This is a genomic window from Acetobacter orleanensis (assembly GCF_001581005.1).
Classification (GTDB): Bacteria; Pseudomonadota; Alphaproteobacteria; order Acetobacterales; family Acetobacteraceae; genus Acetobacter; species Acetobacter orleanensis.
This window is the reverse complement of record NZ_LHZV01000056.1, coordinates 1-54,978: the sequence shown is the minus strand read 5'-3', so window position 1 is coordinate 54,978 and position 54,978 is coordinate 1. Positions and strand designations below refer to the sequence as shown.

At 58.5% G+C, this 54,978-nt stretch carries 61 protein-coding genes and 3 tRNA genes (1 of these 64 only partly in view); 45 read left to right on the top strand and 19 right to left on the bottom strand.

All coding sequences use genetic code 11. From position 1 onward, the window contains the following. On the bottom strand, positions 1–264 hold the 5' portion of the coding sequence (locus tag AD949_RS05375) for an NADH-ubiquinone oxidoreductase subunit NDUFA12 family protein (protein WP_048836757.1). 105 nt of this gene lie to the left of the window's left edge; only the first 264 of its 369 coding nucleotides appear in the window; its start codon is at positions 262–264; its stop codon lies off the left edge, out of view. A gap of 210 nt (positions 265–474) precedes the next feature. Between AD949_RS05375 and AD949_RS05370 the strand changes: the two genes are divergently transcribed. From AD949_RS05370 to AD949_RS05350, 5 genes are all read left to right on the top strand, one after another. Further along, the gene (locus AD949_RS05370) at positions 475–2,067 is read left to right on the top strand and encodes a TSCPD domain-containing protein (RefSeq protein ID WP_048836713.1); all 1,593 of its coding nucleotides are present in this window, start codon (positions 475–477) and stop codon (positions 2,065–2,067) included. Positions 2,068–2,160: 93 nt separating this feature from the next. Next, positions 2,161–2,625 (top strand): RidA family protein, encoded by a 465-nt coding sequence (locus AD949_RS05365; protein WP_048836714.1) that lies wholly within the window; start codon positions 2,161–2,163, stop codon positions 2,623–2,625. Between the two features lie 33 nt (positions 2,626–2,658). Then, positions 2,659–3,816 carry a GNAT family N-acetyltransferase gene (locus AD949_RS05360; protein ID WP_048836715.1) on the top strand — a complete coding sequence of 386 codons (1,158 nt, stop codon included), beginning with the start codon at positions 2,659–2,661 and terminating at the stop codon, positions 3,814–3,816. 195 nt (positions 3,817–4,011) lie between these two features. Then, complete coding sequence (locus AD949_RS05355) at positions 4,012–4,920, top strand: bifunctional methylenetetrahydrofolate dehydrogenase/methenyltetrahydrofolate cyclohydrolase (RefSeq protein WP_048836716.1); 909 nt, start codon at positions 4,012–4,014, stop codon at positions 4,918–4,920. Continuing rightward, the gene (locus tag AD949_RS05350; RefSeq protein ID WP_048836717.1) at positions 4,917–5,669 is read left to right on the top strand and encodes a methylenetetrahydrofolate reductase; all 753 of its coding nucleotides are present in this window, start codon (positions 4,917–4,919) and stop codon (positions 5,667–5,669) included. The genes AD949_RS05355 and AD949_RS05350 overlap by 4 nt, the downstream gene beginning before the upstream one ends. A 120-nt stretch (positions 5,670–5,789) precedes the next feature. Here AD949_RS05350 and AD949_RS05345 read toward each other — a convergent pair whose 3' ends face one another. Next, complete coding sequence (locus tag AD949_RS05345; RefSeq protein WP_048836718.1) at positions 5,790–6,284, bottom strand: kinase inhibitor; 495 nt, start codon at positions 6,282–6,284, stop codon at positions 5,790–5,792. Between the two features lie 13 nt (positions 6,285–6,297). Next, positions 6,298–6,516, bottom strand: a complete 219-nt coding sequence (locus tag AD949_RS05340) for a hypothetical protein (protein WP_048836719.1) — start codon at positions 6,514–6,516, stop codon at positions 6,298–6,300. Positions 6,517–6,533: 17 nt separating this feature from the next. Between AD949_RS05340 and AD949_RS14060 the strand changes: the two genes are divergently transcribed. The 8 genes from AD949_RS14060 to AD949_RS05305 all read left to right on the top strand — a co-directional run bounded on the left by AD949_RS14060 (position 6,534) and on the right by AD949_RS05305 (position 13,418). After that, a complete protein-coding gene (locus AD949_RS14060) occupies positions 6,534–6,740 on the top strand; it encodes a hypothetical protein (RefSeq protein ID WP_141325428.1) in 207 nt (68 codons plus the stop codon). A gap of 75 nt (positions 6,741–6,815) precedes the next feature. Further along, entirely contained in the window at positions 6,816–7,895 is a 1,080-nt protein-coding gene (gene queA / locus AD949_RS05335) for a tRNA preQ1(34) S-adenosylmethionine ribosyltransferase-isomerase QueA (RefSeq protein ID WP_048836720.1), read from the top strand. Beyond that, positions 7,892–9,052 (top strand): tRNA guanosine(34) transglycosylase Tgt, encoded by a 1,161-nt coding sequence (gene tgt / locus AD949_RS05330; RefSeq protein WP_048836721.1) that lies wholly within the window; start codon positions 7,892–7,894, stop codon positions 9,050–9,052. Before queA ends, tgt begins: the two co-directional genes overlap by 4 nt. Before the next feature lie 198 nt (positions 9,053–9,250). After that, entirely contained in the window at positions 9,251–10,399 is a 1,149-nt protein-coding gene (gene queG / locus AD949_RS05325) for a tRNA epoxyqueuosine(34) reductase QueG (protein WP_048836722.1), read from the top strand. Beyond that, positions 10,396–10,662 (top strand): ribbon-helix-helix domain-containing protein, encoded by a 267-nt coding sequence (locus AD949_RS05320; protein ID WP_048836758.1) that lies wholly within the window; start codon positions 10,396–10,398, stop codon positions 10,660–10,662. Before queG ends, AD949_RS05320 begins: the two co-directional genes overlap by 4 nt. Before the next feature lie 210 nt (positions 10,663–10,872). After that, a complete protein-coding gene (locus AD949_RS05315; RefSeq protein ID WP_048836723.1) occupies positions 10,873–11,700 on the top strand; it encodes a TerB family tellurite resistance protein in 828 nt (275 codons plus the stop codon). A gap of 220 nt (positions 11,701–11,920) precedes the next feature. Next, positions 11,921–12,769 (top strand): MlaA family lipoprotein, encoded by an 849-nt coding sequence (locus AD949_RS05310; protein WP_048836724.1) that lies wholly within the window; start codon positions 11,921–11,923, stop codon positions 12,767–12,769. A gap of 22 nt (positions 12,770–12,791) precedes the next feature. Further along, a complete protein-coding gene (locus AD949_RS05305; RefSeq protein WP_048836725.1) occupies positions 12,792–13,418 on the top strand; it encodes an MlaC/ttg2D family ABC transporter substrate-binding protein in 627 nt (208 codons plus the stop codon). Positions 13,419–13,494: 76 nt separating this feature from the next. Here AD949_RS05305 and AD949_RS05300 read toward each other — a convergent pair whose 3' ends face one another. Then, the gene (locus tag AD949_RS05300) at positions 13,495–14,025 is read right to left on the bottom strand and encodes a GNAT family N-acetyltransferase (RefSeq protein WP_048836726.1); all 531 of its coding nucleotides are present in this window, start codon (positions 14,023–14,025) and stop codon (positions 13,495–13,497) included. Between AD949_RS05300 and AD949_RS14620 the strand changes: the two genes are divergently transcribed. Further along, a complete protein-coding gene (locus AD949_RS14620; RefSeq protein WP_257007548.1) occupies positions 14,024–14,146 on the top strand; it encodes a hypothetical protein in 123 nt (40 codons plus the stop codon). The two genes, AD949_RS05300 and AD949_RS14620, sit on opposite strands and share 2 nt — an antisense overlap. On the opposite strand, the gene ettA is transcribed toward AD949_RS14620, so the two are convergent. Then, entirely contained in the window at positions 14,147–15,826 is a 1,680-nt protein-coding gene (gene ettA, locus AD949_RS05295; protein WP_048836759.1) for an energy-dependent translational throttle protein EttA, read from the bottom strand. 42 nt (positions 15,827–15,868) lie between these two features. Beyond that, positions 15,869–15,942: transfer RNA gene (locus AD949_RS05290), tRNA-Ile, on the bottom strand. Between the two features lie 155 nt (positions 15,943–16,097). Between AD949_RS05290 and ppa the strand changes: the two genes are divergently transcribed. The 4 genes from ppa to AD949_RS05270 all read left to right on the top strand — a co-directional run bounded on the left by ppa (position 16,098) and on the right by AD949_RS05270 (position 18,710). Continuing rightward, positions 16,098–16,622: an inorganic diphosphatase gene (ppa, locus tag AD949_RS05285; protein ID WP_048836727.1), complete on the top strand. Its 525-nt coding sequence runs from the start codon at positions 16,098–16,100 to the stop codon at positions 16,620–16,622. 248 nt (positions 16,623–16,870) lie between these two features. Next, positions 16,871–17,704 (top strand): DODA-type extradiol aromatic ring-opening family dioxygenase, encoded by an 834-nt coding sequence (locus AD949_RS05280; protein ID WP_048836760.1) that lies wholly within the window; start codon positions 16,871–16,873, stop codon positions 17,702–17,704. Positions 17,705–17,771: 67 nt separating this feature from the next. After that, a complete protein-coding gene (locus AD949_RS05275) occupies positions 17,772–18,380 on the top strand; it encodes a YceI family protein (protein ID WP_048836728.1) in 609 nt (202 codons plus the stop codon). 253 nt (positions 18,381–18,633) lie between these two features. Further along, positions 18,634–18,710, top strand: a tRNA-Asp gene (locus tag AD949_RS05270). A 260-nt stretch (positions 18,711–18,970) separates the two neighbouring features. On the opposite strand, the gene AD949_RS05260 is transcribed toward AD949_RS05270, so the two are convergent. After that, on the bottom strand, positions 18,971–19,498 hold the full coding sequence (locus tag AD949_RS05260) for a carboxymuconolactone decarboxylase family protein (protein WP_048836730.1): 528 nt from the start codon (positions 19,496–19,498) through the stop codon (positions 18,971–18,973). Between the two features lie 138 nt (positions 19,499–19,636). Next, positions 19,637–20,179, bottom strand: coding sequence for a peroxiredoxin (locus tag AD949_RS05255; RefSeq protein ID WP_048836731.1), 543 nt, complete (start codon positions 20,177–20,179; stop codon positions 19,637–19,639). 208 nt (positions 20,180–20,387) lie between these two features. Here AD949_RS05255 and AD949_RS05250 point away from each other — a divergent pair, with 208 nt between their 5' ends. The 3 genes from AD949_RS05250 to AD949_RS05245 all read left to right on the top strand — a co-directional run bounded on the left by AD949_RS05250 (position 20,388) and on the right by AD949_RS05245 (position 22,572). Continuing rightward, complete coding sequence (locus AD949_RS05250) at positions 20,388–21,329, top strand: hydrogen peroxide-inducible genes activator (RefSeq protein WP_048836732.1); 942 nt, start codon at positions 20,388–20,390, stop codon at positions 21,327–21,329. Positions 21,330–21,489: 160 nt separating this feature from the next. Then, the gene (ykgO, locus tag AD949_RS13725; RefSeq protein ID WP_003625637.1) at positions 21,490–21,615 is read left to right on the top strand and encodes a type B 50S ribosomal protein L36; all 126 of its coding nucleotides are present in this window, start codon (positions 21,490–21,492) and stop codon (positions 21,613–21,615) included. Between the two features lie 3 nt (positions 21,616–21,618). Then, entirely contained in the window at positions 21,619–22,572 is a 954-nt protein-coding gene (locus AD949_RS05245; protein WP_048836733.1) for a tetratricopeptide repeat protein, read from the top strand. A gap of 138 nt (positions 22,573–22,710) precedes the next feature. Here AD949_RS05245 and AD949_RS05240 read toward each other — a convergent pair whose 3' ends face one another. Together AD949_RS05240 and AD949_RS05235 are read right to left on the bottom strand one after the other, a co-directional pair. Then, positions 22,711–23,601: a prephenate/arogenate dehydrogenase family protein gene (locus AD949_RS05240; RefSeq protein ID WP_174766788.1), complete on the bottom strand. Its 891-nt coding sequence runs from the start codon at positions 23,599–23,601 to the stop codon at positions 22,711–22,713. Positions 23,602–23,687: 86 nt separating this feature from the next. Further along, on the bottom strand, positions 23,688–24,743 hold the full coding sequence (locus AD949_RS05235) for a lysylphosphatidylglycerol synthase domain-containing protein (RefSeq protein WP_048836734.1): 1,056 nt from the start codon (positions 24,741–24,743) through the stop codon (positions 23,688–23,690). A 212-nt stretch (positions 24,744–24,955) separates the two neighbouring features. On the opposite strand from AD949_RS05235, the gene hpnA reads away from it, so the two are divergent. The 10 genes from hpnA (at position 24,956) to AD949_RS05185 (ending at position 36,085) form a co-directional block, all read left to right on the top strand. After that, positions 24,956–25,951: a hopanoid-associated sugar epimerase gene (hpnA, locus tag AD949_RS05230; RefSeq protein WP_048836735.1), complete on the top strand. Its 996-nt coding sequence runs from the start codon at positions 24,956–24,958 to the stop codon at positions 25,949–25,951. Positions 25,952–25,962: 11 nt separating this feature from the next. Beyond that, entirely contained in the window at positions 25,963–27,201 is a 1,239-nt protein-coding gene (locus AD949_RS05225; protein WP_048836736.1) for a glycosyltransferase, read from the top strand. Positions 27,202–27,302: 101 nt separating this feature from the next. Next, positions 27,303–28,163, top strand: coding sequence for a squalene synthase HpnC (gene hpnC / locus AD949_RS05220; RefSeq protein WP_048836737.1), 861 nt, complete (start codon positions 27,303–27,305; stop codon positions 28,161–28,163). 73 nt (positions 28,164–28,236) lie between these two features. Next, positions 28,237–29,130: a presqualene diphosphate synthase HpnD gene (gene hpnD, locus AD949_RS05215; RefSeq protein ID WP_048836763.1), complete on the top strand. Its 894-nt coding sequence runs from the start codon at positions 28,237–28,239 to the stop codon at positions 29,128–29,130. A gap of 20 nt (positions 29,131–29,150) precedes the next feature. Next, a complete protein-coding gene (gene hpnE / locus AD949_RS05210; RefSeq protein ID WP_048836738.1) occupies positions 29,151–30,446 on the top strand; it encodes a hydroxysqualene dehydroxylase HpnE in 1,296 nt (431 codons plus the stop codon). 30 nt (positions 30,447–30,476) lie between these two features. Beyond that, positions 30,477–32,447, top strand: a complete 1,971-nt coding sequence (gene shc, locus AD949_RS05205) for a squalene--hopene cyclase (protein WP_048836739.1) — start codon at positions 30,477–30,479, stop codon at positions 32,445–32,447. Positions 32,448–32,450: 3 nt separating this feature from the next. Beyond that, positions 32,451–33,155: a phosphorylase family protein gene (locus AD949_RS05200; RefSeq protein WP_048836740.1), complete on the top strand. Its 705-nt coding sequence runs from the start codon at positions 32,451–32,453 to the stop codon at positions 33,153–33,155. A 359-nt stretch (positions 33,156–33,514) separates the two neighbouring features. Continuing rightward, positions 33,515–35,116 (top strand): flavin monoamine oxidase family protein, encoded by a 1,602-nt coding sequence (locus AD949_RS05195; RefSeq protein ID WP_048836741.1) that lies wholly within the window; start codon positions 33,515–33,517, stop codon positions 35,114–35,116. Further along, complete coding sequence (locus tag AD949_RS05190) at positions 35,116–35,550, top strand: c-type cytochrome (protein ID WP_048836742.1); 435 nt, start codon at positions 35,116–35,118, stop codon at positions 35,548–35,550. Before AD949_RS05195 ends, AD949_RS05190 begins: the two co-directional genes overlap by 1 nt. 46 nt (positions 35,551–35,596) lie before the next feature. Beyond that, entirely contained in the window at positions 35,597–36,085 is a 489-nt protein-coding gene (locus tag AD949_RS05185; protein WP_371277382.1) for a RidA family protein, read from the top strand. Between the two features lie 173 nt (positions 36,086–36,258). Here the strand turns inward: AD949_RS05185 and AD949_RS05180 are convergent, their stop codons facing one another. The 7 genes from AD949_RS05180 to AD949_RS05150 form a co-directional block, all read right to left on the bottom strand. Continuing rightward, the gene (locus AD949_RS05180; protein ID WP_048836743.1) at positions 36,259–36,543 is read right to left on the bottom strand and encodes a hypothetical protein; all 285 of its coding nucleotides are present in this window, start codon (positions 36,541–36,543) and stop codon (positions 36,259–36,261) included. 16 nt (positions 36,544–36,559) lie between these two features. Continuing rightward, a complete protein-coding gene (locus tag AD949_RS05175) occupies positions 36,560–38,086 on the bottom strand; it encodes an efflux transporter outer membrane subunit (protein WP_174766787.1) in 1,527 nt (508 codons plus the stop codon). 7 nt (positions 38,087–38,093) lie between these two features. Further along, positions 38,094–39,005: an HlyD family efflux transporter periplasmic adaptor subunit gene (locus tag AD949_RS05170; protein ID WP_048836744.1), complete on the bottom strand. Its 912-nt coding sequence runs from the start codon at positions 39,003–39,005 to the stop codon at positions 38,094–38,096. 27 nt (positions 39,006–39,032) lie between these two features. Then, positions 39,033–39,227 carry a DUF1656 domain-containing protein gene (locus AD949_RS05165; RefSeq protein ID WP_048836745.1) on the bottom strand — a complete coding sequence of 65 codons (195 nt, stop codon included), beginning with the start codon at positions 39,225–39,227 and terminating at the stop codon, positions 39,033–39,035. A gap of 22 nt (positions 39,228–39,249) precedes the next feature. Further along, complete coding sequence (locus AD949_RS05160) at positions 39,250–39,744, bottom strand: MarR family winged helix-turn-helix transcriptional regulator (RefSeq protein WP_048836746.1); 495 nt, start codon at positions 39,742–39,744, stop codon at positions 39,250–39,252. Positions 39,745–39,879: 135 nt separating this feature from the next. Continuing rightward, entirely contained in the window at positions 39,880–40,143 is a 264-nt protein-coding gene (locus AD949_RS14520) for a hypothetical protein (protein ID WP_244463439.1), read from the bottom strand. Between the two features lie 199 nt (positions 40,144–40,342). After that, on the bottom strand, positions 40,343–40,645 hold the full coding sequence (locus AD949_RS05150) for a hypothetical protein (protein WP_025826378.1): 303 nt from the start codon (positions 40,643–40,645) through the stop codon (positions 40,343–40,345). Positions 40,646–40,713: 68 nt separating this feature from the next. On the opposite strand from AD949_RS05150, the gene AD949_RS05145 reads away from it, so the two are divergent. The 7 genes from AD949_RS05145 to AD949_RS05115 all read left to right on the top strand — a co-directional run bounded on the left by AD949_RS05145 (position 40,714) and on the right by AD949_RS05115 (position 46,397). Further along, complete coding sequence (locus AD949_RS05145; RefSeq protein ID WP_048836748.1) at positions 40,714–41,838, top strand: ABC transporter ATP-binding protein; 1,125 nt, start codon at positions 40,714–40,716, stop codon at positions 41,836–41,838. Positions 41,839–41,866: 28 nt separating this feature from the next. Then, positions 41,867–42,979, top strand: a complete 1,113-nt coding sequence (locus tag AD949_RS05140) for an extracellular solute-binding protein (protein WP_052944591.1) — start codon at positions 41,867–41,869, stop codon at positions 42,977–42,979. Continuing rightward, on the top strand, positions 42,976–43,434 hold the full coding sequence (locus AD949_RS05135; protein WP_048836749.1) for a hypothetical protein: 459 nt from the start codon (positions 42,976–42,978) through the stop codon (positions 43,432–43,434). The genes AD949_RS05140 and AD949_RS05135 overlap by 4 nt, the downstream gene beginning before the upstream one ends. Positions 43,435–43,462: 28 nt before the next feature. After that, on the top strand, positions 43,463–43,987 hold the full coding sequence (locus AD949_RS05130; RefSeq protein WP_048836750.1) for a YcgN family cysteine cluster protein: 525 nt from the start codon (positions 43,463–43,465) through the stop codon (positions 43,985–43,987). Positions 43,988–44,051: 64 nt separating this feature from the next. After that, complete coding sequence (locus tag AD949_RS05125) at positions 44,052–44,744, top strand: M48 family metallopeptidase (protein WP_048836751.1); 693 nt, start codon at positions 44,052–44,054, stop codon at positions 44,742–44,744. Between the two features lie 104 nt (positions 44,745–44,848). Continuing rightward, positions 44,849–44,934 (top strand) — tRNA-Leu (locus AD949_RS05120). A gap of 89 nt (positions 44,935–45,023) precedes the next feature. Next, a complete protein-coding gene (locus tag AD949_RS05115) occupies positions 45,024–46,397 on the top strand; it encodes a DUF6538 domain-containing protein (RefSeq protein ID WP_061504640.1) in 1,374 nt (457 codons plus the stop codon). A gap of 206 nt (positions 46,398–46,603) precedes the next feature. Here AD949_RS05115 and AD949_RS14730 read toward each other — a convergent pair whose 3' ends face one another. Further along, the gene (locus AD949_RS14730) at positions 46,604–46,801 is read right to left on the bottom strand and encodes a CPCC family cysteine-rich protein (protein WP_209421687.1); all 198 of its coding nucleotides are present in this window, start codon (positions 46,799–46,801) and stop codon (positions 46,604–46,606) included. Between the two features lie 58 nt (positions 46,802–46,859). Continuing rightward, complete coding sequence (locus AD949_RS05110) at positions 46,860–47,393, bottom strand: suppressor of fused domain protein (protein WP_048836830.1); 534 nt, start codon at positions 47,391–47,393, stop codon at positions 46,860–46,862. Between the two features lie 394 nt (positions 47,394–47,787). Here AD949_RS05110 and AD949_RS05105 point away from each other — a divergent pair, with 394 nt between their 5' ends. The 7 genes from AD949_RS05105 to AD949_RS05080 all read left to right on the top strand — a co-directional run. After that, entirely contained in the window at positions 47,788–49,395 is a 1,608-nt protein-coding gene (locus AD949_RS05105; RefSeq protein WP_048836913.1) for a DUF6538 domain-containing protein, read from the top strand. Between the two features lie 177 nt (positions 49,396–49,572). After that, on the top strand, positions 49,573–49,962 hold the full coding sequence (locus tag AD949_RS13715; RefSeq protein WP_082064879.1) for a MobC family plasmid mobilization relaxosome protein: 390 nt from the start codon (positions 49,573–49,575) through the stop codon (positions 49,960–49,962). A 19-nt stretch (positions 49,963–49,981) separates the two neighbouring features. Continuing rightward, complete coding sequence (locus AD949_RS14515) at positions 49,982–51,718, top strand: hypothetical protein (protein ID WP_244463455.1); 1,737 nt, start codon at positions 49,982–49,984, stop codon at positions 51,716–51,718. 125 nt (positions 51,719–51,843) lie between these two features. Beyond that, positions 51,844–53,457, top strand: coding sequence for a class I SAM-dependent DNA methyltransferase (locus tag AD949_RS05095; protein WP_048836912.1), 1,614 nt, complete (start codon positions 51,844–51,846; stop codon positions 53,455–53,457). Continuing rightward, positions 53,457–53,858 (top strand): nucleotidyltransferase substrate binding protein, encoded by a 402-nt coding sequence (locus tag AD949_RS05090; RefSeq protein WP_048836911.1) that lies wholly within the window; start codon positions 53,457–53,459, stop codon positions 53,856–53,858. Before AD949_RS05095 ends, AD949_RS05090 begins: the two co-directional genes overlap by 1 nt. Then, positions 53,855–54,160, top strand: coding sequence for a nucleotidyltransferase family protein (locus AD949_RS05085; RefSeq protein WP_048836910.1), 306 nt, complete (start codon positions 53,855–53,857; stop codon positions 54,158–54,160). The genes AD949_RS05090 and AD949_RS05085 overlap by 4 nt, the downstream gene beginning before the upstream one ends. Then, positions 54,153–54,978, top strand: an 826-nt coding sequence (locus AD949_RS05080) for a restriction endonuclease subunit S (RefSeq protein ID WP_211259975.1), incomplete at its 3' end; no start/stop codon positions are given. The genes AD949_RS05085 and AD949_RS05080, both read left to right, overlap by 8 nt.

The following is a 54,978-nucleotide window of genomic DNA, read 5'->3' as shown; positions in this document are numbered from 1 at the left end:
GTTTGGCTGATGCGGCAACTGCCACGGCTTGCGCTCTTCCTGCGGGATCGGCGCATCTATTGTGTGGTGCAGCCAGCCCCACCATTCCGGCGGCACGGCGGAAGGGTCTTCTCCCTTCAGATAGATCACCCAGCGTTCGGGCCGGTCCACACCGCCGCCACGTCGGGCCGGGCCTGTGGATTCGTAATAGCATCGTCCGTCACAATCTTTGCCAATAAGGCGACCTTTGCGGCGGGTATGCAGCCATGTTCCGAAGTTTACCATGAGAACAAGGATAAGACTCCACAGGCCCACTGGTCCATGTTTTTCAGGGCGCGGGCGATCAACTCCACTCGATCAGACCGCGCACGGCACGGGCCAAATCAGCCGTTTGAAAAGTTATCCCCCATATCCTCGTTATACCGAGCATTATATACCGCAAATGATTACTCACCCGGGTTCCACCGTTATTTGGGACGCGCGTAGAGTAGCCCCATGACAAAAGCCAGACGCCATTGGAACGGCGTGCTTATGAGCACGCTGCAAGCCGCAGCAGACCCGGATGCTCCCCTGCGCTCCGTAACTCTGCCCGCTGAGTGGGATGCCGACGCGGCCTCCGCTCTGGCCCAGCTTGTGCCCGGCACAGGCGCCATTGATCTTGCCAGCACGGCCTCCCGCTGGGTGGACGCGCTGACGCAGGATGATGCGACAGCCCGCTCGCTAGTGTGGCTGCTGCTGTTGCGGCAAGCCGCGCCTACGGAGCCCGTCTGGTCCTGCGCGTTTGACCGCCCACCCGGCTTTCTGGTCAATCTGGCGGCCTTTATCTCCCCCGGTGAGGGCTTTGCGGCGGAAACCTTTGTGGCCGCCATCCGCCTGCTCTCTTCTGTTCTGCGCAATGCGGCCCACACCACGGCGGACCAGCGCAACGGAGAACTGCCGCTGCCTGACCTGTTCGCACCAGCGCCAGCGGAACAGGCCACCACCAAAGCCGTGACCAAAGACGCAACCCAAGACTCGTCAGCAAAAAACAGCGCGGATCAGCCCGCGCCACCCGTTATCGCGGGTGACATCCTGCTGACCAATCTGGATGCCTGTCTGGCTGGAGTCGGTCTGGATTATGATAGTGAGGATGGCCGCGCCGCCGCCTGCGCCATTGCAACACTGGCCACGCTGACCGCCCATTCCGGCACCGGCCCGGAGTCCCTGCCGCTGCCGCCGGTGCGCACCGTCCTGCCGGGTCTGAGCGAGACGCTCCGCGCTGTCTGGCGGGAAGCCGCCGTTGCGACCGAAACGCCGCTGGCCACTGTGGAAACCGGCTTTTCCACCTGTAGCGCTGTGGATGGCCTGCTGGGCGTGGAGGCCTGCGGTCTGGCCCCCGTTTTCTCCCTGCTCCGGCCGGATGGTCGACTGGCAACCAGCACACGCAACCGTCTAGACGCCCGGGATTTCACAACAGAGACCGCACTTGCCGCCGCTCTGGCGGGCGAGACCGTACTCCCCCTGCCCGGCCCGAACGCCCACATGGCCATGTATCGCGCCCTGACCGGCTTTATCGACCGGATGCCCGCCCGGCCGGACCCTGCTGCCCAGATTCTGGTGCGCAGACTGGAACGCGGGATGCGCCGCGCCCTACCGCAGCGCCATGGGGGCTTTACGCAGAAAACCAGCATTGGCGGCCACCGGCTGTTTCTGCGCACAGGGGAATATGAAGACGGCACACTGGGTGAACTCGCACTGAACCCCACGCGGGAAAGCCCTATGGTCCGGGGCCTGATGGAAAGCTTTGGCGAGGCTGTGAGCATCGGCCTGCAATATGGCGCGCCGCTGGAGGCGTATGTCAGCAGCTTTGCCTATTCCTGTTTTGGTCCCTCCGGCACGGTGGAGGGAGACCCCGTAGCTACTTACGCTACCTCCATGCTGGACTATACGTTTCGCGCCCTGTCCGACGCCTATCTGAACAAAAAACTGCCCGATGGCCCGCATCAGGACAGCCAGATGGACCCGGATCCGCTCCTGCCGCTTGATTTCCCGGCGCAGGAGAGCGACCCTGTCGCCCGCAAACGTGGCAGCCTGCGGCTGGTCAGCTAGCCCCGGTCCGGCATAGGGTCCGCCATAGAACCTCCAGAATCTGGCATGGATTCTGCCAGAACAGTCACCAGACAGAATAAGGATCAGTCCCTCATGAGCACCACACCTGAAGCCCGCCTGAAAGACCTTGGCATCACGCTGCCCACGCCCGCAGCGCCCGTAGCTAACTATGTTGCCTGCGTGCAGAGCGGCAATCTGCTGGTTGTCTCCGGCCAGCTTCCTCTGGCGGATGGCAAGCTGTTCGCCACCGGCAAGCTGGGCGGTTCTGTCTCTGTCGAGACCGCCGTGGACGCCGCGCGTTACAGCATGATCAACCTCATCGCACAGGTCAAAGCTGCTGTGGGCGACCTCAGTCGCGTAAAGCGGGTTGTACGTCTGGGCGGCTTTATTGCCTGCACCCCGGAGTTCACCGCCCATGCATCCGTCATGAATGGCGCATCCGATCTGGCTGTTGAAGTCTTTGGTGACGCCGGACGCCATGCGCGCTCCACCGTTGGCGTGCCCTCTCTGCCGCTGGATGCGCCGGTTGAAGTCGAAGGTCTGTTTGAAATCGCCTGAATTTTGAAAATGCGTGAATGACGGGGGGCCGTCATGTCTGACTGGTCTGTTTCTCTGCATGACGGCCTTCACGCCATAGGCCAGACCGCGTGGGACTCCTGCGCGGGGGCTGACAACCCGTTTGTCAGCTACGCCTTTCTCTCAGCACTGGAAGACAGCGGTTCTGTCTGCCAGCGCACCGGCTGGCTGCCCCGGCATGTGACATTGCATGCGCCGGACGGCACGCTGGCCGCTGTCTGCCCGGCCTATCTGAAAGGCCATTCCTGGGGCGAATATGTGTTCGACCAAGGATGGGCGCGGGCGTTTGAAGGCGCGGGTGGCCAGTATTACCCCAAATTGCAGGTGGCTGTACCGTTTACCCCTGCCCCCGGCCCGCGCCTTCTGTGTGCGCCCAACGCCCCCCCGGAAACAGCCGCCGTGCTGGCCGATGCCCTCCGCCAGATTTGTGGAGAAACCGGGCTTTCCTCCGCCCATGTCACGTTTTGCCAGCCGCAGGAAAGCGACCTGCTCAGCCAGCACGGCTGGTTGCCGCGCCTTGGCGTGCAGTACCACTGGCATAACCACGGCTACAGCAGCTTTGACGATTTTCTGGCAACCCTCGCCTCCCGCAAACGCAAGGTGCTGAAACGGGAGCGGCGGGACGCCAACGCCGCCGGTCTCACCTTTGAGACGCTACGCGGCGATGAAATTACGCCCGCAGACTGGCACGCATTTTATACGTTCTACCGCAACACGGTGGACCGTAAATGGGGTAGCGCCTACCTCACGCCAGAGTTTTTCCCGCTGCTTTCCGAGCGTCTGGGGGACCGCGTGGTGCTGATGGTGGCGCGACATGGAGACACCCCGGTTGCCGCAGCCCTCAACCTGATGGGCCGCGACACGCTGTATGGCCGCAACTGGGGCTGCACGGGGGACTGGCCCTTCCTGCATTTTGAACTCTGCTATTACCGCGCCATTGATTTTGCCATCGCCCACGGACTGAGCCGCGTGGAAGCCGGAGCGCAGGGCGAGCATAAAATCCAGCGGGGGTATGTGCCGAGCCTGACCCATTCCGCCCACTGGCTGGAAAACAGTTCTCTCCGCTCGGCAGTATCCGCCTTTCTGGCGGAAGAACGTCCGGCCATTCAGGCGGAGGCCGAAGCCCTCAGCGCCTTTTCTCCCTACCGGAAGGATGATCCGGGCGCAGCCTGACCGGTCCCCTTTTTATCCAAACCGGCCCCGACCATAGGCCCGCGCAGCCGGAGGTCCGCCGGACAGCGCTCCGCCAGCGTTTCAGCCGTTCTACTTGGCCTGCTTACAGGCCTCGCCATTGTCTGCCTGCGTTTTTTTGCGTATGGCAGACACGTCTTTCAACCGAATTTTTCCGGATTGACCGCAGCAGTGACGATGAGCCCTTCTCCCTCCCTTCCGTCTGACCATCAGGCGTCCCTCATCGACGGCAAAGGCTTTGCCGCCACCCTTCGGCAGCAGATCCGCGAGGAGGTGCGTGCGCTCCATGATGAGCATGGCGTCACCCCCGGTCTGGCCGTCATTCTGGTGGGGGATGACCCGGCGAGTGAAGTCTATGTGCGCAACAAGGCCATCCAGACGCACCATGCTGGCATGCGCTCCTTCATGCACATGCTGCCGGAAACGACATCGGAAGCAGAACTACTTGCCCTGATTGAGCGCCTGAACCATGACCCGGAAATTCACGGTATTCTGGTGCAGCTCCCACTGCCAAACGGTCTGGACGCGCGGCGCGTCACCAACGCCATTCAGCCGGAAAAGGATGTGGATGGTCTGGGTGAAATCAACGCCGGGCGTCTGGCCATTGGCCTGCCCAGCCTGATTCCCTGCACACCGCTGGGCTGCCTGCTGCTGCTGCGCGACCAGTTGGGTGATATGCGCGGCAAGCACGCGGTGGTGATTGGCGCGTCCAATCTGGTAGGCAAACCTCTGGCCCAGTTGCTTCTGGCGGAAGGCTGCACTGTCTCCATCGCGCATATTCACACGCAAGACACAGCCGCATTGGCCCGGCAAGGGGATATTCTGGTGGTGGCCACCGGTTGCCGCGAACTGGTGCGGGGTGGCTGGATCAAACCCGGTGCCACCGTGATTGATGTGGGCATTACCCGCGTCACGACCGAGACCGGCAAGACCCGTCTGGTAGGCGATGTGGTGTTTGATGAAGCCGTGAAAGTAGCGGGCCGCATTACCCCCGTGCCCGGCGGAGTTGGGCCGATGACCATTGCCTGCCTGCTGAAAAACACCCTGACCGCCGCCCGCCTGCTGGTTACGGGAAAGGCGGAATGAGCCTCTCGCGCCTTTCCGTTGAACTTATCCCGCGGAGCGAGGAGGCTCTGGCGCAGGATGTGGCCAGCGTCAAAACCCTTCTGCCCGCAGCGGATACGCTGAATATCCCGGACCTGATGCGCTTCCCGCTGCGCAGCTGGGACGCAGCGTGCTTGACCATGCCGCAATTTGGTACCGTTATCCCGCATGTGCGCGCCATTGATATTGCCCCCGGCGCCCCTCTACCCGGCAGTACCCTGCCGGGGCTGAAAGAGGTGCTGGTGGTGCATGGTGACCCTCCGGCTGACCTTGCGCACCAGACTTACCCCAACAGCACGGAAAGCATTATCCGCCGTTACCGGAAGGAAGCGCCGCATCTGCGGATTTATGCAGCCTTTGACCCGTACCGCCGTGCCCCGTGGAAAGAACTGGAAGATATTGCCCGCAAGAAAGAGGCCGGTGCGGACGGGTTTTTCACGCAGCCGGTATTTGACCTCAAACTGTTTGATCTCTGCCGGGAATGGCTGCTGGGTGAGCAGGTGTTCTGGGGGCTTTCCCCCGTTATCGGCCCACGCTCCCGCTCTTACTGGGAGACCACGAACCATGTGGTTTTCCCCCGGAATTTTGAGCCTACTCTGGATGCCAACATCCAGTTTGCCCAGTCTGTTCTGCGCCAGCTTTCACAAGATCAGGGCTGTGCCTACCTAATGCCGCTGCGGGTCAAACTGGAGCAGTATCTCCCGCCTCTGATGGATGCCATACAGGGCTGAACGCCCTAACGGGCAGATTTTTGACTAAAACGGGCTGTCCCCAATGGTCGTGACCCTGATGGGTCTCGCCACACTGGCGTACCCAGACAGGGCTGCGGCCAGTGTGGCGCGCGGCCAACGTCAGGGCTTCTGACTGCCATAAAGAGCCGTCAGGCTGGCAGAGGCCAGTTTGTGATGATGCACCATAAAGCCAACCAGCGCCGGGCTGGCGTCCGGTGTGACATCCAGTGCGGGCACATCCAGCGCATGCACCGTGAAAATATAGCGATGCGCCGGACCGGGCGGCGGCGCAGCCCCGCCGTACCCGGGCACACCAAAATCGGTACGCACCTGCATGGCGCCTTGCGGCAGACCGCCTTTGCCGGACCCCGCCCCTTCGGGCAGCGCCGTGACGCTGGCGGGAATGTTGACAACTACCCAATGCCACCAGCCGGAACCGGTCGGGGCATCGGGGTCATAAACCGTCACCACAAAGCTTTTTGTTCCTGCGGGCGCGTTTTTCCATTCCAGCGCCGGGGAAATATTCTGCCCGGTCTGGCCCATGCCGTTATAAACTTGCGCCTGCGGCAGGGCGGCCCCGTCCGTAAAAGCGGGGCTTGTCAGAACAAAAGCCATGGTGGTGCCTTTCTTACCAGTTGCGGCTGATCAGCCAGAATTCTTCGGACGTCAGCGTGATCGCCTTGCCAGCGTCAGACTCCGCTGCCGCAGCGGCCAGCGCTTCAATCCGTTCAATCATGATAACTTTACGCTGGTGAGCTTCCGTGGTTTCCGGGTTTGCGTTCAGCGTATGCAGAGAAGTTTTGGCAGCCTTGGCAACACGTGCGGCATCCAGCAGGGCGTAAGACATAAGAAGCAGATCTCCGTTTGGGTTTGTTGATCACGCGTAATCTGGGCGCATGGCGCGTCCTCTTCAACCCCACGCGCTCTGGCGGCACCCATGCCCGGCCTGATCTCTGCCCTCCGCCGCCGCCACGGATGATGGTAGGAAAACCTTTCTGGCCCGAAAAATCGACCTCATCCGGCCTTCCTCGCCCACGGACGCCACTCCCCTCACCTCACGTCACCCCCTGACATCATCTCCCGACATCATCCCCCGACATCATCCCTCTGGCATCTGCGCACCCTATTGCGTAAACCCGTTTCACCATGAGCGACCGCACCGAAGATTTTGATTTCCACCTGCCCGAAACCCTGATTGCGCAGGAACCGGCCCGACCGCGTGAAGCCGCGCGTCTGCTGGATGTTCCCGCACACGGCCCCCTGATAGACCGCCATGTGCGGGACCTGCCGGAATTGCTGAAAGCGGGGGATCTGCTGGTAGCGAACGATACCGCCGTCATCCGCGCCCAGTTGCACGCCCTACGGGGGGAAGCCCATATCGGCATTACGCTGGACCGCATCCTGCCCGATACCTCATGGCATGTGCTGGTGCGCAATGCCCGCCGCCTGAAGGTGGGAGATACGCTGACCTTTACCGGCAGCCCCCACACCGCCACCGTTCTGGCGCGGGAGGACGGCGGCGGCGCTGTACTGCGTTTTTCAGCCGAAGGCGCTGCGTTTGATGCGTTCCTTCAGGATGTCGGCGCACTGGCGCTCCCGCCTTACATCCACCGCCCGCACGGCCCGACCGCACAGGACACGAAAGATTACGCGACCATTTTTGCAGAGCATAAAGGCGCCGTGGCTGCTCCCACGGCAGGCCTGCACTTCACTCCAACCCTGCTAGAGGCGGTGGACGCCACGGGTGCCGAGCGCTGCACCCTGACGCTGCATGTGGGGGCCGGCACATTCCTGCCGGTGCGTGAGAACGATATTTCCAAACACCATATGCATGCGGAACGCGGCGTGATTACGCCCGAGACGGCAGCGCGGATCAACGCCGTGCGTAAGGCAGGCGGGCGGATTATCGCCGTGGGCACCACCAGCCTGCGCCTGCTGGAAAGTGCGGCCGATGAAAACGGCATTGTGCATCCGTTTGATGATGTTACCTCCATTTTCATCCGCCCCGGCTACCGCTTCCGGGCGGTGGATCTGCTGCTGACCAACTTCCATCTGCCCCGCTCAACCCTGTTCATGCTGGTGTGTGCCTTTGCGGGGGAAGAGCGGATGCGGGCGGCCTACGCCCATGCTGTCCAGACTGGATATCGTTTCTATTCCTACGGGGATGCCTGCCTGCTGCGCTGCGCCAGCCCCCTTGAGGCCCACCGCACCGGAGATACCGCATGAGCCGTTTCCACTGGACCTGTGAAAGCACAGATGGTGCCGCCCGCGCCGGGATGCTGCACACGGCGCACGGTCCCGTTGCCACCCCCACCTTCATGCCGGTCGGCACCGTCGGCACCGTCAAGGCGATGACGATGGACGCCGTGCGCTCCACCGGGGCTGGCATTGTGCTGGGCAACACCTACCACCTTATGCTGCGGCCCGGTGCCGAGCGGGTGCGCGCTCTTGGCGGCCTGCATCGCTTTATGGACTGGTCCGGCCCGATTCTGACGGATTCCGGTGGCTTTCAGGTCATGTCGCTTGGCGCACTGCGCAAGCTTGATCAGGATGGTGTGACCTTCCGTTCTCACATTGACGGCTCCTACCATCGGCTGACACCGGAAATCTCGACCGATATCCAACACGCGCTGGATGCCACCATCACCATGTGTTTTGACGAATGCCCGGCCCTGCCAGCACCGCCGGAAACCATTGCGGCCTCCATGCGGCTGTCCATGCGCTGGGCCGCCCGCTCCCGCGAGGCCTTTGTGCAGCGCACTGGTTACGGCCAGTTTGGCATTGTACAGGGCGGCACGGAGCCGGACCTGCGGGCCGAAAGTGTTAAAGCCCTGACGGATATCGGGTTTGAAGGTTACGCCATTGGCGGTCTGGCTGTGGGGGAAGGGCAGGCGCTGATGTTCGGCACACTGGACACCACCGTGCCCGCCATGCCTCAGAACGCCCCGCGCTATCTAATGGGTGTAGGCACACCGGATGACCTGCTGGGCAGCGTGCAGCGCGGCGTGGATATGTTTGACTGCGTGATGCCCACCCGCGCAGGCCGCACGGCACGCGCCTATACGGAACGCGGCACGCTCAACCTGCGCAACGCCCGCCACGCGACGGATGCCCGCCCCATCTCTCCGGACTGTGACTGTCTGGCCTGTTCCCGCCACAGCCGCGCCTATCTGCACCATCTGTTCCGGGCCAATGAAATTCTCGGCCCCATGCTGCTGACATGGCATAATATTGCCTATTATCAGCGCCTAATGCGCCAGATTCGCGCCGCCATTGTGGAAGGCCGTCTGGACGAGCTTGCCACAACCCTGCGCGCCAACTGGGCGGCGGAAGATTGGACGGAAGATGAAATGCCGCAGCCTGTCATCCCCCCTGTGCCCTGAAAGCCGCTTTATGCGCTCCCCGCCCAGACCGTCTGCTGTGCGTACCGCCGTGAAGCCCCTCTGCGGGTTGTGTGGTGAGTCGGGCCATACACCGGGCTGTGCGACCTTCTGCAAGCCCGGCTCCGCACCTCGCTGCCTGCCCTGTCCTGTGCGCCACGTCTTGTGAGCAAGGTCGATTCTGCCGGGCAGGTTGATGCCATGCTGCCGGGTGCGGAAAAACTGGCGGCCCGAATCCGAGAAAAGGCTCTGGCATTGGGGTTTGACGCCATCGGCTTCTGCCCGGCCCATCTTGGTCCGGAGGTGCGGGAACGGCTGACGGATTTTCTGGCCAAAGGCTATCATGGCGAAATGGGCTGGCTGGCGGAGCGTGCCGATCAACGCACCCAACCCACCACACTCTGGCCGGACGCCCGCACGGTGATCGCGCTCGGCGTGTCCTACGCCCCGGAAGGCGACCCGCTGGCCACCCTCCGCCTGCCAGACCGGGGCAATATTTCCGTTTATGCCCGCCACCGTGACTATCATGACCTGATAAAAGGAATGCTGAAGCATCTGGCCCAGTTTGTGGTGAGAGAAGGCACTCTGGCGGCTGAGCGGGCCTCTGCCACCATGCAGCACCATGCCAGCAGGCAGGACAGCGCCGCTCACCCCACCCCCAACGTTCCGGACATCCCGCCTCCCGGCGTCAAGGTCTTTGTGGATACAGCACCCGTTGCGGAAAAACCGCTGGCGGCGCAGGCCGGGTTAGGCTGGCAGGGTAAGCACACCAACCTTGTCTCCCGCAGCCATGGAAGCTGGCTGTTTTTAGGGGAAATCTACACCACGCTGGTTCTGCCCGCCTCGCCCCCGTCCGGTGGCGGCTGCGGAACCTGCACGCGCTGCCTGACTGCCTGCCCCACGCAGGCTTTCCCTGCCCCCTACCAGATGGATGCCCGGCGCTGCATTTCTTACCTGACCATTGAACATGCTGGCCCGATTCCGCTTGAGTTCCGCCCGGCGATTGGCACGCATATTTACGGATGTGATGACTGTCTGGCCGTCTGCCCATGGAACCGCTTCGCGCAGGTCTCCCGCCAGATCAAGCTGCAACCCCGGCCGGATCTGATAGCGCCCGACCTCACCAGCCTGAGCCAGTTGGATGATGCCGCTTTCCGTCAGAAATTTTCCGGCTCCCCCATCAAGCGCATTGGCCGCAACCGCTTTGTGCGGAACGTGCTGATCGCTATCGGTAATTCCGGCTTGCCTGACTTGCTCCCTCATGCCCATGCCCTGACACAGGACCCGGACAGCGTGGTGGCGGAAGCCGCGCAATGGGCCGTTACCCGCCTGAAAGCCTGCCAGCCATGAGTGCACACCTCCGCAAACGCAGCCTGATTCTTTCGGGGCACGATACCAGCGTGGCGCTGGAGCCGGAGTTCTGGCTGGTGCTGGAAGACATGGCCCGGCACCATCGTGATCCTCTTCCGGTCATGGTGGCCCGGCTGGATACGGAACGCCGCCCGGTTCAGTCGCTCGCCTCTTTCCTGCGCGTGCAGGCTCTCCTCTGGCTGCAAAAACAGGTCTCCACGCAAGAGCAGCCTACGCCGCCTGCACCTGACGCGCTGGCCTGACAAACCACGCCACACAACCAGACACACCGGCATACCCCTGAAACCACTCCTCCAGTTCTGTCCCGCCGTCCCTGCCCTCACCCGCCACACGCTTGCGACTGGATTACCTGCCCTGCGCTTTCCGGCAGGTTATCCCGCCTGCTATGCTGGGACACGGAATACACGCGGCCCCGATTTGGGCCTCAGGCCGGAAAATGCTAGGCAGGCAACATGGCGATATGGGGTAAGATTTTTGGTGGTGTCGCAGGTTTTGCCATGGGCGGACCTGTAGGCGCAGCTTTGGGCACAGCACTGGGGCATGCCGCGGATAAAGGCACTCTGCTTCAGCCTCCCACCGGAGGATGGAGTGACCGCTGGGCGGCCCGCGCCAACCCCGACCCCAACGGTGCGGCTACCTTCATGGCGGCCAAGCTGGCGGCGGCTCTTGGTAAAAAAGAGCAGCTTTACGGCCTGACAAGCATTATTCTCTGCGCAAAACTGGCCAAGTGTGATGCGCCGGTCAACCGGCAGGAAATTAACGCGTTTAAGATGCGTTTCCGGGTGCCGGATGAAAACATGCGGGAAGTTGGCCGCCTGTTTGATCTCGCCCGCCAACGGACGGATGATTACGAGTCCTTCGCGCGTGAACTGGGCACAGCTTATGTGCAGGACAAGCAGCCGCTGGAAGATCTGATGGGTGTTCTCTTCGGCATTGCCCGTGCGGATCTTGCAGCGGATGAACCGCTGACCAAAGAAGAAACACGCTTCCTGCAACGCGTACATGCATTGTTTGGCCTAAGCCACGGCGCATGGGAACGCGCGGAACAGGGCCGCTCCCGCCCGGCCATGGCCGAGGAGGACGCGTATGTGGTGATGGGCGTTGACGCATCCCTCTCCAATGAGGACCTGCGCGCCCGCTGGAAGGTCTTGGTGCGGCAATATCACCCGGATGTCATGGCGTCTCGCCAAGCCTCCCCGGCGGAAGTTGCGGAAGCCTCCGCCAAGATTTCCCGCATTAATGCGGCATGGGATATGATCAAACGGGACCGAGGTCTGTGAGCGCCGCCATGGTGCGGCATTCAGGCAACAATATTAGAAAAATTGACACATCTGTTAAACTGATGGGGCTGAACAACGCTTCATTTTCTGCTCCCCTGCCTTTCATGCAGGGATGACCTGCATTGCGCAGAACATTTCTCGTGGTAGAGAGGGCAGCAGAACACTCACGCCTTTTGGGCGGGTTTTACTGGTGCGTCACAGGGTAAAGGTAAACGCGGCAATGAATTCAGGACGGAACGGTGCACGGCTCCGCCCTCGCGGTCAGACACTTACGGGTCAGACTCGGGAAGGCTCCTCGGCCAAGCGCCGTTTTTCCTCACGCAGCTCTGTACTGGTCGCTACACTGATTGCGCTCACTGGGTGTAGCGCCATTAAAGCCCCTGTCCCGAAGGACCCGGACGCCCTTGAAGAATACAAGCAGGCGAATGACCCGTACGAACCGCTGAACCGCAAGGTCTATAACCTGACCATGACGTTCGACCACTGGGCGCTCCGTCCAGTTGCTAAGGCGTATGTCTGGGCTGTGCCGCGCCCGGTCCGGAATTCTCTGGGCAATATGATCACCACCATGAACGAACCCTCCGTGTTCTTTAACGATGTCGGGGCTGGCAAGCCCCGCCGTGCGGGCGATTCCTTTGTGCGGTGGTGCATCAATATGTCCGTCGGGATCGGCGGCCTGATTGATGTCGCCAAAATGGCTGGCTATCCGCATCATGATAACGATGCAGGCATGACACTGGCCAACTGGGGCATTCCCTCCGGCCCGTATCTGTTCCTGCCCATGGGGCCGTCCTCCCTCCGTGATGGCATCGGCTACGGGATTGATCAGGGCCTTTCCCCATGGAACTATGTTCCGCGCGGTTACGGGCTGATCAGCTTCAACTGGGCTTACAATATGATGGGGGTTATCCACGGCCGCTCTACACATCTGGATGAACTGGATGCCTTGCAGCGTGACGCACTGGACCCCTACGCAACAATCCGCAGCGCCTATCAGCAACAGCGGAAGGCGCAGGCCGCAGCGATTAAGAACGATAATCGCGCTACAGTGCCCGCCTGGTACCACTAAAAACAACAAGGATAGCGCCGTTATGAAATTCCTTTCCAGCCGTCGCCTTGTGACTGGAGCTCTCGCGCTGCTTTGTGCTGGCAGCCTTTCCGTGCTGCCTGCCCGTGCGGCTGAGGGCACGCGTCAGTTTATTGAAACCTTTGGCACCAAGCTGGTCACCATTGTGAACAGCCCGGTCTCGCTCCCGGAAAAAAAGGCACGTGTGCTGCCGCTGATCCAGCAGGATGTGGATATTGACGCCATTGGCCGCTACTGCCTTGGCCGTTACTGGAAGCTCGCCACCCCGGAGCAGCAGAAGCAGTATCTCGGCCTGTTCCATGAAGTTCTGGTGAACGCCATTACCGATAAGCTGGGCGACTACCGTGGCGTTAGCTTTACCATTGGCGCTATCACCAAATCTGGTGAAGACGAGTCTGTTGAAGCCACACTGGTCCGCCCGCAGCAGCCCCCAGCATCCATGCAGTGGATTGTCAGCCACGAAGGTGGCACGCCGAAAGTGGTGGACGTGATTGGGGAAGGGGCAAGCCTGCGTCTGACCCAGCGTCAGGATTACTCCTCCTACATCGCCCGTAACGGTGGCAACGTTGCGGCACTGCTGAGCGCGCTTAAGCGCCAGATTGAGCACCACACCGCAGCCGCCAGCCAGTAAGACGGTCTGTAAGAATACGACGATCTAGGGCACCTTTAGGGGTGCCCTTTTTTTGTCCATAGCAGAAAAGTCCGCGTTACCGCCCCTCATACTGCCTGACGGCTTGCCGGTCCCGCACACTTTCATAAACCAGCATGGTCTGGCCGCCTCGCTGGAAAGTCTCGCACACATGCATGCCAATGCCGCCTAGAATGGTGCGGGATGCCAGATTGGATTCCTTGGCTACGGCAATAATCCGTTTAACGCCCGCATCATGCGTGAAGTTTAGCGCGGCATTAGCTGCTTCCCGCGCAATGCCGCGTCCGCTGGCCCATGGATAGAGGGCAAAGCGCAGGCCAAAGCCGCGCCCATCTGGCCGGTCATGAATCCCGGTCATGCCGACAAACTGGCCATTTTCCTGAATGGTAAAAATCCCGACCCGGTGGCAGGCCCAGAACGCGATGTCATCCGCCATCTCACGCTCGGCCTGCTGGCGAGTACACACGCCGCCCAGCATCTGGCCAAAGGCCGCACCATCGGCTTTCAGTGCGGCCATATCATCCATATCCCGCCATGTGACGGGTTGCAGCATCAGTCGGCCGGTTCTAACAGAGCGGGCCGTTAACATGCCCATCGTCCTGCCAGAACGCGGAAACGCCACCGGAGCGGTCTCCGGCAGCGTGTCCTGTTATTTTGCGGAAATCCTGCCTCAGATGATGGATGCCGCATTAGACATCCACCCACTCTGATCAGCGAGAGATAGGCCTGTAACGAATGCGGCCGGGTTCCGTGGCATCCGGGCCAAGGCGACGGCGCTTATCTTCCTCATAGGCCTGAAAGTTTCCTTCAAACCATTCGACGTGAGAATCCCCTTCAAACGCCAGAATATGGGTAGCCAGACGGTCAAGGAACCAGCGGTCATGGGTAATGACCACGGCGCAACCGGGGAATTCACCCAGAGCCTCTTCCAGCGCACGCAGCGTATCAACGTCAAGATCGTTGGTCGGTTCGTCCAGCAGCAGCACGTTGCTTTCCTGCCGCAGCATCTTGGCGAGATGCACGCGGTTGCGCTCACCACCCGACAAAATGCCAACCTTTTTCTGCTGGTCAGACCCTTTGAAGTTGAACGCCCCCACATAGGCGCGGGACGGGACCGCCCGCTTGCCAAGATAGATGACATCCGTGCCGCCGGAAATTTCTTCCCACACGGTTTTGTCCGGGTCCAGATCATCACGGGACTGGTCAACATAGCCGAGCTTGACGGTCTCACCGATTTTCAGCTCACCTGCATCCGGCTTTTCGGCCCCGACGATCATCTTGAACAGCGTGGATTTACCAGCACCGTTCGGGCCGATCACCCCCACAATGCCGCCCGGCGGCAGCTTGAAGTTGAGATCATCAATCAGCAGACGCTCACCAAAGCCCTTGCTGAGATGATCGGCTTCAATCACCGTGCCACCCAGACGCGGGCCGGGAGCGATGACGATATCCGCCACGCCGTTCTGCTTTTCAGCACTCTGGGCCAGCATTTCCTCATACCGGGCAATACGGGATTTGCTTTTGGCCTGACGCGCCTTGGGGCTGGAACCAATCCACTCCTGCTCGGCGGCCAATGCACGCTGGCGGGCGCTCTCTTCCTTTTCTTCCTGCGCCAGACGCTTGCGCTTCTGGTCCAGCCAAGAAGAATAGTTGCCTTCAAACGGAATACCGCGGCCGCGCTCGATTTCCAGAATCCAGTTGGTCACATTGTCCAGGAAGTAACGGTCATGAGTAATAACCATCACGGTGCCCTGATAATCGTGCAGCGTCTTTTCCAGCCACGCCACGCTTTCCGCGTCCAAATGGTTGGTCGGTTCGTCCAGCAGCAGGATTTCAGGCTTTTCAATCAGCAGGCGGCACAGTGCCACGCGGCGGCGTTCACCACCGGACAGCTTGTCCACGGGGCTGTCAGCAGGGGGGCAGCGCAGGGCCTCCAGCGCGATTTCCAGCTTGCGGTCCAGTTCCCAGCCATCGCCTGCGTCAATTTTTTCCTGCAAATCGGCCTGTTCGGCCAGCAGGGTGTTCATTTCCTCATCGCTCATCGGCTCGGCAAAGCGCATGGAAATTTCGTTAAAACGATCCACAGCCTTTTTGAGGTCACCAAAGCCAAGAGCAACGTTTTCGCCAACCGTCAGCTTCGGGTCCAGTTGGGGTTCCTGCTCCAGATAGCCAACGCGCACACCTTCAGCAGCCCACGCTTCCCCGCCATATTCCTTGTCGATCCCAGCCATGATCTTGAGCAGCGTGGATTTACCAGCACCGTTCACGCCCAGAACGCCGATTTTCACACCCGGCAGGAAGGACAGCGTAATGCCTTTGAAGACCTCACGCCCACCCGGATAAGACTTGGTCAGATCCTTCATCACATAGACGTATTGATAAGATGCCATGGGATGACCTCCGCGGAGTGGAATGGATAAGGCGAAAACGCCTGCGCCCGGCAGGACTTGAACCCGCAACCAAGCCGTTATGAGCGGCCCGCTCTAACCAATTGAGCTACGGGCGCGCAGGCGGCTTCCTGATTACGCAATCACACACATTTGGCAAGGGTCCAGCGCCGGAAAAACCTCCGTAACGGCCCTTTCCCTGTTACGGCTTGGCAAGTTGCAATGTGACAGATAGGGTCTGCACATCCGTATTTTTAGTGCTGGAGCAGCCCTTATGGACGTCTCAAAACTTTCCCCCGGCAAAGATGTGCCGTTCGATATCAACGTTGTCATTGAAATTCCGCAGGGATCTTCCGTTAAATACGAGATCGACAAGGAAAGCGGTGCCCTGTTTGTGGATCGTTTCCTGTTCACCCCCATGGCCTACCCTACGGCTTATGGCTTCATTCCCGGCACACTGGCCGCTGACGGTGACCCGACCGACGCGCTGGTGCTGACCCCGAGCAATGTGGTGCCCGGTTCCGTCATTCGGGCGCGCCCCATTGGTGTGCTGAAAATGGAAGACGAATCCGGTCAGGACGAAAAAATCATCTGCGTCCCGCATGACAAGGTTCATCCGCAGTTCAGCAAGGTGCAGACGGTGGAAGACCTGCCGGAAATCACCGTGAAGGCCATTGAGCACTTCTTTACCCGCTATAAGGACCTTGAACCCGGCAAATGGGTAAAAGTGACCGGCTGGGGCACGAAGGAAGAAGCGGGCGAGTTCATTCGCAGCGCTCTGACAGCAGGCAGCAAATAATCCTGCCACTCAATCTGCTGGGCCTCACCGCCCCCAAGCAGAGAGAAACAGGAGAATTCAGGCCGGAGGCAGCAGACATGCGGCCTCCGGTTTTTTTATGCGCGGCATCTTACTCCGCACCCAATCTCACGGCCTATCTCATACTCAGAGCAGGAAATCTCTTCCTGAAATACAGGATTATCAAACCCGCGTTCTGAGGGGACTATTCAGGCCTCCCGCTCCCAGATGAGACACGGCTTACAAGTATGATGACTCTTCCGCCTGAACCTGAAACAGCAAACGCGCCACTTGCCCGGCAGCCTGTGCTGTTTCTGCCGCATGGCGGCGGCCCGTGTTTTTTTATGGACTGGCCGGAGACGTGGGACCGTATGGCCGCCTTTCTCCGCAGTGTCAGCCAGACATTACCGCAAAAACCTGACGCGATTCTGGTGGTCTCCGGCCATTGGGAAACCGCCGTTCCGACCGTAACCGCGACAGCCCAACCGCCGCTGATTTATGATTATTACGGCTTTCCACCCCACACCTATCATCTACGCTACCCGGCCCCCGGCTCCCCTGCACTGGCCGCACAGGTGCAGGCGTTGCTGACGGCAGCGGGCATTCCCAACGCAGCCAATGCGGAGCGAGGGCTGGATCATGGCGTTTTCATCCCCTTCATGCTGGCGTTTGAAGCCGCCGATATCCCGGTTGTAGAGCTTTCCCTGCAACATCATCTGGACCCGGCGGCACATTTACGCATCGGGCAGGCGTTGGCCCCTCTGCGGGACAGGAACGTGCTGATTATTGGCACGGGCCTGACCTACCATAATCTGCGGCATTTTATGGGACAGGACCGGGATTCTGACGCCCTCTCCCACGCGTTTGACGCGTGGCTTGTAGCCGCTGTCTGTGCGCCGGAAGCTGAACGTACGACGGCCCTGAAACAGTGGGAAGCTGCTCCCGGAGCCCGTATCTGTCACCCGAGAGAAGACCATTTGCTCCCTCTAATGGTCGCGGCCGGTGCCGCAGGACGAGACCGGGGCGTTCAGACCTATCGGGATACCGTGATGGGTAAAGCCCTTTCCGGTTTCCGGTTTGGTTAACTGAACTCCGCCCATGCCCCCTTTTCTCGCAACTTTTCTTCACTCTTAAAAATCAGGTTTCTTTTTCATGGCATCTTTTTCTTATGCTTCCGCCCTTGCCGCTCTCGGCCTTGTGGCGTCTCTGTCCACGGCTCAGGCCGCAACAGCCCCGCAGGACGTGCAGGCGGGCACGTATCAGATTGAAACCACCCATACGCAGGTGCTGTTCTCCCTGCTACATTTAGGCTTTACGGACTATTCCGGCCTCTTTTCCGACGCATCCGGCACGCTTACTTATGACCCGGCACATCCCGCCGCCGCCAAGCTGAGCGTCTCCATTCAGGTTGCCAGTGTGCAGACCACCAGCGCAAAACTGACGGATGAACTGCATGGCGCAGACTGGTTTGACACCGCGCACTACCCCACAGCCACGTTCGTTTCGACCAAAGTGGTGCCAACGGGTGCTGGAACAGCGGATGTCACCGGTAATTTCACGCTGCACGGCATAACAAAGCCACTCACCTTGCATGTGCATTATGTGGGCGCTGGCGTGAACCCTATGGATAAGGCCTACACGGTTGGCTTTCAGGCCACTGGCACCCTTAAGCGTAGCGCATTTGGTGTCAAAACCTACGTGCCGATGGTGGGGGATGATGTTACGCTCTCCATCGCCGGAGCATTTGAAAAGCGGGCCTGATCGCTCCACAGTCGACGCCGCACAGTCTTTCTCGGGAAGGTATCCTGACGGAGTGCCTTCCCTTATCCCTTCCTGAAAATGCAACTCCACCAAGGCGTTACGGCGCACCAGTGCACTGGCGGACAGGCACACACAGCCTGTGCGAAAAAATTTCATAATGCGTTGTTTTTTTCATCCACCCCGGTTGTCAAAGCTGAAAACATCGCTATAAGACGCGACATACCGACGCACACCACAGGTGAGCGTCTGGATTGCGGGTGTAGCTCAGTTGGTTAGAGCGCCGGCCTGTCACGCCGGAGGTCGCGGGTTCGAGCCCCGTCACTCGCGCCACTTTCCTTTAAAAATTCATTTTCAAGAAAGTGGCGCGTGTTCCCCACACGGGTGTTGCTGTTTTTCAGAAACATTCCCGATGCGACGCTGATTTTTGTAATCCTTCCGCATCAACACAGCTTCCTTGCCGGACCAGCCCGAGGCAACTCCCCTTACGTTTCATACAAAAAAAGCCCGGCCCCCGTGAGTTTTGACACCACACAGAAGCCGGACCTGAAACGCCGCATTCAAGGCATGCGGTCAGCCTGATCTGAGTGGCGTTAGTCGCCGAGCGCTTCCGCAGCTTCCAGTGTAACAGCCACAGCATGAACCGTGGAAGCAATCCGCACGGCGGTCTGCACGGCTTCCGCCCCAAGCGCATCACGCACAATTTTTTCATGGCTGGTCACGCACAGACCACAGCCATTAATGGCGGATACGGCCAGAGACCACAGCTCGAAATCAATTTTTTCAACGCCGGGGCGGCCAATCACGCTCATGCGCAGTTGCGCGGGCATTTTCTCGTAATCACCGCCTGCCATATGCACAAAGCGGTAATAGATATTGTTCATCCCCATGATGGCGGCGGACGCTTTGGCGGCGTTCAGCGCGTCCGGCGTCAGCTTGTCCGCAAATTCCGCAACAATCGCCTTCGTCACCGCGTCATTGCGGGAAGCAATGGCGGACGCCACAAAGGTTCCGGCCAACTGCTGGGGCGTGAGGGTCACATCATTGGCGAGAGACCCGAGATTCAGCCTCAGATCCTTCGCATAATCGGGAATACGATCCTTCAGAGCATCGATCGACATCAGTTCATCCGTATGAAAAGGGGAGGAATGGCGCTCTTGTGCGCCGCAGACGGGCTGAACCCGGTCTGGAGGTATGCCGTCTGACCCCGTAAGACGATCCCGTGGGACGATCTTGGGGCCAGACGGAGGTCGTCAGGATCAGACTTTGATAAAGTCGTCGCCTTTTTTCCAGTTGCAGGGGCACAGCTCATCGCTCTGCAGCCCGTCCAGAATACGCACGATTTCCTGCGGGTTACGACCAACGGACAGATCGTTGACAGAGACGTGACGGATCACACCCTGCGGGTCGACAACAAACGTGGCGCGCAGGGCAACGCCTGCTTCCTTGTGCATCACGCCCGTGCCTTCGGTCAGCTCGCGCTTGATGTCAGCCAGCATGGCAATCGGCAGATCTTTCAGATCGGCATTATGCAGACGCCAGTTGAGATGCACGAATTCGCTGTCGATGGACACGCCGTAAACAACGGCATCACGGTCAGCAAAGTCTTTTGTCAGCTTGCCGAATGCCACGATTTCCGTCGGGCAGACGAACGTGAAGTCTTTCGGCCAGAAGAAGACAATTTTCCACTTACCGGCGTCAGATTTGTCGGAAATCTGGACGAACTCGCCCTTCAGGCCTTCCGGACCACCGGGAACGGCGGTCAGATCAAAACTCGGAAACTTATCGCCAACGGTCAGCATAAGCTTGCTCCTTCATGAGTTACTTAAAAGCTCCGACGGCGCAAAATGCCGTCGTCGGGCATTATCTATGGCGCGGCATGACCATTCATGCCAATGAATATTTTATATCAAAACAATCGGAATGATCGATTAACGCCGCAAGGGCGTTCAAAAAACAAGATCATCCCAGACATGCTTTTCCAGCCCTTGAAAAAACCGAGGTTCACCCGTGCTCCCCCTCCCCTCCGCCCAGCAACTGCGCTACCTGATCGCACTGTCTGAACTCCGCCATTTCGGGCGGGCGGCGGCGGCCTGCGCGGTGACGCAATCCACCCTATCCGCCGGGATTATGGCGCTGGAACGCCAGCTCGATTCCCAGTTGCTGGACCGCACGGTGGGCAAAAAGGTTGTCTTCACCCCTCTGGGGCATGAAATCGCGCTCAAGGGTCGACAGGCGCTGGAAGCCTTGGAGGCCGTGCCTCAACTGGCCGTGGCCGCCCGCACACCGCTGACAGGCCCGCTACGGCTGGGGGTTATCCCCACCATCGGGCCGTTTCTAATTGAGCCACTGGTCAAAACCATTCGTGCCCGCTTTCCGCAACTCACCCTGTCCATTGCGGAAGACACAACAGAACATCTTTTGGAAAAGCTGGGAGTCGGCCGGCTGGACATGCTGGTTCTGGCCATGCCGTGTCTGTGCGACACGGCGGAAACCCTACCGCTCTGGCGGGACCCGTTCCATGTCATTATGCCCGAGGATCATCCTCTGGCACGGCTGAGCCATGTGCCGGTAGAGCGGCTGGCGGACCAGCGCATGATCATGATGGAAGATGGCCACTGCCTGCGGGAGCAAACGCTGGCCGTCTGCCGTCAGGGCCGGGAATGGCATGGCACGGAAGGCGAGAGCGACTCCACCTTCTCTGCCACATCCCTCCACACCATGGCGGAAATGGTGGGGCTGGGGCTCGGTATTGGCGTCATGCCGCTGCTGGCGCTGGAAGGCGGTATTCTGCGTGGGCATCCGGTTATCAGCCGCCCGCTTTCGGGCGGCCCGGTCTGGCGGACAATCGGGCTGGGCTGGCGGCCCCGCTCTCCGCGCTCGGATGATTTCCGAACACTCGCCACCGCCTTTTCCAGTCTGGCCCCCCACCATGTGCAGCTTCAAGACTGACAGACTGTGTGAACAGAAAGACAAAAACGCGGTAAAATGGCATCGCATTAAAACAATTTGCGGCCCTTTTCCGTGGTAAACATTGACTCGTACTGGCGGGGCCGGTATGTGCCGACACACCTTATTTCAATTCTTGAGCATCGGCGGAGAAAAGCGGGCCATGAAAATCAGAAACAGCCTGAAATCGGCCAAGGTGCGCGATAAAGATTGCCGTGTCGTACGGCGTCGCGGCCGGGTTTATGTCATCAACAAGAAGAACCCCCGCATGAAGGCTCGTCAGGGCTAAATTATGCAGGGTCCGGCCTTCCCCGGCTGGCTTCTGGCGCATGACATGCGTGCAACCCGCTTTTCCGATATTCGGAGAAGCGGGTTTTTGCGTTCTGGCCTTCTGGTTGCAGCCAGCGTTCTGACGGGTGTGAGCCTCACTGGTGCGGCTCCAGCACAGACAACACAGACCGTCCCGCATTCTACCCTCCATCATCACAGTACGCCTACCACTCCGGCGCATGAGTCGTCAGCCCACGCCTCCCACAAGGTCCCCACTCAGAGCCTCAAGCCGCCGCACCCCACCTCTCCATCCACCAAAACCGCGCATGCTCTGACTGCGGCCCCAGCGGCCAAAGCTGCTTCTGCTTCTCCTCCTGCTCCTCCGGCTACCCCGCAGCCTGCTCCCTCCGCAACACACCCGTCTGACAGCCAGACTCCCGCCACGCCGGACGCCGGAAAAAATCCCGCTGTCACACCGCATAAAAAACTGACGCGCCCGCAGCAGATTGCAACGCTTGCCGACCAGCTTACGCAGGCCAAAACACCGGAAGAGGCGCACATGCTGGAAGACCGGCTGGAGGCATTACGCACAGCGGGTCTTTCCCCCACCACGCAACTCCTGCTGCGACGCGCACAGAAGGACAGTCAGGCAGAAAAGCCGGATGATGCCGTGGAAGATTTGAGCGATGCGCTGGCCCTTCAGCCAGAGAGCGCCATCCTGTGGCGCAGCCGCGCCCAGACGCGCCTTGCCGCGGGTGATTTTAACGCAGCCGTTGCCGATCTGGGAGAAGCCCTGCAACGGGACGGGCGAGACGCCAAAAGCTGGGCGCTCCTTTCCACCGTGGAGGAACAGCGCAAGGACGGCCCTGCCGCACTCAAAGCGTGGCAGAAAGTGCTGGAACTGAATCCTATGGCGGATAAAAACCACAAACGTCTCGACGCCTTGCACATCAAAGCGTTCGGGCAGCCGACGTAACGCGCGGCCGCTCACCTTTCAACCGCCCGAAAGACCTTCCGGCACGCTGGATGCCCGCACGCGGAACCTCGGTAAGCCGTGCCCCGTCAGTCGCCCGACGACAGGCTGCTCCGTAGGCCGCTCGGCAGGCTGATGGCCTCAGGCCTGCCGGTTTTCAATCAGACTTTTGCGAATGGCACGGCCACGCTGGATGCGGTCCACAATATAGTCCTCATCCCCCCAGCGGATGGCGCGCGCCATGGCCTGCGCGTCTTCCGTGAAGCGGGCCAACATTTCCAGCAGCGCCTCGCGGTTGGACAGAAACACGTCCCGCCACATAATGGGGTCGGACGCCGCGATACGGGTAAAATCCCGGAAGCCGGATGCGGCAAAATCCAGTACTTCTGACCGCGTTTCGTCCGCCAGATCATCCGCCGTGCCGCAGATGGTAAAGGCCAGCAGATGCGGCAGATGGCTGACAATGGCGCAGACACGGTCATGGTGCGCGGGCGTCATTTCCCGCAGGCGGGCACCGCAGCGCTCCCAGAGCGTGCGGATGGCTGCCAGCGCCTGTGGCGGCGTACCGTCCAGTGGGGTCAGCAGGCACCAGCGGTCTTCAAACAGGGTGGCAAACCCGGCATCCGGCCCGGAATATTCCGTGCCCGCCATGGGGTGTGCTGGCACATAGGCCACATCCGGGCGCAGAAACGGGCTGATGGCCTCAATCACTGAAACCTTGGTCGAGCCGACTTCAGTCAGAATCGCTCCGGGCCGCATGGCGGGCAACACCTGTGCCGCCACCGGCCCCATGGCCCCTACCGGCACACAGAGCATGACGCAATCTGCCAGAGCGGCGGCCTCGGCGGGGTCCGCCATCACGCGGTCCGCAATGCCGAGTTCTTCCACCCGCGCCCGCACTTCAGGCGAGACATCAACGGCTATCAACTGGCGGGCCAGCGTGCCTTTCTGCTGCGCACGGCGGAGCACGGACGAGCCGATCAGGCCCGGCCCGACCACAACAAGTGTGTCAAACACCGGCGTTGCGGCCACCGGCGTTGCGATCTCATCCGCAACACCTGTCAGAGCATCCGGCAGAGTGTCGGAAGGCGGAGCATCGGAAATAGAGGAAGCCACGCTCAGGAATCCTTCATCGCAGTCGGAGCGGGGGCGTAGCGAACATCGGCTGGCGTCGTGATGACTGGCTGGCGCAACCCGCGCATTTCCATCACCTGCCACAGCAGCAGGACCGGAATGCCGATTGCCAACTCCCGCCCACGCCGCAGCAGGGAAAGACCCAGAGACACCGAGGAATCAATCCCGAACGCATGACCGAGCGCCATATAGGCCCCCTCCTGCACACCCAGACTACCGGGCACCAGAAAGCCAAGGGACATGACGGCGCAGGTCACGCCTTCAATCGCCACGGCGTTTGGCACCGTCAGCTTCGCGCCCAGCATGTTCGCGGTCATCCACAGCATGGCCGCACTCCCCAGCCAGCCAAGCAGATGATAGCAGGCAGACAGGCAGATCCGACCGGGGCGGCTCCAGATGGCTTCCATCCGCTCCTGAAGCGTATCCGCGCCACTCAACATGCTGTCATGCCATTGCGACGCCAGACTGCGGGTAAACATGCCGCCAAATTTGCGGAAAATGCTGCCGCCGTGCTGCTGCGTCCAGACAAACCCGGCAGTGCCGGCCATCAGGAAAACCGCGCCAATAATAACAGGCACCACAAACGGGCTGGACCGCTGGTGCGCCACCAAAAACGCCACACCCAGCAACACGAAGGCGACCTGCCCCATGACCTCTGTGGTAATATCCACCAGATTGGCGCTGGCGGCCTCTGGCCAGTCAATCTGGCGGGAGTCCCGGCCATGGAGCCCATGGCCCGAACAAGTGGCCCGAATACCGATAACAATGCCGCCCAACTGCGAGAACGGCAGGCAGGTTGCCGCTGCATCACGCACCATGCGCGCGCCCAAAAGGCGCAGATAGCCAATTTCCGGCATTGCCGCGTGCCATGCCAGCCCCAGCACACCATTTACGGCAAGCTGGCAGCATACCATGAGAAGGAAGCCGCCCAGACCAATACGCATGACAGCGTGAACCACGGAGCCAACGCCACTCCATGCAACAGCCGCCGTAATGGCAACCAGACCAAGCAAAGTCAGAAAAATTGTAAGCTTCTTCAAGGCCTAAGCTCTACCTGCCCGAGATACCCCCTCGGGCGCGCCTACGCAGGACGTAGGACATCTGACCAGAGGGGCTGAATTCATAAGTGACCCGACCACTTACACCAGCCGGGGGTCTGGCGCCACCTTGGGGAGCAGGATAAAGAGACAAACCAGCCGTTCGGGTTTTACACTCGTCTGTTTCTTATACCCTTTATGGGAGCACTCTTCCTATGACTGCCCATACGCTCGTCACCGGTGCGACAGGTTTTGTCGGGTCTGCCGTTGCCCGCACGCTGCTTGAACGCGGACACACGCTGCGACTCATGGTGCGCGAGGGGAGTGACCGCCGCAATATTGCTGATATTCCGGCGGAACTGGTGGAAGGAGACCTCTCCCGGCCAGATACCTTTGCTCGGGCTGTGGAAGGCTGCCGCTACGTCTTTCATGTTGCCGCGGACTACCGGCTGTGGGTACCAGACCCCGCCCCGATGATGACCGCCAACGTGGAAGGCACCCGCCTGCTGATGCTGGCCGCCCAGAAGGCAGGGGTGGAGCGTATTGTTTACTGCTCCTCCGTCGCGGCACTCGGCCTGATTGGTGATGGCACCGACTCTGATGAAGCGACTCCGGTGCATGAGCACGGGGTGATTGGCATTTACAAACGCTCCAAATACCGGGCCGAGCAGGAAGTGCTGCAACTGGTCAAGGAGCAGGGGCTACCTGCCGTTATCGTCAACCCCTCAACGCCAGTCGGCCCGCGGGACATCAAACCGACCCCGACCGGACAGATGATTCTGGACTGCGCGGCTGGCCGTATGCCCGCCTATGTCGATACCGGCGTAAATATTGTGCATGTGGATGATGTGGCGGAAGGCCACGCACTGGCGCTGGAACGCGGCACGATTGGCGAGAAATACATTCTGGGCGGCGAGAACTTCCTGCTGCGTGACCTCTTCGCTATGGTGTCCGAAATTGCGCATGTGCCGCCGCCGCGCATCAGCCTGCCGCAGGGTGTCATCTGGCCGGTTGCCGTGGCCTCGGAATGGCTCTCTCGCTCTTTTGGCTTCTCGCCACGTGTCACGCGGGAAATGCTGGCCATGTCCCGCAAGAAAATGTTCTTCTCTTCGGACAAAGCCATCCGGGAACTGGGTTACGCCCCCCGCCCCGCCCGACAAGCTGTTGAGGATGCCATTACATGGTTCCGTAACAACGGGATGCTCAAGTAAGGGGCGGGATGATGCTGTTTGGTCTGGCTGTTCTCTCAGCGCTCATCTGGTTTGGCCTTATTTTTTTCCACGGGTGGTTCTGGCAGGCTGGCCCCATCCTGCACCCCGCCTCGCCCGGCACCACTCTGGCAGACATCATGCCGGATGTTACAGTTGTGATCCCCGCACGGGATGAAGCCGAGTCCATTGAGGTCGCCCTCTCCTCCCTCCTTTCTCAAGATTATGCCGGGCGCCTCTCCCTCATTCTGGTGAATGACCGGAGTGAGGATGGCACAGGCGCTCTGGCCCGCGCCCTGCCCGACCCAAAAGGCCGCCTGACCGTGCTGGACGGCGCGGAGCCGGAACCCGGCTGGAGCGGTAAACTCTGGGCTGTGGCTCAGGGTGTTGCGGAAGCCCGCCGCCAGCAGGACGCCAACAGCGGCTATATTCTACTTACCGATGCCGATATCGTGCATGCGCCCGAACATATATCCACACTGGTTGCCAAGGCGCAGACAGACAGACTCCATATGGTGTCTGAAATGGTGGAACTTCAGTGTGAAAGTCTGGCCGAGCGCGCTCTGGTGCCAGCCTTTGTGTTCTTCTTCGCACTCCTCTACCCCTTCGCGCAGGTCAATAACCCCAAAAGCCGCACGGCTGGGGCGGCTGGCGGCACAATCCTCATCCGGCGGGATACACTGGCAGAAATCGGCTGGATTGACGCCCTCAAGGGCGCGCTGATTGATGACTGCACGCTGGCCACCTGCGTCAAACAGGCCGGGGGCCGCCTCTATCTGGGCCATTCCTGTCTGGCCCGCTCCATCCGCCCCTACCCGCATGCGGTTGATGTCTGGCGCATGATTGCCCGCACGGCTTTTGTTCAGTTGCGCTACTCACCGCTGTTTCTGGTTCTCACCGTGCTGTCCATGGGGGTGGTCTGGGTCGCTCCGGGGTTGATCGCGCTGTTCAGCCATGGCCTGACCCGCTGGATCGGGCTGGGGACGTGGCTGGTTTCCATCGGCTCCTTTGTGCCCACGCTGCACCGCTTCCGCCTCTCGCCGCTTTGGGCGCTCAGCCTGCCATTTGTCGCGTTATTCTACACAGCGGCGACCATTGGCTCCGCCGTTAATCATTATCGTGGGCGCGGTGTTGTCTGGAAAAACCGGGCCTATACGGACGCTATCCCCAATGATGGCCGCACCACGGCAGCATCCCCCGCACCCGTGCCGGAACAGGTCCAGACAGCACGGGCACCAAGACAAGGCGGCTAAAACCCCGCCGCCGCCCTGAATGCATGAGGGGAGTAGGCACACTGAAAGAGAGCGTGTAAAGCTCCGGCTATGCTTCTTTCTTTCTCATTGCAGAGCCTGACATGACTGATACCGCCTCCGTCTGGGGAAGAGACGATGTCTCTTCTGGCAAAGGTGCGTCTGACGAGAATTTTCCCGTCGGCTCCATTCTGCTCAGCAAGGCCCTGCGCCCGCACGTGCATGCCTACTACGATTACGCGCGTGTTATTGACGACATTGCGGATTGCGAGACACTGAGCGCGGATGAGAAAATCGCCCGTCTGGACGCGATGGAAGAGGTTCTTCTGGGCAAACGCGAGCCAATTACCCGTGCGGATGCCCTGAGTGCTGCAAAACTGCGCGCCTCTTTGTTGAAAACCGGCGTACCGTTTGAAACCGCGACAGATCTGCTGGTTGCGTTCAGGGATGATTCCCGCGGCACACCCTGCACCTCATGGGATGATCTGGTGCAGTATTGCCGTTATTCCGCCAACCCGGTGGGGCGGTTCCTGCTGCATCTGCATGGAGAAGTGCCGGAAACCTTTGCGGCGTCTGACGCTCTGTGTACCTCACTCCAGATTCTTAACCATTTGCAGGACTGCCAGAAAGACCTGCAACGGCTGAACCGGTGCTATATGCCGGAAGACCTGATGGCACAGGCTGGCGCCACGCAGGACGATCTGCTGGCCGGGCGCGCCTCCCCCAACCTGCGCCGGGTGTTCAACACCCTGCTGGACAAGGTGGATGCCCTGAACCGGGAAGCCGCCACCCTGCCCGGTCTGGTCCGGGGGCGCCGCTTCCGTATGGAATGCGCCGCCATTGTCGGTCTGGCCCACCGGCTGACACAGCGCCTACGGCGGGAAGACCCGCTGGCAGGCCGTGTTGCGCTGAAACGCACAGATATCATGTATGCAGCCGGTGCGGCTCTGCGGGCATGGTCCTGAGCTTTCAGAAAGTCCGCAGGTCTGTAAAAAGAGCCGGATAGGACGATCTCATGAACAAACAGGTGAAAAGCGCGTGACAGCTCAAGACATCCAGACGCATGACGAGCCAACCCCCCTCGGGTGTGACCCCGCAGATCTGGCATGGGTGGAAAGCACGGTAAAACAGGCTGGCACGTCCTTTGCCGCTGGCATGCGTATCCTGCCGCCCATGCGCCGCTACGGCATGTACGCCATCTATGCTTTTTGCCGCGTGGTGGATGATATTGCCGATGGGTATGAACCCATGGCGGAGCGCAAGGCGGCTCTGGATGCGTGGCATCAGCGCATTGTCGCCCTGTATGATCACAGCACCACGCAGGACCCGCTGGACCGTGTGCTGCTGGCCACCATCCATTTCTTCGCCCTGCGGCAGGAGGATTTCCACGCCATTATCGACGGCATGATGATGGATGCGGAAAACACCATTGTCGCGCCCGACGAAAAAACGCTGGACCTGTATTGTGACCGTGTTGCCTCCGCCGTAGGCCGCCTGTCCGTGCGCATTTTTGGAGACAGCACGGAAGAGGCCGACAAGGTGGCTTACCATCTGGGCCGCGCTCTCCAGTTGACCAATATCCTGCGCGATATTGCGGAAGACGCCGCCCGTGGCCGCCTCTATCTGCCGGGTGACCTGCTGGACCGCTTCCATGTCCCGCATGATCCCATCAAGGCGCTTTCCGCCCCCGGCTTGCAGGGCGTGGCCACTATCCTGTCCGTCCGGGCGCTGGACCATTTCCGCATGGCCTTTACCGCCATGCAGGACTGCCGCGCCAAAGCCATGCTCCCGGCACGCATTATGGGCGCGAGCTATGAGGCCGTTCTGATCGCGCTGCGCAAGCGCGGCTGGTCCGCCGAGGCCCTGCACAACCGCCCGAAAACGTCAGCCCTTACCAAAGTTGTCTGGCTGACCCGCTCTTACCTTCCCTGATTCTGAAAGAGGCCAACGGCATGGCTGCATCTGTGCACATTATTGGCGGTGGCGTGGCTGGTCTGGCCGCCGCTGTGGAAGTAGCCGGTTCCGGCCGCCGCGTTATTGTGCATGAAGCAGGCCGCGCCTGCGGCGGCCGTGCCCGGTCTTACGAGGACAAACAACTGGGTTGCCGGATTGATAACGGTAACCATCTGCTGCTGTCCGCCAACAAAACCGTTTTCCGTTATCTCGCCATGACCGGCGGGACCGATACGCTGACCGGCCCCGGTATTCCCATCTTCCCGTTTGTAGATTTGGCAGAAGGCGCGCGCTGGACGCTGGACCTCTCACGCGGGCGGATGCCGTGGTGGGTCTTCCAGCCACACCGGCGGGTACCGGACATGCGGGTGGTGGAACTGCGCAGCCTGCAAAAGCTGATGCAGGCGCGTGAAGACGAAAACGTGTCCGACTGCCTGCTGCCCGGCGCACTCAGCCGCCGCCTGCTGGAGCCTTTCGCCATTTCCGCCCTCAACACGTCCTGTGAGACCGGAAGTGCGGCGCTGCTTGGTGCCGTGGTGAAGGAATCCCTCTCCCTTGGCGGCAAGGCCTGCGTGCCATGGTTCCCCAAGGACGGACTTTCTGAAACACTGGTGGACCCGGCACTGGCGCATCTGGGCATCCTGCATGCGGAAGTCCGCACCCAGAGCCGCATTAGCGCGCTGGATGTCAGCCGGGGCCGCGTGACCGGCCTGCATACCGCGGATGGCGTGATCCCGCTCACGGAGGAAGACACCGTCATTCTGGCCGTGCCAGCCCCGGTGGCGGAAAGTCTGCTGGCTCCTCACCTCCCCGGCTTTCAGGTTCCCAACGCGTTTGAAAGTATTCTCAATCTGCATTTCCGCACGGACACCGCGCCGCGTGCGCTCGGCTCCTTTGCAAAAGCTGGTTTTATGGGGCTGGTTGGTAGCATTGCGGAATGGGTGTTCCTGCGCGGCGATATTCTCTCTGTTACCGTCAGTGCCGCCAACCGCTTTGCGGAGCAGGACCCCGACACTCTTGCCAGCACCATCTGGCATGACGTGCGCCGTGCGTGTGACCCTGTGCTGAAAGAGCCTCTCCCCGCCACCCCGCCGCGCCAACGCGTGGTATGGGAAAAGCGCGCGACCTTTGCCGCCACCCCGGAGCAAAACCGCCTGCGCCCCGGCCCCGCAACGCATCTAGTAAACCTTGCTCTGGCTGGAGACTGGACGGCAACCGGACTCCCCGCCACACTTGAAGGCGCCATGAGATCTGGTGTTAAAGCTGTCCACACACTTGGCCTGCGTCAGCCCTAAAAAAAGACGCCAACAAAAAGGATGACCCCCATGGCCGCTGATGGCAGCACACGCCCCCAACTCCCGCTTTCCGGTGAGGATCTGGAGCGTGTGGTTCAAAATGCTCAGGCCGCGTTAGGGCGACAGCAGCAGACTGACGGGCACTGGGTGTATGAGTTGGAAGCCGATTCCAGTATTCCGGCGGAATATATCCTGCTGGAACATTATCTGGATCGGATTGATGACGCCCTTGAGCAGAAAATTGCCGTCTATCTGCGCCGGACGCAGAGCCCGGAACATGACGGCTGGGCGCTTTACCACAACGGCGGGTTCAACCTCTCCTCCTCCGTCAAAGCCTATTTTGCGCTGAAAGCAACCGGGGAAGACATCAATGCCCCCCATATGCGCCGCGCGCGGGAGGCCATTCTGGCGCATGGCGGGGCCGAACGTAGCAATGTGTTCACCCGTATCCAGCTTGCCCTGTTCGGGGATGTGCCGTGGCGCGCCACGCCGGTCATGCCTGTGGAACTGATGCTCCTGCCGCGCAAGGCGTTCTTCTCCGTCTGGAACATGTCGTACTGGTCCCGCACGGTCATTGCGCCGCTGCTGGTGCTGGCGGCTCTGCGGCCCATCGCCATCAATCCGCGCCAGATCCATGTCCGGGAACTGTTCGTCACCCCGCCAGAACGCGTCACGGACTGGATTCGTGGCCCGTATCGCTCTATCTGGGGCCGTGTATTCAAGGGGCTGGACAGTCTTTTGCGGCCGACCCGGAGCCTGATACCAGCCAGCACGCATGAAAAAGCCATTCAGGCTGCCATTGATTTCATTGAACCCCGCCTGAACGGTAAGGATGGTCTGGGCGCAATTTATCCAGCCATGGCCAATGTTGTCATGATGTACCGCGCCCTTGGCGTGCCGGACAGTGACCCACGCGCCGTGACGGCATGGGAGGCTGTGCAGGGTCTGCTGGTGCATAAGGATGATGAAGTCTATTGCCAGCCCTGCGTCTCCCCAATCTGGGATACCGCACTTTCTGGCCACGCCATGCTTGAAGCCGCCTCCGGCCCAAAAGGCATAGCTCCGCAGGAAACGCTGCAAGACCTGCGCAAGGCCAGTAAATGGCTGCGCGAGAAGCAGATTCTGGATGTGAAGGGGGACTGGGCCATTAACAACCCGGACCTCGCCCCCGGTGGTTGGGCCTTCCAGTATGGCAATGACTATTACCCGGATGTGGATGATACCGCCGTAGTTGGCATGCTGCTGCACCGTGAGGCCGACCCGGCCAATACGGAATCCATCGCCCGTGCCCGCCAGTGGATTCTCGGGATGCAGAGCCGCGATGGTGGCTGGGGCGCTTTTGATATTGATAATAGCAAGGATGTGCTGAACCACATTCCCTTCTCGGACCACGGCGCTCTGCTGGACCCGCCGACAGCGGACGTGACGGCGCGCTGCATTTCTTTTCTGGCCCAGTTGGGCAACGTGGAAGACCGCCCGGTTATTGAGCGTGCGCTGACCTACCTGCGCAAGGAGCAGGAAAAAGACGGCTCATGGTTTGGCCGCTGGGGTACCAACTATATTTATGGCACATGGTCTGCTCTGTGCGCGTTCAACGCCGCAGGTGTCTCACAGGATGACCCGGCGGTTGTAAAGGCCGTGGAATGGCTGCGATCCGTGCAGCGGTCGGATGGCGGCTGGGGCGAAGGCTGCGAGTCTTATGAAGGCGGCAACCATGGCACCTACAGTGAAAGCCTGCCGTCTCAGACAGCGTGGGCGCTTCTGGGCCTGATGGCCGCTGGCCGACGGGATGACCCGGCAGTGCTCCGTGGCATCAACTGGCTGGCAGCACAGCAGGATGACAATGGGGAATGGCACGAAGCGCCTTACAACGCCGTCGGCTTCCCCAAGGTGTTTTACCTCCGCTACCACGGTTACCGGCAGTTTTTCCCGCTGATGGCGCTGGCGCGTTACCGTACTCTGGAAAGCAGCAATACGCGCCGCATGGCTTTCGGGTTTTGAGGCATGACTGATCCCGCACAGCTCCCCCCACGCCACCCCGGTATTCTTGTCGGCCTGAAGGCGGAGGCCAGACTGATCCGGCATGTTTTCCCACATGCCGCCATTGCCGCCAGCGGGGCCACCCGCACCGGCGCGCAGCGTGAAGCTGCCCGTCTGGCGTCCTGCGGTGCGGACTGCCTTCTGTCCTTCGGGCTGGCCGCTGGGCTGGACCCAGCCTTCCCGCCCGGCACCCTGATTGTGCCAGAGCGCGTCATGGCATGGGGCATCCCTTATCCGTGTGACCCGACACTGCGCCATATTCTTGGCGCGGGCCTGCCGGAGGTGCGGGGGAACGCTCTGCTCCATAGTGACACCGTGGTGCTGGATGCGGCTGAAAAAGCGCATCTGTTTACCACCAGCCAGTGCGCCGCTCTGGATATGGAAAGCGGCTTTCTGGCCCGCGCTGCGGAAGAAGCCGGGCTGCCCTTTGGCGCCCTCCGCGTGGTGTGTGACCCTGCCACACGGTCCCTGCCGCCCGTTGCTGGCACCGTCCTGTCTCCTGATGGCGGGCTGGACATTAAGGCCCTTCTTGGGTCTCTGCTGCGCCATCCCGGCCAAATTTCAGGCCTAATCAGCCTTGGCAAAGATGCTGGCCGCGCCCGCGCCGCTATGCTGGCCTTTCTAGAACAGCAGCGCACCCGCCCTGCCTTTGCGCGGTTCGCCCACTAAAAATCTGCCTCAGAACTCAGGCAGGACGTTTTGCGCCCTTAGGCGTTGTCTTTCTGGCCCGGATGCCCAGCATCGTCACGGAAAAGCCGCCTGTCAGTCGCAAAACGTCCGACCGACCCGTTACCGATTTTCTGAAACGGGCCCAGACACCTCCGCTTTTCCTCTGAAGTTCCTCACAGGACACCCCCGGTGCCCTGTGTATTATTTTGCACGCCTGTTGCCCTCTGAGATGTTGTCATGTCGTAACAGATGCCTTAGCATTGCGATAAGGGAATAATCTGACATCGTCATGATCGGTCTCCGCACATGCCGGTCATTCCATGCGGTCTGATTTTTTGAAATCATCTCGGGATTACTTGATGCCACACGCTCATCCGCCCACCGCGCCGACGCGCCGGCAACTTCTGACCCGCATCGGCACTCTGGCTGGCAGCGCCGCGCTGTATCAGGCCATGACCACACTGGGCCACGCCATGGGAACAGATTTCCGTGGCCCGCCCAAGCTGACAGGAGCCAAACGTGGCACCCGCGTTCTGGTGCTGGGGTCCGGTCTGGCCGGTATGCTTTCAGCTTACGAACTGCGCAAAGCGGGGTACGACGTCCAGATTTTGGAATTTCAGAGCCGCAGCGGTGGCCGCAACATCAGCCTGCGGGGGGGTGACACCGTTACGGAACTCGGGGGTGCCACCCAGAAAGTTGGTTTTGCACCCGGCAACTATATCAATCCCGGCCCGTGGCGTATCCCCTACCACCATCAGGGCCTGCTGCATTACTGCCGGGAATTTGGTGTGCAGCTCGAACCTTTTGTCGAACTGAACCACAATAGCTGGCTGCACTCCACCGGCGCCTTTGGTGGAAAGGCCGTGCGTTATCGGGAACTTGCTTCAGATTTCAACGGTTTTACGGCGGAACTTCTGGCAAAAGCGATCGACCAGCATAAGCTGGATGAGTTCGTTTCAGACGATGAGCGCGCCCACATCCGTCAGGCCATGAAATCTTGGGGGGCTCTGAACAAGGATATGGCCTATACCAAAGGCAATACCAGTTCTCTGCGCAGGGGTTTTGAAAAACCGCAGGGCGGCGGGATTGATGGTGCACCCGTCCCGTCTGATCTCTTTGCCCGCAAGGATGTCATGGAATCCGGCCTGTGGAACTGGATCGCCTTTCACGAACGGCTGGATATGCAGACCACCATGTTCCAGCCCGTTGGCGGCATGGACCAGATCGGCAAAGGCTTTACCCGACAGGTCAAGGACCTCATTACGCTGAACTGCAAGGTCTCCTCCATCCATCAGGATGACCACGGCGTAACCGTGACCTATACGGACACCGCCCATGGCGATGCCGTGCGCACGGCACAGGCGGACTATTGCGTCTGCACCATCCCGCTTTCCGTTCTGTCCCAGCTTGATGTGCAGGTCACGGACGGGATGAAGGCCGCCATTGCCGCTGTGCCCTATGCCTCTTCCGTCAAGATGGGTCTGGAATTCAAACGCCGCTTCTGGGAAGAAGATGACCAGATTTACGGCGGCATCAGCTTTACCGACCAGCAGATCAGCCAGATTTCCTACCCCAGCCACGGCATTTTCTCAAAAGGTCCGGCCGTCCTACTCGGGGGGTATATGTTTGGCCCCGCCGCCTATGATTTTGCAGGCATGACGCCGGAACAGCGCCTTCAGCGTGCGCTGGATCAGGGCATGGCCATTCATCCCCAATATCGCAAAGAGTTCTCAAACGGCGTCAGTTTTGCTTGGAGCCGTGTTCCGTGGACACTCGGCTGCTGTTCCATGTGGACGGAAGAAGCTCGCAAAACCCATTACAAAACACTGTGTAGTATAGATAACCGCCTCGTTCTGGCCGGGGAACATGCCTCTTATGTCGGCTGCTGGCAGGAGGGGGCCATTCTCTCCGCTCTGGATGCTGTCACCCGTCTGCACAAACGCGCGCTGGGAGCCGCCTGATGCGTAAACTTCTGCTTATGACGTCTCTTTTCATCACCACGGGCTTTGTCTTGCCGGTTGTTGCCCCTATAGCCGCCCACGCGGACAGTGCGAGTGCGGTGGCCGGTAAAATGCAGACCATGCCGGATGGTGAGGCTGTTTATCGCCATGTCTGCCAGAGCTGCCACATGCCAGATGGCAAAGGCGCTCTGGGCGCTGGCGCAAAATTCCCGGCACTGGCGGGCAACCCCAAACTCCAGAGTGCTCAGTATCCAGCCTATGTGGTACTGAATGGTTTTGGCGGTATGCCATGGTTTTCCGGGCTGCTGAATGACCAGCAGGTCGCGAATGTGGTCAACTACATTCGCACACATTTCGGGAACCATTATCCTGACACATTAAAACCGGAAGACGTTTCCGAAATACGCCCCCATCTGTCGGTAGAGGAAGAATAACGTGCGCCTTATCAAAAGCCTGATCCCCGCAGCAGCCCTGACGGTGCTGGTCGCGGCCCCTGTCCTGCTGTCCGCCCCAGCCCTTGCCGCAGGGGCCCCTGCTGAAAGCATTATCCGGCATGGGGAAGGGAAATTCCCCATCTCTGCGGCCATAGAAGTCCCCGCCGGTGCCACCACCATTTATCTGAGCGGCATGGGAGCCCCGGTGCAGGACAAGACCGCGCCGCCCAAAAGCCTTGAAGCCTATGGGGACACACAGGCCCAAACCCTCGCGTCCCTTCAACGCATTGAAGGCGAGTTGAAAAAACTGAACCTGACCATGGGCGATATCGTGCAGATGCACATCTACATGGTTGCGGACCCGCGCACGAAGCAACTGGATTTTGAAGGCATGATGAAGGCCTACACCCAGTATTTCGGCACGGAAAAGCAGCCTAACCTGCCTGTGCGCTCTGCCTTTGCTGTCGCACAACTGGCCAACCCCGGCTGGCTGATTGAAATTGAAGTCACCGCCATAAGACTGCCGAAAAAATAAAGCCACCCACCCCCTTCCTGACACAAAGGAAGGGGCACCCGCCAGCAGGCGTCTAAACGAACATCTTTTGGTATCGGCCACCCAAATAGGTGACATCTGTTTTCTTTATAAACTGCGGATTATGGACGGCGGACGGGCTGAATAACTCAGACTGCCTCTATAGGAAGCGTCTTTTACTTTCCGTCTGTTCTTTCAAGCTCACCGTCAGCATCATCTGGCAGAAAGAAATCTTCCGGGTCTTCCGGCACTGGCAGATAGAGCAGATAAAACCCCACCCCGACCGTGATGACGCCCGCCATAATCGGCAACCAGCGCAGGGCTGTGACCCACGCGGTGTCCTGTGTGCTACTATTGACGACATAGGACCAGCCGCTCACACACAGCACCGCAAAACCACCGGCCAGACAGCCCGCAATCCAGAGCAGTCGACGCACATAGGGGGACGAAGAACTGCTCATGGTGTGACCTTTCAGATCATTGCTTGAAAGCCCGCGCTAACACGTTTTGTGTTTCGAGGGAAACGGGGAGCGTGGAGTTGGTCAGCGCAACGCCTTTCCAGCCAGCACCCAGCGCCGTGTAGAGGTTCACGGCATCCCGCAGGCGTTCCAACCGCGCCATCGCTTCCATATTCTGGGCGTTCAGGGTTGTACGCTCGGTTGTTAGCACTTCCAGAAAGCCAACCAGACCAGCACCATACAGCCGCCGCGCCCGCTCACTGGCCGTCGCGCTATCTTCTGCGGCTTTATGCAGTTGTTCGGCATATTCAATGTCATCGTGCCATGCCGCCATGGCATCTTCAACTTCCTTGAAGCCATTGAGCACGGACTGCCGATACGTGAGACGTGCTGCCTCTGCGGAAGCCTGCGTCGCCCGGACCTCAGAGGTCATTTTACCACCGTGCATCAGCGGCAGGCTGGCCATCATCAGGAACTGCCAGCTCATGGCGTTCACCTGAAACAGCTGATACATGGCCGACGCATTCGGGTTGAACGTCAACGGAATGACAAAATGCGGATACAGGTTGGCGACCGCCACGCCAATCTGCGCCGTTGCCAGCGCATATTGCCGCTCCGCCATGCGAATATCCGGGCGGTTGGCAATCACGACAGACGGCATAGTAGCAGGAAATTCCGGCACGGTCGGCAGAGGACGCGGTACCTTCAGTTGGTCTTCCAGAGCCCCCGGCATCTGGCCAAGCAACACCGCAATGGCGTGTGTCACCTGAGACACACGGGTTTTCAGCGGCTCACGCGCTGCAATCTGCGTATCCAGCTCGGCTTGCGCCTGCGCAATCTGAAGGGTGTTCCCCACACCTTCCAGATACAGCTTGTTGGTCAGATCCACCGCGCGTTTCGCAACGCCGATATTGTCGGTCGCAATTTTTATCTGCAACTGCGTGACCCGCAGCAGCATGTAGTCTGACGCCAGTTCGGACAGCATCGTCATCAGCAGCGCGCGGCGGCCTTCAATGGAGGCCTCCACTGCGCGCTCATGCGCTTCTACATCCCGGCGAATCCGCCCGAACACGTCCACTTCCCACGTCGCCATCGCGCCATAGGTGAGCATGGAGGCTTCCGGGCGGTTGGCCGGATTACCCGGACGCAGGGGCCAGTTATCAATATTCAGAGAATACCGGACATCCCCACCGCCGACATTGGCATCCATCTGCGGATACCACTGGGATGCAGAGCGGTCACGAATAGCGCGTTCCGCCAGAATACGCTGCCCGGCAATCTGGAGATCATAGTTCCCTTTGATGGCCTGCTCGACCAGTTGGGTCAGCATAGGGTCTTTGAACGCCGCCCACCACTCGGTCATTTCCTTGTTGGTGCGGGCAATTTCTTCTGGAGTTGCAGGGTGTTCTTCCGCTGCTTCCTTGAACTGGGCAGGCACCTTCATGCGCTCGGGCTGATAGTTCGGCCCAACAGTACAGGCCGAAAGCATCAGGGAGGACGCCATGAAGAGGCCGAGGCGACGATGAACCTTCATCTTCTGTTCCATGTCGCTCTCAGAGATGGTCTTGCAGCCATGTGGTCATCTTGCCACGGCGGCCACGCGGTTCCGGCCCAACGCTGACCGTTGCGGTCATGCCCGCGGCCAGCGTCACGCTATCCGGCACATGATCAAGGTGGATACGCACCGGAATACGCTGGGCCAGACGCACCCATGTAAAGATGGGGTTCACGTCCTGTAGCCCCAGCTTGTCGGCCACGCCGTTGGTATCATTAATACCGCGTGCAATGCTCACCACATGGCCAGTCAGAATGGGTTTGTAACCCATCAGCTTGACGCGGGCTTCATCCCCCACATGCACGCCCCACATCTTGGTTTCTTCAAAATAGCCGTAAACCCAGTAGGAATCCGCATCAATCACGGCCAGACGCGCCTGCCCAGAGGAGGCATAATCCCCCACCCGCAGATTCAGGTTGGTCACGTATCCATTGACGGGCGAATACAGAACAGAACGCTGGAGGTTCAGTTTGGCCACATCAAGCGCGGCGCGGGCTGCATCCACTGCGGCAATCTGTGTCGCCACGTTGGAGTTAAAGACTTCCTGTTCTTCCGCGGATACAATGCCACCCAGCCCCATACGGCGGCGGGCATCATTCCGCTTGAGCTTCAAATCTTCCATCGCGCCGTCCAGACGGGCCTGTGCCTCCCGGATCGCAAGACGAAAGCGCACGGGGTCCAGCACGTACAGCGGGTCCCCCTTATGCACAAACTGGTTATCCACCACCGGAATCTGCACCACTGTACCCGAGACTTCAGGCGCCACATCCACAACATACACACGCACACGGCCATCACGGGTCCATGGCGCAATCATGTAGACATTCCAGAGGGTTACCCCCAGCACAATGGCCAGAGAGACAACCGCCAGGGTCAGAATAACTCGTATCAGGGTGCGCAGAAGGGGCATTGCGGAGACTCAAAAGCCTTTTTGGGGTCAGATGTACAAAATGAGCAGGCAGAGAATACAGACGTAAAGCGAAACTTCGAATAGAGCGATATGCCAGAACCAGCCCAGCATGCCGCTCCACCACAGCACAAAACGAACACACATGGTAAGGGGCAGCGCCGCCAGTGCGTAAACGACGATTGGTGCCATAAAGACACCAAAGAGATTGAATTCCGTCAGCATGACGCCATTCTCGTAGCAACTCTCATCGTGCGTGTGTCCGCTCTGGTCCGGGCAAATCCTTCTGTCCGGATGCGGCCTGTTCAACCCTGTCAAGAATCCCGCAGCACTGCTCCAGTTCCTGCGGGGTTACATGTTCGGTCAGGCGGGTTGCCACATTATCTGCTGCATGGCTGACAAGTGCGGCAACTTTCCGGCCTTCTTTTGTAATACTGACAAGTTTGGACCGGCGATCATCCTCATCAATTTCCCGCACAATAAAGCCGCGCTTCTCCAGCACATCCAGCAGCCGGACCAGAGACGGCGCTTCCAGTGACAGAGAACGGGCAAGATCCGTCTGTCTGACAGGTTGTTCGGAAAGATTGAGATAATAAATCGGCCGCCATGTTGCGTCCGTCAGGCTGAACCGGCGCAAATCCGCATCAATCTCGCGCCGCCAGACGGCCGCAAGGCGAGCCAGCCGGTGCCCGAAGGACCGGCGAGCTTCGAGATTTTTATCAGGATAACGCGGAGGTTCCATTACGTGCCCATACTAGCAAGCATACAAACTGTTCGCACGCTCACAAAATCGTAAGGCAATCATTCACAGAAAAAATCCGCCCCTGCCAATGCAAAATTGGAATGGAACCTATGGGCAAAGGCGGAGAAGGAGGAATCAGTCCTTCCGACGGCGCACAACATCCCAGATTTTGCGGGTGCCGCTGCGACCAAGGGAACTTGCTACCGTGGCCGTAACTGCGGCCATCGTGATGGATTCCTTCATCTGTGTTGCACAGCGGTTACGCGCAATACGAGCTTCCACTTCCGCAGTCGTCAAATAAGAGCGACGGCCAAACAGAACGCAGATCAGCGCAAACACCACATCCAGTGCAAACACGCCAAACGCCGCTGTCACCGGCCCCCAGTGGAAGGTAAACAAGAAGAGAGCCCACAGGAGTCCATGTCCGGATATCAGAGCGAAAAACCCGAATATCGCAGCAGCAACGAGAAATGCTGCCTGTTTTCCCAATCTTACAGCCATCTGCTGCATAAGATGGGATTGAGCGTGCAGGGCTGACCTGCCAAGTTCAAAAATACGCATGGACTCCGGGACTACCTTCGTTCAGATCACGGGAACTTCAGCGTGACATCCGGCCGAGGACAAAGCCCACCACGCCAGAGATGGCGATGGACACCCATGACGACTGCACACGCGTCTGCTTGGAAATATCTTTGCGCGCATGATTGGCCAGTTCACGCGCATTGGCAACCGCTTCTTCAGTCAAATCACTGGCTTTGCCGCCAGCATTCGTCAGCGCGGGGACCACATGCTTGGTGATGAGCCGTTCCAGATGCGCCTTTACAGCTTCAATTTCATCACGGGCTGTCTCAGCAGCAGACTCACCGGCAGCCTTTACATCCTTGAGTTTATCAGAAGACATGGAGAAACCCCATTCGCGTTAGATTTATTGACAACACCCTTTTAACTGATCGCTAAGGATAAGGTTGCATGCATACGGCGCATGGCTCGCACCCGCCGCTTGAACTTCACAATCTCGCTTTTCTCCCACCCCGCGCTGGGCTGAGCCTCCGGGTCGGGAAAGGAGCGTGTGTGGCGTTACTGGGAATCGGCTCCGAGCAGGAGGATCTGGACCGCCTGACGGACGTTCTGGCCGGACATACCCCCAGCTTTGGCGGGCAGATCCGTGTTGGGGGAGAGGACGTAACCCACCGTCCAACCGGCCAGCGGGGGCTGGCGACCCTTGGCGCACACGCCCCCCTTTTTCCACACCTTACGCTGGCCGATAATATCCTGTTCCCACTCCGCGCCTCGGAGCGCGTCTCCACGGCGGAAGCGGAACGCCGCACAACGGAAACATTGTCTCTTGTTGGGTTGGATGGCTACCGCGCCTTTAAACCCGGCCGCCTGACAGCAGAGCAAAATCTGCGGGGGCAACTGGCGCGCGCGCTCGTTATGCGACCAGAAGTTCTGGTGCTTAACCGCCCCTTCAGCACGCTTGACCACACGGCCACAACACGCATGCTGGCCTTGCTGGAAAAACTACAACGCGCCATCGGCCTCAGCATTCTACTTCTCACGCGGGACCGCACAGAAGCCCTGATGGCCGGAGACAGCATTGGCATTATGGACAATGGCATCCTGCTCCAGCTTGCCACGCCGCCAGACCTGCTGAACCGCCCGGCTCACGAACAGGTTGCCATTGCCTTTGGCGAGGCCAACGTGCTGACGGGCAAAGTCCTGTACGCGGAAGACGATATGGCCGAACTCCGTCTGCCCACAGGCGAGACAGTGGACGCCATGGCCGGTCCGGGGCTGGAGGAGCAGGATCTCGCCAATATCTGCGTCAGTCCGGACCGTATCTCCGTCATGTTCCCTCGCCAGACCACCACGCAGCAGCCTGAAGACAACGATATGCTGCTCTGCACGCTCGTGTCCGCACGGCATGTGGGAGCGGCCATTCACATGCGCTTTCGCATGCGGGATGGCGGGGAAATTATTGCCCACCGCCCCCCGGTTCACACGCTGCGGGAGTTGGAACCGGGGCGCGTCGCGCTGCTTGCGTGGCAAACAGCAAACGCCACCGCCTTTCCGATGGACCAGAAATCAGGCTAGAATTACAATCGACCCAAGCAGCAACCGCATGAGGCTACCCCTGTCCTTTCTTTTGTTCCGCAACGTATCCCCCCAAACGACCCCTCGCATCCCTGCGCGGCGCGCTTCTACCCTGCCTACCTTTTTCCGGCATGGGCTGACCGTTTTCGTTCTGGGCAGTCTGGCGCTCCCTGCTTTTTCGCAGGCTGAGGCGCGCTCGGTGCGTCGTATTCATCGGACTGTGGTGCAACCGGTACGAATTCTCACGTTCGGTGGCGCCATTGCGGCAGTCCAGCAGAAAGTGCTGTTCACGCCTTACGCGCACCTTATCCAACATCCGCTTGTCCCGTCTTCATGGGATGGTGAAATCGAGTCTCTGCGCAAACAGGAAACCGAATCTCCTCGCCGCTGGGCGGCGGTGATGATGGAAACCAGTTCCCTGCAAGTCAGTTGTTCACTGGGCCTGCTGGTGCGGGACCCGGCGGACTCCTCCACCAATAGTTGCGGCCAGTCCTCCGCTTCCATCGATTTCGCCATGGCGTGGGACCGCTCCCGTTTTGACACCCCGCCAGACTGGTCTGACTTCTGGGATGTTGCGCGTCATCCGGGCCGCCGAAGCCTGCGCCGGGACCCCCGTACTACGCTGGAAATCGCCCTGCTGGCCGACGGCGTTGCCCCCGACGCACTCTATCGGGTGCTCAACACGCAGGATGGTGTGGACCGCGCCTTCCGCAAGCTAGACCAGCTCCGCCCCTATATTGTCTGGTGGTCCACACCGGAAGAAGCTGCGCGTATTCTTAAAAGTGGGGGCGCGCTGATGGGCAGCGTGCCTACTGGCGAAATCCTCAGCGCCACACCCGCAGAGCGGGACCGCTTCGGCCTCTACTGGTCACAGCGCCTTGAGGTCAATTACGCATGGGGCGTGCCCAAAACCTCCGCACAGGAAAATACTGCGCTCGCTCTGACAGCATGGCTGGAACACTCCACGCAGAAGCAGGCTTTTGCCAACGCGTGGCCGTCTCTGCCGTCTTTGTCGGAAATCAACGCCAGTTCTCCCGATAGCCGCCATTTCCTCCCCCCTATCGCGGTAAATGACACGTTCTGGAGCGCCCACCTCCCCACTTTGTCCGCGCGCTTTGCACACTGGGCCGAAAATCGGTGAGTTTTTCTTCGAGCAGCCTGCTACCGTTTCTAATCACGCACACCCTGTTCATGGCCGTCACCGGGATTTTTCTGGCAGCCTGTGTGCTTTTTGCAGCCCTTTCAACACGTCAGGGGAGTCGGCTTTATACGCTGCTGCTTCTGGTTCTGCTCCCTGCGACAGCCCTTGCCGTCACCTTGCCGCTCATGCTGCCAGCTAGCCGCGCATCCCTGCTCCTTCCCGTCCTTCAGGGCGTGCTGATCGGACCGGCGATTTCCCTCGCTCCGCTGCGCCACCTCAAAGATGCACCCTCCACATGGGGACGCACCGCACAGGAGCTAGGGGCAACATCCTGCACCCGCCTACGTCTGCTCTGGCTCCCTCTTCTGGGTCGCTCTCTCACTGCCAGTCTGTGTCTGGCGCTTGCTCTCAGCCTACTGGGCACATTGGGAATTAACAAAGTTCCTCTTTCCTGAGCCCTTCTACCGGTTTATCCTGCACGGCATGACTTCGCCCTCATCCCCAGCCCCTTTTTGGGAAACCACCCCACTTCAGGACATGACCACCGCAGAATGGGAATCCCTGTGCGATGGCTGCGGTCGTTGCTGCCTGCATAAACTGCGTGACGAAGACACGGACGCAATCCACTACACAACCGTCGCCTGCCGCTTGCTGGATGTTTCCACCTGCCGCTGCACGGATTACCCCCAACGCCACAAAAAAGTGCAGGATTGCATTACACTGACGCCGGAGATGGTGCCCGAACTGGACTGGCTTCCGCCTGACTGCGCCTACCGCCGCCTGTCAGAAGGACGTTCTCTACCCACATGGCATCCGCTTATTACCGGCACACAGGAGAGCGTTATTGAGTCTGGTGCTTCTGCCGCAGGCCGCTGCATTAGCGAACGGCAAGCAGGCGCACTGGAAAACTATCTTGTTGCATGGCCCGGCATGCCGACCAGAAAACCTAAAAAATCCAGAACACAGCAGCGACCGTCTATTCGCCACGTCCGTGCCGACACCCCTTAAAAGACCGATCCCCTTACCAGACCGGGGCGCGTCCTCAGCCCCGCGCTCCGGCCTTACGCGCCTTATGCCAGAGCTGATTGAACTGGCCCCCGACTGCAGGGTGCCTGTTCTCTGGAAACTCTCAAACCGGGCCAAGCGACTTTCTCTTCGGATTGACCCTCGCAAAAAGGTCGTTACGGCCACACTCCCTCCCGGCATCTCCCCTGAACAGGCCGTAAAATTTCTCAAAGCTCAGATTGGATGGATTACAAAACGTCTGGCGTCACTGGACCAAGCCCCAGCTTTCCTGCCGGGGCGCCAGATTCCTCTGGAGGGAAAGCTGCATACTATTACGCATCAGCCCGCAGCGCGGGGTGGCGTCTGGATAGAAGCAGACCAGATTATTGTCAGCGGCGCAGAAGACTTTATCAGCAGACGTCTTACTGATTTTTTGAAAAATCGCGCACGCCTGATTTTGGGACAGGAACTCCGCGCACAAGCCCAAACATCTGGCCTGAGCCCCACACGGCTCGACATCAGAGATACCTCCAGCCGCTGGGGAAGCTGCTCATCCTCTGGCCGCATTATGCTATCATGGAGACTGATCATGGCCCCCGCACCAATCAGACATTACCTGATAGCACATGAACTGGCCCACTTACGCCACATGAACCATAGTCCGTCTTTCTGGGCACTGGTGAACCAGCTTACCCCCCACCGACGCTACGCCGAGGCATGGCTCAAACAACACGGTTCAACCCTCTTGGGCGCACGCTAACACGTAAACACACCACAGAACCCCTTGCCGCCACAGCCCAACATGCTAAAACCCGCCATAATGCAGCAAAACGCCCTGCACCACTGGCACACCGCCAGCCTTATGCGAACTTGGCGGAATGGTAGACGCAGGAGACTTAAAATCTCCAGCCTGTAAAGGCGTGCGGGTTCGAGTCCCGCAGTTCGCACCACAGACAGCTGAAATAGCACGATTTTTCGGTTGAATGAGGGGCAAAGGCTGTCTTTGCTCCATCGTCCTTCCCCACTGAGGGAAGATTTTATGCTCCGAGTTAGAGGCACTACCTACCACTTCCGCCGTATCGTTCCTCCTGCCCTGCGAGCAGCCTTAAACCGGCGGGAAATCTGGGTTTCCCTGAAAACAGGCTACCAGAATGAAGCCCGCAAACGTGCTTCACTCCTCCATGCCAGAACCACAGAACTGTTCTCTCAGGCCCATTCTGTTCTGGCTGAGCCAGACGCTTTAAGCCGACTTGAGGGACTGCGAGTTTCACTGCGGGATTTACAGAGCGTGAACCTGCCTTCATCTGCTCAGGAAACGGGGTCGATGCCAGTTTCAGCACTGGTGCCCAAACCCCGAACAGTGAAGAAAGCCCCCCAACCCGCCAAGGCTACTCCCCTTATGCTCTCGGGTGCCTTAAAACGCTTCGTGCTGGATAATCCTCATGCCAGCACCGACACCAAGAAAGCCACCCAGCGGGCCATAGACCTTTTTCTGCAAGCGTTTGGCGATGCCCCTGTGTCCATCATAGGGGGCGAGAAGGCCGGAGTCTTCCGTGACCTGCTATTTTCCCTTCCCGCATCGCTGGGCAAACGTAAAAGCAGTCTTACCCTTGAGGAAGAGGCTCAGAGGGCCAGAGAGGAAACTCTGCCAACATTGAGTGGCAAGAGCGTCAAAAACCATATGATGCGCCTCTCTGCCCTCTGGAATCAGTTACACCAAAGGGAATTGGTCACACGTAACCCGTGGACAGGCTGGAATTTCGAGAATGGGCAAAAGACCGTCAGGAGAAGCTGGACAGCTAAAGAATTGGCCCTCTTGGCCTCTGCGTCATGGCATAGTACTTCGGTGCCAGAAGAGACTTTCAGGCTTGTCACTCTGATAGCAGGCTACTCAGGCATGAGGCTGGGTGAAATCTGCACCCTGCGCAAAGAGGACGTCCAGACTGTTGACGGTATCCCCTGCTTTCTTATCCGACCCCATAGCGAAACCGGCTGGGCACCCAAAACGGAAGCAGGCACTCGTATGGTGCCAGTCCATTTAAAGCTGATTGAAGCCGGTATTCTGGCTCTTAAGGATACCACTGACGGCCCATACCTCATCCCCGGTCTGGAAACCTCGAAACAGGGTGTCAGGGGCGCAGCATTGGGACGGGCTTTCTCATCGCTTAAAACCCGGATTGGCCTACCAGCAGAAATCACATTTCACTCGTTCCGGCACACAGTCTCAACCCAACTCAGAAACGCAGATGCCAACATCAGAGAGGTATGGATAGACCGCCTGCTGGGTCATGAAGCAACCCACAAAAGTCAGGGCACCACAACCTACCTGACCGGCATATCGACAGCCAATTTGCAGCAAACCATAGAGGCCATAAGCTACCCGGAAACAGCCTTCAAAAAGGGAACGATTTAAAAGGGAGCCAGCAGTGTCAAATGGCTACCCAAGGTAGCATTCAACATCTGGCAAGGGGGAGTTCCTCCCCCGTTGACCCCCTCCAAAGATTTTTTCAATTCGTACTTCAAAATTTCCAGTATCTTATCGAAAATGAACTTCATTGAAGTGGCTATTCCTATACGACTAAATATATAAGAGAAAATTCTATTACTCGCTCTCCAACCCTATTTTTTGTCCATCCACTTCTGATTAGCTTGGTTCAAACTTATTGGATTTGCTCCTCCCACATAATCTGGGTCACTGGCTTGCAGAGGGTCATCTTCCCAATTGCAAATTGGACATATTTCGTATTCCCCAAGAACTGAAATTACAGTCACCCCACAACACGGGCACGGCAGTAAGCCACTCGATTTTTTCTCCAACAGTATAGATTCCTTCTAATAACAGAACGCTTTACTTGATACACTTTCAGAAATTAAATTAGGAACGATAGGGGTTATGTAAATTAATATTCTGAATATTCCAGTAATTTTCCAAGTGAGTCCAGCCCTCATTTTCAAGTATATCTTTCTCAAATTTTGTTATTGGAACAACCCAAACCGGAACAATATCAATTTCACTCAGGCTATCATCAAATTTTTTACTTCTATAGAATGGATATGTAAAATATATTCCACACAAGTTATCATTGGACCATATATGATCACTTTCTTTTGGAAACGAAATATAACTTCCCCGCTTAGGCGGAAATAATTTAGTATCCACTAATTTTTTCAAAAAATAATCCATCATAGAAGCAGCTTGTTCTGAAGGGAAATCTTGTTCAAACTCCATGATCCATTCAAATTTATTGTCATTATTATCCATATTACTCAAACCCAATGTACTAATAAACGACAATCCATCTTTCCCTTGGTATTTTATAATTTGTACTTTCCGAGACAATATGCTGTTCATTGAAGCATCAATTTCTCCAAATTCCCTTTCTAAAACATTGGGCAAATATTTTTTCACACTGTTTTCCTCAAAATAATAAATTATTAATTGAATTCATATTCTTAACATTATCTAAAAAACATCCTGATAGAAATTTTTCTCTTTGTTAAAATCATAAAATCTTCTTACGTGCCCAATCTATGAAAATAACGGCTGATTTACCAAATATTTATCGATATCTTGACTGCCCCACGGGTTTGCCCGCAAAGTGAACCCGCAGTCACCATGTGAAGGATGATTTCTTCTGAAATTATCGTTCTGTTTCAATGGGTTGCTTTGTTGGTTACGACAGAGAAGAGCGGGTTCGAGTCCCGCAGTTCGCACCACTAACCCTTTGAAATATAACAGTAAAATGAGAATTTGGCGGGTCTGCGGGATTTTCCCGTTTGTCTTCCCAGACTGGGAAACGCAGATGCTCCGACTCATCGGCTCTCACTACCACTTCCGCCGGGCTGTGCCCGTTGCCGTTCAGGCCCGACTGGGCCGAACCGAAATTTCTCTCTCTTTGCAGACTCAGAGTAAGCTGGTGGCCCGTGAACGGGCAGCAGCCCTTTACGCCCGAACCGGCGCACTTTTTGAGAAGGCAAAGACGATGGAGACTGACCTGTCACGCGAGGACCTGATTGCCCTGCTAACCGAACAGGGCAAAATCATCGCGGAACAGGAAGAACTCCTTACCCTTGCCGATGATGCCTTCCGGGCTGAAAAACGCGCCCTGCAAGCCGATCACGCCATGACCCTGATGGATCAGGTGCAGAAGGAAGGCGCTTTCATCTCTTTTGCCACAGAGTCACTCAAGGCACTGGAAGCACGGCTTCAAAGCATGATGCAGAAAGTCTTTACAGACAGCGCCGTAAGCAAAAAAGAAAAGGACATGCTGCGCGAGCAGATCAAAAGCCTTTCCACTCTGATTATCGATCTGGGCAAACATCGCCCCGCTGCCCCGGTAGATGCTCCAGCCGGAAGCCCGGTTGAGGATGAACAGCCCAAAGTCCGCAAGCCAACCTCTCCGCCTCTCTCTACGATGGCTGAAAAATTTGTCTTTGCTGACAAGGACAAGAGCGAGGACACCAAGAAAGCCACGCGCAAGACCGTGGACCTCTTTATTGAAGCCTTTGGCGACATGCCGGTGAAGCAGATCACGGGTACGGTTGCTGGGGAATTTTTCGACCTGCTCTCTGACCTTCCTGCCACTCATGGCAAAGGAAGAACCGGCCTTCCCATCCGTGAAGCCGTTGCTCAGGCCCGTGAACGTGGGCAGGAAACGGTCAGCGGGAAAACAGTGAAAAACCATTTCTCCCGTCTGTCCGCCTTGTGGATGCATCTTGTGCAACGAGAAATGGCCGACCGGAATCCATGGGCTGGATGGGATTTCAACATCACAAAGAAGATCGTACGGCGAGGCTGGACAGATGATGAACTGACACTGCTTGCCCATACCCCATGGAATGGCACATCGGTTTCCCGCACCACATGGGCGGGGATCATCAGTATCGGCATGTTTACGGGGATGCGGTTAGGCGAAATCTGCAATCTGAGAAAACAGGATATAGAAATTATTGAAGGCATTCCGTGCTTTCATGTTCGTCCTCACCCGGAAGATCACTGGTCACCAAAGACGTCAGCAGGCACACGGATCATCCCCATTCACTCGCACCTGCTCGCCATGGAAGGGTTCGACTTACTCCAGAATACCGGGGAGCATTACCTGTTCCCTGACCTCACGGTTTCATCGACAGGTGAGCGCGGGGACAACTTTGCTCGAGCTTTCTCGAAGCACAAAAAGCGCATTGGCATCCCGGAAGATGTGACGTTCCATTCCTTCCGCCATACGGTTTCCACCCGGCTACGCAATCAGGAAGCCCATATCCGCGAACTCTGGATTGATACCGTGCTTGGGCATGAAGCCAGCCATAAATCGCAGGGAACGATGAATTACACCAGCGCTATCGACGTCTCAAACCTTCAACAAGTCATTGAAGCCCTGCGCTACCCAGCAGAGTGCATCATTCCTTATTGAAAGGCTTATTCTCGCCATCTCGTTTGCATAAAAAGAAAGTTCGGAAATCAGGCATCTAAATAGGTTACCCTTACAGGGAGCCAGCAGTGTCAAATGGCTACCCAAGGGTAGCATTCGACAAGCTGGCAAGGGGGAGAAATCTCCCCCGTTAACCCCCTCTTTAAGGAAAACCTTGTTATGCCGATTGCCCGAACTTCCCGCCTTTCCGTCCGTGCATCACCCGATGAACTGGTGCGCTGGAACCATATCGCCAGCACTCATGGCCATGCCACAACTGCCCACTGGATACGCTCCCTCCTAACCAGTGCGGAACTGGCCGGGCATGATGGACCACACGTTCCCGATGAACTACGTGGGATACGTCATCAGCTTTCCCGTGTCGGGAATAACCTCAACCAGCTTGCTCATTCTGCCAACTGTGACGATGTGGTGCATTGCGGGACTGTGCTGAACGAGATTGAGAAGCTGATCCAGCATCTTGACCACCTTCTCCCCCACTCACGGAGAAACCACCATGGCAGGTCTGCCCGTCGCAGGTGCGACAGGCCAGCACTGATCCTGCACTGACTGTTTGTGGTCATGCCCCATGATCGTCAAAGAAAGCCGGATCAGAACAAAAAGTGGCGCGGGTGCTTTGTCCCGCCATGTGCTGCATGGTGCAAAGAATGAAGCCATCCGGGTTTTGGCGGGGTCGGACTGGCTCATGCGTGACCATGTGCGCGAAGCCAGACGGGAGGGGCTGACATACGGTCTGCGCCATATCGCTTTCAATCCAGACGAGGCCATGAGCGATAACCAGCTTTCGGACTTTGCCCGTCACCTGTGTGAAGAACTCCATGCCGACCCGGAACACCTCACACTTGTCATCCACCAGAAAGACGGCAGCACACACGGGCACCTGATCCTGCCCGAATGGCAGGGCAACCATGTTCTGGAAAGCAGGTTCACATGGATGCGCCTGGAGAAAGTCGCACGGCTGGAGGAAATCCGGCTTGGTCATACTCTCGTGCCCGGAAGGCATGACAAAGCTATTGCCAAGGCCCTATGCCGAGAAGGCCATCATCAGGCAGCTGAACAGGTCACAGCCTTGATCCCTGTTTCTGACAGCGCCAAACCGCGCGCCGCCTACACATCGCAGGCCCGACGGATCACGGAACGACAGGGGCTTGACCTCCCGGCGATGAAAAAACTGGTCAGCACCCTCTGGTCACAATCGGACGGGTTAAAATCATTCCGGGCGGCGCTGGCGGAACATGACCTGACTATGCGGGAAGGTGATCGAAAAGAAACACGCCCCGGCGCTCATATCATTGAAAAGAACGATGGAACACTCATTGGTAGCTTTACCCGGCTGACAAAAGTGCGCATGGCGGAATTCCGAAAGCTTCTGGCAAAAGAACAATCAGCAGAACACGAAAAGTCGAAACTGGATATCAGAAGCACCCGTGTTCCCGTCCGCATAACATCAGAGAATGACCAGACCGAAATACTCTCCGCCCCCGACACCTCACCTGCCCCCAACAGGAGTCCAAAACGTATCCGCCTACCACGCAGGAATAAAGCGATTGACGCACTCAGGCGCAGGCAGATGGAGGATGTGGACAGGCCAGCCGTCGTGCCACACATTCCTCCGAAACCACTGTATCCGCTGATCCTCAGCGCCGAAGAAGCCCGTCTCCGTCGTCGGATCAGGCAGGCCATTCAGGACCAGCAGGCTATCCTTGACCAGAGAGCGCCAGAAGCGGACTGGGCACCTCTGAAGAGGGAAGAAATGCTCGCAAAATGGCGAAAAGCCCTCACACCCTACCAGAAGCAACTACGTAGCAGCTTTGTACGTTACCATCGTGCCAAAAAAGAGTGGAAACAAGCGAAAGAAAGCCGCTGGCAACGCATGACCGGACGAGCCGGGAAACTGGAAAAAGTCTGCCAGCAGCTTTTGCTCGAATTCCTCGAAATCCTGCGGTTTGTTATACAGGCGTTGCTGCATATTGTCGGGTTGCGCTCAACACCGCCAGAACCTGTCCGGTCTATCCTGACAGAACAGGATAGACCTGTCCTTGAAGAATTCAGGAAACAGTATGATGCTGAATTTTCCGCTCCGGCTGATCCGGAAAAACTTGAACCATGGCTCCAGCATCGTTTTGACCGGCTGGTAAAGGCCAGAACAGACCGTATCAGACAATGGGACAAGGCCCACCAAGCTGAAAAAGAGCGGGCAAAGCAGGAGATCGCCCGCCTGCGCTCAAAGCTATCTGTTCCAGAAGGCTTGAGGAACACCATGGCCATCGCCCCAACCCAACCGGCCATGGGACCATCACTATAAAATCCCGGTTCACCACTGGCACATGAGGCCAGACAGCCCTCCATCCCGCCATTGCCTCTCGACCAGATCGCCAGTTTCCGTCAAACTGGGGCATCTGAATTTTCTGAGAAACAAGGCTTTCTTTCATGCCACGCGGTCGCCCTCGCAAGAACCCTGATGCTGCCCCTGCTCCCAAGAAAACCACCAAGGCGAGCAAAACCAAGACAGCGAGTGCGACACTGGGCTTTGAACAGCAGATGTTTCTGGCGGCTGACAAGCTGCGCAAGAACCTTGAACCCTCAGACTACAAGCATGTGGCCCTTGGCCTGATCTTCCTGCGCTACATCTCCACCGCCTTTGAAGCCCGCCATGCTGAACTGATGCTGGATGACCCGGCAGCGGCGGAAGACCCGGACGAATATCTGGCTGAAAACATCTTCTGGGTGCCCGAGACCGCCCGCTGGTCTCACCTCAGAGACAACGCCCGTTCCCCCGGCATCGGCAAGATGATTGATGACGCCATGCTGGCCATCGAAAAGGCCAACCCGGACCAGCTCAAGGGGGTTCTTCCCAAGGATTACGGACGGCCTGCCCTTGATAGCGTGATGCTCGGGGAACTGATTGATCTGATCTCTGACATCGGCATGGGCGATACGGACGACAAGGCGCGGGACGTGCTGGGCCGGGTGTACGAATACTTCCTTGGCGGGTTTGCCGGAGCTGAAGGCAAGCGCGGGGGCGAGTTCTACACGCCTTCCAGCGTGGTGCGTACGCTGGTTTCCATGCTCGAACCCTATAAGGGCCGGGTCTATGACCCGTGCTGTGGCTCTGGTGGCATGTTCGTGCAGTCTGAGCGCTTTGTGGAAACCCATGGCGGCAAGCTGGGTGACATTGCCATTTACGGGCAGGAGAGCAACCACACCACATGGCGTCTGGCCCGCATGAACCTTGCCGTGCGGGGTATTGGCGCGGATATCCGCTGGAACAACGAAGGCAGCTTTCTGCGTGATGAACTGAAAGACCTGCGCTTTGACTATATTCTGGCCAACCCGCCCTTTAACGTGTCGGACTGGTGGAACGCGTCACTAGAGGAAGACCCACGCTGGCAGTATGGCAAGCCGCCAGCAGGCAATGCCAACTATGCTTGGCTCCAGCATATCCTGTGGCATCTGGTCCCTGACGGCACCGCTGGCGTGGTGCTGGCCAATGGCTCCATGTCCTCCAACCAGAACAGCGAAGGCGAAATTCGCCGCCGGATGGTGGAAGCCGATGTGGTGGACTGCATGGTGGCTCTGCCCGGTCAGCTTTTCTATTCCACCCAGATTCCGGCCTGCCTGTGGTTCCTCACCCGCACCAAAAAACAAAAAGGCTGGCGAGACCGGCGCGGAGAAATCCTGTTTATTGACGCTCGCAAGCTGGGCAAGCTTGTTGACCGCACTCGCCGGGAACTGACGGACGAGGACGTGGCCCGCATTGCCGACACCTATCACGCATGGCGTGGAGAAAAGAACGCGGGCACCTATGAGGATAGTCCGGGCTTCTGCAAATCCGCCACGCTGGACGAGGTGAAACAGCACGGCTTTGTTCTGACACCGGGCCGCTATGTGGGGGCTGAGGAGGCCGAGGAAGACCGTGTGCCATTTACCGAACGCTTCGCTGCCCTTGAAAAGACCCTGAAAGAACAGTTTGCGCAGGGTGAAGAACTGAACGCGAAAATTACCGCCTCCCTGAAGCTGATCGTGCAGAAGGAAAGCGTGTAATGCTGTATCTCACCCCACTGGAACGCGCGCTCAACCGATTAAAGGAAGGCTGGACACGCCACCTTGCCCAACCCGACGACGAACAGTTGCGGGACGGCCTAATCCAGCGTTTCGAGTTTACCTATGAACTCAGCCACAAAACCCTGAAGCGCTTTCTGGAAGCCAATTCTGCCTCCCCCGAGGACTATGACCGCATGGGCTTTCCGGACATGATCCGCTCCGCCAACGAGGCCGCACTGCTCAAAAGCGCATGGCCCCAGTGGAGCGTGTTCCGTAAAATGCGTAACCTGACCAGCCATACTTACAACGAAATGACGGCCAAACAGGTTGTGGCCACCATTCCGGACTTTATCGCAGAAGCCGAGTTTCTGCTGGCCACGCTGAAAGAGCGCACGGCGTGACAGGGCAGATCGACATAACGCCCGAAGAGCGGGCTATCGTGCTGCGAATACTCAACGAGATTGTGCCCGACCGTGAAGTGCGGGCTTTTGGTTCGCGTGTCACGGGCAAGGCCAAGCCGTTTTCTGACCTTGATCTGGCGATTATGGGTGATGAACCTTTGCCTTTGAAGACGCGAGCACGGTTGGAAGAAGCCTTCTCTAACTCTAACCTGCCGTGGAAAGTGGATGTGCTAGATTGGGCACAGACAGATATGACATTCCAAAACATAATTCATAGCTCAGGCATCGTATTTCATGACTGATTGGCACGACGATATACTTGAAAATTGCCTCGAAATTTTATTAGATTACCGAGGCAAGAGCCCTCCAAAAGCGTCTGTAGGAATACCTGTTCTTTCTGCGAAAGTCGTGAAAACTAGCGGACTTCTGCAACCTATCGAACAAAAAATTGCTTTCGATTATTACGCAAAATGGATGGTGCGTGGATTACCTCATGTCGGGGATGTTGTGATGACAACAGAGGGACCGATGGGAGAAGTCATCCAACTAACAGAAGAAACTGTTCAATATGCTTTGGGCCAACGTATAGTTTGTTTACGTGGAAAAAGCGGCATCCTCGATAACACATTTTTACGCTACCTATTATCTTCTCCGTCACAGCAAAATATTCTTGAAGGCTATTCGACAGGTACAACCGTACCGGGCATCAGTCAAAAAGCTCTTAGGTCTCTTCCTATTTCCTATCCTCCTTTTGATACGCAAAGACAAATCGGGACTTTACTATCTTCTCTCGACGACAAAATAGACCTCAACCGCCGGACGAACGAAACGCTGGAAGCCATGGCGCGAGCGTTGTTTCGGGACTGGTTTGTCGATTTTGGCCCGACACGGGCAAAAATGGCCGGAGAAGCCCCTTACCTCTCCCCAGAACTGTGGGAGCTATTTCCCGCTATGCTGGATAATGAGGGGAAGCCCGAGGGGTGGCATATTTCATCCATCGGTGATGAAACTGATATTGTCGGTGGATCAACTCCGAGCACCAGCAATCCAATTTTCTGGAATGGTGACCATTACTGGGCCACACCTAAGAGCCTGTTTGGAAATTCGCTGAAGTGTGATT

What these genes read in the sequence shown, in the direction of transcription:
- AD949_RS05370 (WP_048836713.1), top strand. Translation starts at nt 475, where the DNA reads ATGACAAAAGCCAGACGCCATTGGAACGGCGTGCTTATGAGCACGCTG.
- AD949_RS05365 (WP_048836714.1), top strand. Translation starts at nt 2,161, where the DNA reads ATGAGCACCACACCTGAAGCCCGCCTGAAAGACCTTGGCATCACGCTG.
- AD949_RS05360 (WP_048836715.1), top strand. Translation starts at nt 2,659, where the DNA reads ATGTCTGACTGGTCTGTTTCTCTGCATGACGGCCTTCACGCCATAGGC.
- AD949_RS05355 (WP_048836716.1), top strand. Translation starts at nt 4,012, where the DNA reads ATGAGCCCTTCTCCCTCCCTTCCGTCTGACCATCAGGCGTCCCTCATC.
- AD949_RS05350 (WP_048836717.1), top strand. Translation starts at nt 4,917, where the DNA reads ATGAGCCTCTCGCGCCTTTCCGTTGAACTTATCCCGCGGAGCGAGGAG.
- AD949_RS05345 (WP_048836718.1), bottom strand. Translation starts at nt 6,284, where the DNA reads ATGGCTTTTGTTCTGACAAGCCCCGCTTTTACGGACGGGGCCGCCCTG.
- AD949_RS05340 (WP_048836719.1), bottom strand. Translation starts at nt 6,516, where the DNA reads ATGTCTTACGCCCTGCTGGATGCCGCACGTGTTGCCAAGGCTGCCAAA.
- queA (WP_048836720.1), top strand. Translation starts at nt 6,816, where the DNA reads ATGAGCGACCGCACCGAAGATTTTGATTTCCACCTGCCCGAAACCCTG.
- tgt (WP_048836721.1), top strand. Translation starts at nt 7,892, where the DNA reads ATGAGCCGTTTCCACTGGACCTGTGAAAGCACAGATGGTGCCGCCCGC.
- queG (WP_048836722.1), top strand. Translation starts at nt 9,251, where the DNA reads ATGCTGCCGGGTGCGGAAAAACTGGCGGCCCGAATCCGAGAAAAGGCT.
- AD949_RS05320 (WP_048836758.1), top strand. Translation starts at nt 10,396, where the DNA reads ATGAGTGCACACCTCCGCAAACGCAGCCTGATTCTTTCGGGGCACGAT.
- AD949_RS05315 (WP_048836723.1), top strand. Translation starts at nt 10,873, where the DNA reads ATGGCGATATGGGGTAAGATTTTTGGTGGTGTCGCAGGTTTTGCCATG.
- AD949_RS05310 (WP_048836724.1), top strand. Translation starts at nt 11,921, where the DNA reads ATGAATTCAGGACGGAACGGTGCACGGCTCCGCCCTCGCGGTCAGACA.
- AD949_RS05305 (WP_048836725.1), top strand. Translation starts at nt 12,792, where the DNA reads ATGAAATTCCTTTCCAGCCGTCGCCTTGTGACTGGAGCTCTCGCGCTG.
- AD949_RS14620 (WP_257007548.1), top strand. Translation starts at nt 14,024, where the DNA reads ATGCCCATCGTCCTGCCAGAACGCGGAAACGCCACCGGAGCGGTCTCC.
- AD949_RS05300 (WP_048836726.1), bottom strand. Translation starts at nt 14,025, where the DNA reads ATGTTAACGGCCCGCTCTGTTAGAACCGGCCGACTGATGCTGCAACCC.
- ettA (WP_048836759.1), bottom strand. Translation starts at nt 15,826, where the DNA reads ATGGCATCTTATCAATACGTCTATGTGATGAAGGATCTGACCAAGTCT.
- ppa (WP_048836727.1), top strand. Translation starts at nt 16,098, where the DNA reads ATGGACGTCTCAAAACTTTCCCCCGGCAAAGATGTGCCGTTCGATATC.
- AD949_RS05280 (WP_048836760.1), top strand. Translation starts at nt 16,871, where the DNA reads ATGACTCTTCCGCCTGAACCTGAAACAGCAAACGCGCCACTTGCCCGG.
- AD949_RS05275 (WP_048836728.1), top strand. Translation starts at nt 17,772, where the DNA reads ATGGCATCTTTTTCTTATGCTTCCGCCCTTGCCGCTCTCGGCCTTGTG.
- AD949_RS05260 (WP_048836730.1), bottom strand. Translation starts at nt 19,498, where the DNA reads ATGTCGATCGATGCTCTGAAGGATCGTATTCCCGATTATGCGAAGGAT.
- AD949_RS05255 (WP_048836731.1), bottom strand. Translation starts at nt 20,179, where the DNA reads ATGCTGACCGTTGGCGATAAGTTTCCGAGTTTTGATCTGACCGCCGTT.
- ykgO (WP_003625637.1), top strand. Translation starts at nt 21,490, where the DNA reads ATGAAAATCAGAAACAGCCTGAAATCGGCCAAGGTGCGCGATAAAGAT.
- AD949_RS05245 (WP_048836733.1), top strand. Translation starts at nt 21,619, where the DNA reads ATGCAGGGTCCGGCCTTCCCCGGCTGGCTTCTGGCGCATGACATGCGT.
- hpnA (WP_048836735.1), top strand. Translation starts at nt 24,956, where the DNA reads ATGACTGCCCATACGCTCGTCACCGGTGCGACAGGTTTTGTCGGGTCT.
- AD949_RS05225 (WP_048836736.1), top strand. Translation starts at nt 25,963, where the DNA reads ATGCTGTTTGGTCTGGCTGTTCTCTCAGCGCTCATCTGGTTTGGCCTT.
- hpnC (WP_048836737.1), top strand. Translation starts at nt 27,303, where the DNA reads ATGACTGATACCGCCTCCGTCTGGGGAAGAGACGATGTCTCTTCTGGC.
- hpnE (WP_048836738.1), top strand. Translation starts at nt 29,151, where the DNA reads ATGGCTGCATCTGTGCACATTATTGGCGGTGGCGTGGCTGGTCTGGCC.
- shc (WP_048836739.1), top strand. Translation starts at nt 30,477, where the DNA reads ATGGCCGCTGATGGCAGCACACGCCCCCAACTCCCGCTTTCCGGTGAG.
- AD949_RS05200 (WP_048836740.1), top strand. Translation starts at nt 32,451, where the DNA reads ATGACTGATCCCGCACAGCTCCCCCCACGCCACCCCGGTATTCTTGTC.
- AD949_RS05195 (WP_048836741.1), top strand. Translation starts at nt 33,515, where the DNA reads ATGCCACACGCTCATCCGCCCACCGCGCCGACGCGCCGGCAACTTCTG.
- AD949_RS05190 (WP_048836742.1), top strand. Translation starts at nt 35,116, where the DNA reads ATGCGTAAACTTCTGCTTATGACGTCTCTTTTCATCACCACGGGCTTT.
- AD949_RS05180 (WP_048836743.1), bottom strand. Translation starts at nt 36,543, where the DNA reads ATGAGCAGTTCTTCGTCCCCCTATGTGCGTCGACTGCTCTGGATTGCG.
- AD949_RS05175 (WP_174766787.1), bottom strand. Translation starts at nt 38,086, where the DNA reads ATGGAACAGAAGATGAAGGTTCATCGTCGCCTCGGCCTCTTCATGGCG.
- AD949_RS05170 (WP_048836744.1), bottom strand. Translation starts at nt 39,005, where the DNA reads ATGCCCCTTCTGCGCACCCTGATACGAGTTATTCTGACCCTGGCGGTT.
- AD949_RS05165 (WP_048836745.1), bottom strand. Translation starts at nt 39,227, where the DNA reads ATGCTGACGGAATTCAATCTCTTTGGTGTCTTTATGGCACCAATCGTC.
- AD949_RS05160 (WP_048836746.1), bottom strand. Translation starts at nt 39,744, where the DNA reads ATGGAACCTCCGCGTTATCCTGATAAAAATCTCGAAGCTCGCCGGTCC.
- AD949_RS05150 (WP_025826378.1), bottom strand. Translation starts at nt 40,645, where the DNA reads ATGTCTTCTGATAAACTCAAGGATGTAAAGGCTGCCGGTGAGTCTGCT.
- AD949_RS05145 (WP_048836748.1), top strand. Translation starts at nt 40,714, where the DNA reads ATGCATACGGCGCATGGCTCGCACCCGCCGCTTGAACTTCACAATCTC.
- AD949_RS05140 (WP_052944591.1), top strand. Translation starts at nt 41,867, where the DNA reads ATGAGGCTACCCCTGTCCTTTCTTTTGTTCCGCAACGTATCCCCCCAA.
- AD949_RS05130 (WP_048836750.1), top strand. Translation starts at nt 43,463, where the DNA reads ATGACTTCGCCCTCATCCCCAGCCCCTTTTTGGGAAACCACCCCACTT.
- AD949_RS05125 (WP_048836751.1), top strand. Translation starts at nt 44,052, where the DNA reads ATGCCAGAGCTGATTGAACTGGCCCCCGACTGCAGGGTGCCTGTTCTC.
- AD949_RS05115 (WP_061504640.1), top strand. Translation starts at nt 45,024, where the DNA reads ATGCTCCGAGTTAGAGGCACTACCTACCACTTCCGCCGTATCGTTCCT.
- AD949_RS05105 (WP_048836913.1), top strand. Translation starts at nt 47,788, where the DNA reads ATGCTCCGACTCATCGGCTCTCACTACCACTTCCGCCGGGCTGTGCCC.
- AD949_RS13715 (WP_082064879.1), top strand. Translation starts at nt 49,573, where the DNA reads ATGCCGATTGCCCGAACTTCCCGCCTTTCCGTCCGTGCATCACCCGAT.
- AD949_RS14515 (WP_244463455.1), top strand. Translation starts at nt 49,982, where the DNA reads ATGATCGTCAAAGAAAGCCGGATCAGAACAAAAAGTGGCGCGGGTGCT.
- AD949_RS05095 (WP_048836912.1), top strand. Translation starts at nt 51,844, where the DNA reads ATGCCACGCGGTCGCCCTCGCAAGAACCCTGATGCTGCCCCTGCTCCC.
- AD949_RS05090 (WP_048836911.1), top strand. Translation starts at nt 53,457, where the DNA reads ATGCTGTATCTCACCCCACTGGAACGCGCGCTCAACCGATTAAAGGAA.